Genomic DNA, 57,671 nt, shown 5'->3' with positions numbered 1-57,671 from the left:
GGCGGAGGTCGTCAGGAAGCCCTCGTTGAACGGCGAGGTCTTCGAGAACGCCTCGAGGTCGTCGCCCGCCTTCTTCCAGCACGGGTCGTCGAACGTCATGTCCGCGGCAGCCTTGTCCAGGGTGTCCTTGGTGCAGGCGCGCAGGGCGAAGAAGTAGTACCAGTGCGCGGCCGGCCAGGCGTCCTTGGCGCCGAGGGCGATCGGCTGGATGCCGGCAGCCTTGAGCTTGTCGACCGCAGCCTCGAGGTCCTCGATGGACTTCGGCGTGTCGGTGATGCCCGCCTGAGCGAACAGGTCCTTCGAGTAGTAGATGCCGCCCGGGAGGATCGACATCGGCATGCCGTAGACCTTGTCGTCGATGGTGAAGGCCTTGAACGCCGCGTCGCCGACCGCAGTCTTCGTCGCGTCGTCGACCTTGACCTCCTGCGCCTGCCCGGCCTCCACGACGTCGGCCAGCTTGCCGCCACCGCGCGCCATGAAGATGTCGGGGGCGTCGCCCGAGTTGAGGGCGGTCTGGAGCTTGCCGTCCATGTCCTCGTTCTGGATGGCCTGGATCTTGATGGTGACGCCGGGGTTCGCGGCCTCGAAGTCCTTGACCGTCGACTCCCAGTACGCCTTGCCCTCACCGGTGGTGGAGTTGTGCCAGAAGGTCATCTGGGTGTCGCCGCCGCTGGACGACCCGCCGTCGCCGCCGTCGTCGCCACCGCTACAGGCGGTGAGCCCAGCGGCACCCATCACCATGGCGGCTGAGACCGCCAGGAGCTTGCGAGCAATCATGAGATCTGTCCTCTTCGTCGAGTTGCACAGAGTGGAAAGCTGGCCCCTTGCTGGGCGGACCGCCGCTGCGCCCGGGCGTGACCCGGGTCAGCCGTGCTGCCCGCACTGCTCGTCACCGCCACAGGCCGGCATCGCCGCCGGTTCTGCGCCCGCCTGGCAAGGGCGGCACCACCGTTGCGAGTGGTGCAGTCTCTTCATTCACACACGCCCGGTCTCCGCTGACGGTGGGCGCAGTCGCCACTCTGGCACCGACCCGGCCGCATCGTCAAACGTTATCGATAACGTTTTACTAACGCTCGCGTCGCGGTCGGGGCACGCCCGTCGGACCACCGCCCCCGCCGACCCCTCATCCGGCGGCCGCGCGCGCCTCACGATTCGATAACGTTATCAATAACGATGTCGGCTGCCCTCGCGCCTCTGTCCGCTTCGTGCGTAACGTCCGGCCCGGAGTGGAGACGATCGCGCAAAGGAGCGCTGATGAGACGTGCACGAATCCTCACCGTCGTGGCCGGGGTGCTGGCGCTGGGTCTGACGACTCCGCCGGCCCTGGCCGCCGATCCGGTCGAGGCGCCGACGACTGTCCTGCAGAGCAACTTCGAGACCGCCGACCCCGCGCCCTGGGGACCGCGCGGGCCCGTCACCCTCACGGTGACCACGGCGGACGCGCACTCCGGCGCGGGCAGCCTCCTGACCACCGGGCGCACCGGCGACTGGAACGGACCCGCGACCGACGTCGCCGCGCTCTTCGACGCCGGGACCACCTACACGGTGTCGGCGTGGGTGAAGCTGGCCGCGGGGACCGTCGGGTCGTCGGCCGTGCACTTCACCGTCAACCAGACACCCGCGAGCAACGAGTACGCCTGGGTCGGCTCCCCCGTGGCCGCCACGGCGGACGCCTGGGTGCAGGTGACCGGCACGTACACCAAGGACGCGGCCGTCACCGCGGCCAGTCTCTACCTCGAGGCGGCGCCGATCGACGGCGCCAACCCGAGCCTCCTGCTGGACGACGTGCTGATCACGGCGCCGGCCGGCACGGGCGGCGGCACCGACCCGGACGTCGTCCCCGGAGGCGCCGTGAACCCGACCACCACGCCCGTGACCGCGGCCCGCGGCACTGGCGACGTCGCCGCGCTGACCTTCGACGACGGCCCGAACGGCGCGACCACCGGGGCGCTGCTCGACTTCCTCAAGTCGCAGGGCCTGCACGCGACGTTCTGCGTGATCGGCCAGAACATCCAGGCCGCCGGCGGTGCCGCGGTGCTGCAGCGGATCGTCGCCGAGGGCCACACCCTGTGCAACCACTCGACGACCTACGCCGACATGGGCAGCTGGACCCCCGAGCAGGTGCGCGCCGACCTCGTCGCCAACCTGGGGATCATCCGCGACGCCCTGGGGGACCCGAACGCGAAGGTCCCGTACTTCCGGGCGCCGAACGGCAGCTGGGGGCAGACCGCGGGGGTCGCTGTCTCCCTCGGCATGCAGCCTCTCGCGGTGGTCAACACGATCAGCGACTGGGAGACGCAGGACGTCCCCACCCTCACCACCAACCTGCGCGCGGCCATGAAGCCCGGCCAGGTGGTGCTCACGCACGACGGCGGCGGTGACCGCTCGGGCACGCTCGCGGCGGTGCGGACCGTGGTCACCGAGCGCCTGGCCGCCGGGTGGTCGTTCACGCTCCCCGCCGGCGGCGCCGACGACACCGGCGTCCCGACGTCGTCCCTGTCCACCGGGTTCGAGGACGGGCTCGGCGTCTGGGCCGCGCGCGGCAACGGCACCGCGCCGACCGTGGCGACGACGACCGCGGAGGCCCACGCCGGCCTGCAGTCCGCGTCCGTGTCCGGGCGCACGGACACCTGGCACGGCCTGGGCGCGCCCGTCACGGGCGTCTTCCAGACGGGCCGGACCTACCAGGTCTCCGCCTGGGTCAAGCTCGCCGCGGGCGAGGCCGGGTCCGCCGACGTGCGGATCAGCGTCCAGCGCGACAACGCCGGCTCGTCCTCGTACGACACGGTCGCCACCGCGACCGGCGTGACGGCGGGTGCGTGGGTGCAGGTGCAGGCCTCCTACACGATGGCCGCCGCCGAGAGCGCGCTGCTGTACGTCGAGACCGCGTCGGGCACGCCGTCGTTCCTCGTCGACGACATCGTCGTCACGGGGTCCACCGCTCCCCCGATCCAGCAGGACATCGCGTCCCTGCAGGACGTGCTGCCGTGGCCCGTCGGCGTCGCCATCGACGAGCGCGAGACCGTGGGCACGGGCGCGCAGCTGGTCACCAAGCACTACGACCAGCTCACGCCCGAGAACTCCATGAAGCCCGAGGCCATCCAGCCGACCGAGGGCACGTTCACGTTCGACGCCGCCGACCACCTGGTCGACTTCGCGAAGGCGAACGGGATGCGCGTGCACGGGCACACGCTCGTCTGGCACAGCCAGACCCCCGCGTGGTTCTTCCAGCACGCCGACGGCACGCCGCTGACCGACAGCGCCGCCGACCAGGCGCGGCTGCTGGCGCGCATGCGGACGCACATCGAGACCGTGGCCGACCACTACCGCACCAAGTACGGGGAGTTCGGCACCGCCGGCAACCCCATCGTCAGCTTCGACGTGGTCAACGAGGCGATCGCCGAGAGCGAGAGCGACGGGCTGCGCCGCAGCCCCTGGTACACCACGCTCGGCCCGGGCTACATCGCCGACGCCTTCGAGATCGCCTCCCAGGCGTTCAACGGCGGCGACCCCGACGGCCCGGTCCAGCTGTTCATCAACGACTACAACACCGAGCTGCCCGCCAAGCGGCAGGCGCTGCTCACGGTCCTGCAGGGGCTGCTGGCCGACGGCGTGCCGATCGACGGGGTGGGGCACCAGTTCCACATCAGCCTGTCGCAGTCCGTGGACCAGCTGCGCACGACGCTCCACACGTTCGCGACCCTGGGCGTGCTCCAGGACGTGAGCGAGCTGGACGTGCAGATCGACGGCACCGTCACCCAGGAGAAGCTGGTCGAGCAGGGCTACTACTACGCCTCGCTCTTCGCGGTGCTCCGGGAGTTCCCGGACCTGTTCGCCGTGACCCTGTGGGGTCCGTACGACAGCCGCAGCTGGCGGACCGGGGCACCCCTCCCCTTCGACGACGACCTGCAGGCCAAGCCCGCGTACTGGGGCATCGTCGACCCGAGCCGGTTGCCGACCCTCACCCGGCAGGCGAACGCCGCGCAGGCGGACGCCCCGGACGCGCTCCAGTGGCGGCTGCCGCCGCTGGTCCCCGTCTCGGGCGGCACCGGGTTCCAGCTGCGCTGGTCCGGTGACCACCTCACGGCCTACGTGCACGTCGCCGACACCACCGACGACGGTGACCAGGACACCGCGACGTTCTTCGGCTCGGGCGCTCCGGTGACGGTCACCCGGACGGCGGGCACGTCGACGGCCGACGGCTGGACGGCCGTGGTCGAGCTGCCGCTCGCCGCTCCGGGCGTCGTCGGCGCCACCGTGCCGTTCGACGTGCGGGTGGCCGACGGCAGCGGCGGGCTGGTGTCCTGGAACGACCTGGGGCACCACCAGGAGACCGGCGGACCGCTCGGCGTGATCACGCTGGTGGAGCCCGTCGGCTACGTCGCCATACCGCAGGCCCCCACGGCCCCGACCATCGACGGCACCGTCGACCCCGCGTGGGCCGACGCTCCGGTGGTCCGCACCGACGTGCAGGTGGAGGGCACCCCGGGCGCGACCGCCGAGATCCGGCTCCTGTGGCACGACGACCGCATCGACGTGCTCGCCCAGGTCACCGACCCGTCGCTCGACGCGACGAGCACGAACGCCTGGGAGCAGGACTCGGTCGAGGTCTTCCTCGACCCGGTCAACGCGAAGTCCGGTCCCTACAACCCGGCCGACGGGCAGTACCGGATCAACTACCTCAACGCGGTGTCGATCAGCGGCGACCTCGCCGTGATCGGTGACCGGCTGACCAGCGCGACCGCGGTCGTCGACGGCGGGTACGTCGTCGAGGCGTCGCTCTCGCTCGGGCACGCCGTCACGCCCGGCGACCTCGCGGGCCTGGACTTCCAGGTCAACGACGGCACGGCGGGCGTGCGCGGGTCGGTGCGGACGTGGTCCGACCCGACCGGCCGGTCGTACCAGAACACCTCCCGCTGGGGCGTGGGCCAGCTGGTCGCGCCGGCGCCGTCCGCGCCGGTGATCACCCAGCAGCCGGTGTCCGTCTCGGGCGCCCTCGGGTCGACCGTGACCCTCACCGCGGCGGCGTCGGGCTACCCCGCGCCGACCGTGCAGTGGCAGGTGCGCGGGCGGTTCCCCTGGCAGTGGACCGACGTGGCAGGGGCGACGTCCACCACGCTGTCGCTCCCCCTCACGGCGCGGCTGGACGGCGCCCGCTACCGGGCGGTCTTCACCAGCTCCGAGGGGTCGGCCACGACCGACGTCGCGACGGTGTCGGTCGACCGCGCTGCGCCGGTGGTGACGACGCAGCCCGCGTCGGTCACCGGCACGGTCGGCTCGACGGTCCGCCTGACGGCCGCCGCCACCGGGTACCCCGAGCCGACGGTCCGCTGGCAGCAGCGGTCGGCCGGCGGGTCGTGGCGCTGGGTGGCCCGGTCCGACAGCACCACGCTGAAGGTGACGGTGGGCAAGGCGCCCACCGACTACCGGGCGGTGTTCTCGAACCGGCTCGGCCAGGCGACCTCCGGGACGGCGACCGTGTCGCCGGCTCCGGTGGCGCCCAGGATCGTCGACCAGCCCCGGAACGCGAGCGCGCGGGCCGGCAAGGTCGCGCGGTTCACGGTCGACGTCTCCGGGCTCCCGGAGCCGAGCATCCAGTGGTTCGAGCAGCTGAAGGGGTCGCAGACCTGGACCCCGATCAGCGGCGCGACCGAGGACCGCCTGTCGGTCACCGCGACGGCGGCCCGGGACGGTGCCCGGTACCGGGCGGTGGCGACGAACGCCGCCGGGTCGGCGACGTCGCGCACCGTCGAGCTGGACGTGACCGGCCGCTGACGGACGGCACCGCAGAACCCCGAGGGCCCCGGATCAACCTCCACTCCGATCCGKGGCCCTCGGCCTGTCCACGCTCAGGCCTGCGACCGGCCCTGCCAGGTGCAGACGCACACCTCATTGCCCTCGGCGTCGGCGAGCACCGTGAAGGCCGGCGCCTGGGTGTCGCTGACCAGGTGACCTCCCGCGGCGATCGCGGCGGCGATGCGCTCCTGCGCCTGGTCGTGCGGGACGGTGATGTCGAAGTGGATCCGGTTGCGCTGCGGGCGCGGGGCGTCCATCTGCTGGAACCAGATCGCCGGCCCGATCCCGGCGGGGTCGGTCACCTCGTCGTCGGACGTCACCTCGTACCCCATGACGGCCGCCCAGAACGGCTGCACGGCGGGGATGTCGAGGGCGTCGATGGCCAGCTCGAGGATCTCGCTGCGGGACACGTCGCCCGTCAGCCCGAGCTCGTCGGCAGCCTTGCTCACCGTCGCGGCGAGGTCGACGTCGCGCTGCGTCAGCCCCCCGGCGTCGTGGCTCGACGTGGTGACGGTGACCTGGCCCCAGCGAAGGACGACGTCGGGGTGGTGGTTCGCCTCGTCGGCGGCCGCCGCGATCCGCGCGACGAACGCCGCCGCCGTGGTGAAGTCCGGCGCGGTGAACGTCGCCCGGAGGGTGCGCAGGAGGACGCGCCAATGCCGCGCGTCGACGGCCTCGGTGACGGCGGAGTGGCGCAGGAGCGTGGTGTCAGCCATGGCGACCACCCTGCCACCGGTCGCTCAGCGCTGCAGCGACGCCTCGGACTCCGAGTCGGCGCCGGCCCGGATGTGCCGGGTCACCCACGGCGCGAGGGCGAACATCCCGCCGGCGAACGCCAGGGCGATGAGCCCGATGGTGCCGAAGTACGCGGCGGGGGTGGCCTCCGGCGTGCCCTGGATCACCTGGGCGGCGATCGCGTTGCCGGCCGACGGCGCGAGGAACCACAGCGCCATCGCCTGCCCGCGGAACGCCCGCGGCGCCAGCAGCGTCGTCGCCGCGAGACCGACGGGCGACAGGCACAGCTCGCCGATGGTCTGGATCACGTAGACGATGACCAGCACCCACGCCGAGGTCTTCCCGCCGTCGGCGAGCCAGGAGGCCGCCGCCAGGAAGACGAAGCTCAGCGCGGCGAACGTCAGACCGAGCGCGAACTTCACGGCCGTCGGCGGGCGGTCGTCGAGCTTGATCCACAGCCACGCGAACACGGGTGCGAGCACGATGATCGCCGCCGGGTTGACCGACTGGAAGAACGCGGGCGAGATGGTGACCCCGAACATCACCAGGTCGGTGTTGTCCTTCGCGTACGACGCGAGCGTGCTGGCCGCCTGCTCGAAGATCATCCAGAAGATCATCGCGGCGATGAACAGCGGGATGTACGCCCGCAGCCGCGTGCGCTCGTGGGCGTTCACCTTGGGCGAGCGGAACATGACGATGAACGTCGCGACGGGCGCCGCGAAGGCCAGGTAGGAGACGGCGTCGATGAACGCCGGCAGCCCGAAGCCGCCCTCGACGATCCAGCCGGCCGCGACCGCGAGCGCGACACCCAGCAGCACGATCAGGAACAGGCGCACGACCGCCGGCCGGTCCTGGGGCGTCAGCGGGTTCGGGGGGACGTCGCCGGCGCCACCCAGGTACTTGCGGCCCGCGACGAAGAACACCAGCGCGATCGCCATGCCGACCGCGGCGACCGCGAAGCCCGCGTGGTACCCGCCCGCCGTCTGCGCCGCCCCGACCAGGAACGGCGCGGCCAGCGAGCCGATGTTGATGCCCATGTAGAAGATCGAGAAGCCGGAGTCGCGGCGCGGGTCGTCGCGGTCGTACAGCTCCCCGACCATGCTGGACACGTTCGGCTTGAGCAGGCCGGTGCCCAGCGCCACCAGCACGATGCCGATGTAGGAGAACAGCGCCTGCGGGACGGTGAGGAACACGTGGCCGGCCGCGATGATGATGCCGCCGTAGAGCACCGAGCGTCGGGCACCGATCACCCGGTCAGCCAGCCAGCCGCCGAGCACCGACAGCAGGTACACCGAGGAGCCGTAGATGGCGACGAGCGCCTCGCCGGACGTCTGCTCGATCCCCAGGCCGCCGTTGGCCACCGTGTCGGTCAGGTAGTACAGCAGGATGGCGCGCATCCCGTAGTAGCTGAACCGCTCCCACAGCTCGGTGCCGAACAGCGTGAGCAGGCCGAGTGGCTGGCCGAAGAACGCCCTGTCGCTCGGCAGCGTGTCGGCCTTGCGGCCGGACGGCGCTCCCCCCGCTTGCGCGTCGCTCATGCAAGCCATCGTGGCCTCACCTGTGCGCGGCGCACCACCCCGCGCGGGGCGGCCTCCCCGCGGTTACCGTCGCCGGGTGCCCACGATCCACTGGTTCCGCCGCGACCTGCGGCTCGCGGACAATCCCGCGCTCGGCGCGGCGGTGACGGAGGCGCGGGCCGACGACGACGAGGTCGTGCCCTTGTTCGTCGTCGACCCGTCGCTCTGGACGACGTCCGGCGCGCCCCGGCTCGCGTACCTCGCGCGGAGCCTCCGGGCGCTCGACGAGGCGCTGGGTGGCCGCCTGGTAGTCCGGCACGGATCCCCGGCCGCCGTGGTGCCGGCGCTGGCGGAGGAGGTCGGCGCGCCGGCCGTGCACGTCACCGCCGCGACCGAGCCATACGGTCGCCGGCGGGACGACGCCGTCGAGCGGGCGCTCCGGGTGCCCCTGGTCCGGACCGGCAGTCCGTACGCCGTGGCGCCGGGCCGCCTGACCACGCAGGGCGGGACCCCGTTCCAGGTGTTCACGCCGTTCCGGGGAGCCTGGCTCGACCACGGCTGGGCTGCGCCCGCGCCACGGCCGCGGTCCGTGCCGTGGGCGGACGTCCGTTCCGACGACCTCCCCGACGCCCCCGCAACCGACGTGCGGCTGCCGGCGGCCGGCGAGCGCGCCGCGCACGAGCGGTGGACCTCGTACCTGCACGGTGACCTGGCGCAGTACGGGACGCTGCGCGACCGGCCCGACCTCGACGCGACGTCGATGCTCTCGATCCCGCTGAAGTACGGCGAGCTCCACCCGCGGACCCTGCTCGCGGACCTCGCGGCAGCGCCGTTCGACGTCACGACGTTCCGCTCCGAGCTGGCGTGGCGGGAGTTCCACGCCGACGTGCTCTGGCACCACCCTGGGGCGGCGAGCCGGTCGCTGCGGACCGTCGTCCCCGACGACTCGTGGGACGACGGCGACGCCTCGTTCGCCGCGTGGGCCGCGGGCCGGACCGGGTACCCGTTCGTCGACGCCGGCATGCGGCAGCTGCGGGCGCTCGGCTGGATGCACAACCGTGTGCGCATGGTCGTCGCGTCGTTCCTGGTCAAGGACCTGCACGTGCGCTGGCAGCGCGGCGCCGCGCACTTCATGGAGTGGCTGGTGGACGGGGACGTGCCGCAGAACCAGCTCAACTGGCAGTGGGTCGCCGGCACCGGCCGCGACGCCGCGCCGTACTTCCGCGTGTTCAACCCGGTGACGCAGGGCGAGAAGTTCGACCCCGACGGTGCGTACGTCCGCGAGTGGGTGCCGGAGCTGCGCGGCATCCCCGGCCGTGCCGTGCACCAGCCCTGGAAGCTCGGGCTCGAGGCGCCCGAGGACTACCCGGACCGCATCGTGGACCACGCGGCGGAGCGCAAGGTCGCCCTCGACGACTTCCACCGCGGCCGCGGCTGACGCTCGCCGAGCCGAGCGCACGGCGCGTCCGCCGCGCGGGGTCGTGCGCTCCTCTGGCGCCTCGCGCCAGCGCGCCGCGCCGCCGGCTGCGGCCGAACCTGCGGCACTTGGTACCGGAGGGGCCGATGGGGCGCGCCGGGCGTTCCATCCGCATCGTGCGTCACAAGTGCGGCAGGGTCCGACGGCGCTCCGGCCCCGACGAGCCCTCACCCGAGAGCGAGGTGCGCGGCTACGGGATCTGGCTCGCCCGGAACTCGTCCTCGAGCAGCGACATGATGATGCCGTCGCAGTAGCCCGGGCCGTCGCGGTAGGCGTCGCGCTTGCGGCCCTCCACCCGGAAGCCGAGGTTCTCGTACAGCGACTTCGCGCGCGCGTTGATGCTGAGCACGTCGAGCTCCACGCGGTGCAGGGCGAGCCCGTCGAAGGCCAGCCCGAGGATCAGCTGGATCGCCTCGGTGCCGTAGCCGCGGCCGCGGTAACCCGGGCGCATCGCGAGCCGCAGGTTGGCGGACCGCACGACCTCGTCGATCTCGTTCAGCACGATCTCACCGAGGTACTCATCGGACGCCGTCGTGGTGACCGCGAGGTCGATGCGGCCCTCGACCGAGGCGATCGTGGCGCACCAGTCGTCGATCTGCTTGCGCGTGAACACCTGCGTGGTGCCCGTGAGCCGGTTGCCGTCGGCGTCGTTGACGGACTCCCACATCCCGTCCGCGTCGCCAGCCCGGATGGGTCGGAGCACGATCATCTCGCCCTGGAGCGTGGGCTTCTCCATCGCTGCCTCCTGTCGCCGATCGCGAACGCTACGGCGTGGGTGTGCCAGGGACGTTACCGGCGGATCACGGCGCGCGTCTGCCGGATCGCCGGAGAGCCGCAACGTCCGCACTCGAGGGGGCTCTGACCTTCTCGAGTGCGGACGTTGCGGGCTGTCAGGAGCCGATTCGCTCCAGCAGCAGCTCGCGGACCCGGCCGGCGTCGGCCTGCCCGCGGGTCGCCTTCATGACCGCACCGATGATCGCGCCGACCGGGCCGAGGTTGCCCGACCGGATCTTCTCGGCGATGTCCGGCTGCGCGGCCAGTGCGGCGTCGATCGCCTCGAGCAGCGGGCCGTCGTCGGACACGACCTCGAGCCCGCGCGCGACCAGCACCGCCTCGGGGTCGCCCTCGCCCGCGAGCACGCCCTCGAGCACCTGGCGGGCCAGCTTGTCGTTGATCCGGCCGTCGTCGACCAGCTTCTGCAGCTGCCCCACCTGGGTCGGCGTCACCGGCAGGTCCGCCAGCTCGATCTCCTGCTGCTTGGCCGTCCGGGCCAGCTCGCCCATCCACCACTTGCGCGCGGCAGCCGGGCTGGCGCCCGCAGCGATCGTGGTCTCGATGAGCTCGACGGCGCCGGCGTTGACGACGTCGCGCATCTCGGCGTCGGCGTACTGCCACTCCCCCTGCAGCCTGCGGCGGCGGGCAGCAGGCAGCTCGGGCAGCCCGGCGCGGATCTCCTCGACCCACGCGCGGTCCGGGGCGATGGGGACGAGGTCGGGCTCCGGGAAGTACCGGTAGTCCTCGGCGTCGGACTTCACTCGGCCCGACGCCGTGGTGCCGGTGTCCTCGTGCCAGTGCCGCGTCTCCTGGATGATCGGCACGCCGGCGTCGAGCACGCCCGCCTGCCGGCTCACCTCGTAACGCACGGCCCGCTCGACCGACCGGAACGAGTTGACGTTCTTGGTCTCGGTGCGGGTGCCCAAGGGGCTGTCCACGGAAGGCCGCAGCGACACGTTGACGTCGGCGCGCACGTTGCCGCGCTCCATCCGCGCCTCGGAGACCTCGAGCGCACGGAAGATGTCGCGCAGCGTCTGCACGTAGGCGCGCGCGACCTCGGGCGCCCGCTCCCCCGCGCCGGTGATCGGCTTGGTGACGATCTCCACCAGCGGGATGCCCGCGCGGTTGTAGTCGACGAGCGAGTACTCGGCGCCGTGGATGCGCCCGTCGGAGCCGCCGATGTGCGTGTTCTTGCCGGCGTCCTCCTCCATGTGCGCGCGCTCGATGTCGACGCGGAAGATGCTGCCGTCGTCCAGCTCGACGTCGACCCAGCCCTCGTACGCGATGGGCTCGTCGTACTGGGACGTCTGGAAGTTCTTGGGGACGTCCGGGTAGAAGTAGTTCTTCCGCGCGAACCGGCACGTCTCGGCGATCGAGCAGTTCAGCGCGAGGCCGATGCGGATCGCGTACTCGACCGCGACCGCGTTGACGGCCGGCAGCGCGCCCGGCAGCCCGAGCGAGACCGGCGTGACCTGCGTGTTCGGCTCGGCGCCGAACGTGACCTCGGCGCCGTCGAACATCTTGGTGCGCGTGCCCAGCTCGACGTGCACCTCGATGCCGATGACCGTGTCGTAGCGCGCGACGGCGTCGTCGTAGTCCACCAAGGTGCTCATCGTCCGACCTCCAGCTCGGGCGCGCGCGACAGCAGCGGACCCTCCCACGACTGCTCCAGCATCATCTCGAGCGCGGCCCCGACCCGGTACAGGCGGTCGTCGGCCTTCGCAGGCGCGAGCACCTGGAACCCGACCGGCAGGCCGTCGTCCGACAGGCCGCTCGGCAGCGACAGGCCCGGCACGCCCGCCAGGTTGGCCGGGATGGTCGCGACGTCGTTGAGGTACATGGCCAKCGGGTCGTCCAGCTTCTCGCCCAGCTTGAACGCCGTGGTCGGCGCCGTCGGGGAGACGAGCACGTCCGCGGCCTCGAACGCGGCCGTGAAGTCGCGCTGGATGAGCGTGCGGACCTTCTGCGCCGAGCCGTAGTAGGCGTCGTAGTAGCCCGCCGACAGGGCGTAGGTGCCCAGGATGATGCGGCGCTTGACCTCGTCGCCGAACCCCTGCCCGCGCGTGGCGGACATGACGCGCTCCGCGGTCGGGTTGTCTTCGGGGATGACCCGCAGCCCGAACCGCATGCCGTCGAACTTGGCCAGGTTGCTCGACGCCTCGGCCGGCAGGATCAGGTAGTACGCCGCGAGGGCGTACGTGAAGTGCGGGCACGAGACCTCGACGATCTCGGCGCCCGCGCCGCGCAGCAGCTCGAGCGACTCCTCGAACCGGGCGAGCACGCCCGCCTGGTAGCCCTCGCCCTGCAGCTCCCGGATGACGCCGACGCGCACGCCGGACAGGTCGCCGGTCGCGCCCTCGCGGGCCGCGGCGACGAGCGCCGGCAGCGGCTCGTCGATCGAGGTGGAGTCGCGCGGGTCGTGCCCGCCGATGAGCTCGTGGAGCAGGGCCGAGTCGAGGACCGTGCGGGTCACGGGACCGGCCTGGTCCAGCGACGAGGCCAGCGCGATGAGCCCGTACCGGGAGACGCCGCCGTACGTCGGCTTGACGCCGACCGTGCCGGTGACGGCGGCGGGCTGGCGGATCGAGCCGCCGGTGTCGGTGCCGATGGCCAGCGGCGCCTCGTACGCAGCGACCGCCGCGGCGGACCCGCCCCCGGACCCGCCGGGGATCCGGTCGAGGTCCCACGGGTTGTGCGTGTTGCCGTAGGCCGAGTGCTCGGTCGACGACCCCATGGCGAACTCGTCCATGTTGGTCTTGCCCAGGATGGGCAGCCCCGCGGCCTTGATCTTCTCCACCAGGGTCGCGTCGTACGGCGGGATCCAGCCCTCGAGGATCTTCGATCCTGCGGTCGTCGCCAGACCCTTGGTCACGACGACGTCCTTGACCGCGATCGGCACGCCCGCGAGCGCGTGCAGCGACTCCCCGGCGGCGCGGCGCGCGTCGACGTCGGCGGCCGTGGCCAGCGCGGCATCGCTGCTGACCTGGAGGAACGCGTGGATCGCTCCGTCGACATCGGCGATCCGGTCGAGGTGCGCCTGCGTCGCCTCGACGCTGGACACCTCCTTCGCGGCCAGCTTGTCCGCGAGCACGGCGGCGGAGAGGCGCGTGAGGTCGGTGCTCATCTGTCGCCCTCCCCCTGCGTTCCGTTCCCGGCGGGTGCCGCCTCCGGCGTCCCCCACCGTCCACTGCACTTCGGGTGCGGTCTCCGGTTCACGAGTCCTCCCCCAGGATCTGCGGCACCGCGAACTTGCCGTCGATCTGCGCGGGCGCGGACGCCAGCACCAGGTCCCGGTCCACCGGCGTCACGGGGACGTCGGGACGGAACACGTTGGTCAGCGGCAGGGGGTGGCTGGTGGCCGGCACGTCGGGCGTGGCGATCTCGCTCACGCGGGCGACCGACTCGACGATGACGTCGAGCTCGCCCGCGAGGCGGTCGAGCTCCGCCGGTGTGAGGTCGATCCGTGCCAGGCCCGCCACGCGCGCGACCTCGTCGCGAGAGAGGGTGGACATGGCGGGAAGTCTAGTCGGCGCGGGGAAGCAGTCCCGGCCGCGTCAGACCCGGTCGGCCGCCGCGAGGACGAGGGCCAGCAGCGCCTGGGCGTAGGCGTCGGCCGCGTCGTCGGCGCTGAACACCTGCTCCGGCCGGCCCGAGACCTCGATCAGCACCTGGTAGCCACCGAACGTCGACCGGGCGAGGCTGCGGAACGTCCCGCCGAGCAGGTCGCGCAGCTGGTCCTCCCGCGGCAGCCACAGCGCGTCCTCCTGGGCCACCGAGTCGAGCGCCCACTCCGTCGTGCCGTTGAAGCCCAGCACGGTGCCCGTCGGGTAGTCGTGCGGCTCGACCACCATGTCGGAGATGGTGAACACCTGACCCTCGAGCGCGCGGACGGTGAACCGGTCGCCCGGCGCGGGGTGCCAGCGCAGGCCCGCCTCGTGGAGCTCCTGGGCGCGCGACAGCGAGATCATCAGCCCAGTATGTGTCGGCCCGTCGTCAGCGCGCGCTGAACGCCGCGTCGAACGCTGCCTCCGGCGGGTCGAACGCGTTGCGCCGCACGAACTCGAGCGCCTCGGGCGCACCGAGCAGGCGGTCCATCCCGGCGTCCTCCCACTCGACGGAGATCGGGCCGTCGTAGCCGATGGAGTTGAGCGCCCGGAACGACGCCTCCCACGGCACGTCGCCGCGGCCGGTGGACACGAAGTCCCACCCGCGACGCAGGTCGGCCCAGGCCAGGTGCGACCCGAGCCGGCCGTTGCGCCCGTTGCCCAGCCGGAGCTTCACGTCCTTGCAGTCGACGTGGTAGATCCGGTCGGCGAACTCGAGGATGAAGTCCACCGGGTCGAGCTGCTGCCAGATGAAGTGGCTCGGGTCCCAGTTGAGCCCGAACGCCTCGCGGTGGCCGATGGCCTCGAGCGTGCGCACGCAGGTCCAGTAGTCGTAGGCGATCTCGCTGGGGTGCACCTCGTGCGCGAACCGCACGCCGACCTCGTCGAACACGTCGAGGATCGGGTTCCACCGGTCGGCGAAGTCCTGGTACCCGGCGTCGACCGCCTCCTGCGAGACGGGCGGGAACATCGCGACGTACTTCCAGATGCTCGACCCGGTGAAGCCGACGACCGTCTTGACCCCGAGCTTCGCGGCCAGCCGCGCCGTGTGCTTCATCTCCTCCGCCGCACGCTGGCGGACGCCCTCCGGGTCGCCGTCGCCCCAGACCTGGTCGGACAGGATGTCGCGGTGCCGCTGGTCGATCGGGTCGTCGCAGACGGCCTGACCCTTGAGGTGGTTCGAGATCGCGAACACCTTCAGGTTGTACTTCTCCAGCAGCGCGAGCTTGCCCGCCACGTACTCCTCGTCGTCCCAGCGCCACGGGTCCAGGTGGTCCCCCCAGCAGGCGATCTCGAGGCCGTCGTAGCCCCACCCGGACGCGAGGCGCGCGACCTCCTCGAAGGGCAGGTCGGCCCACTGGCCGGTGAACAGCGTGATCGGTCGGGTCATCGTCAGCTCTCCTTCTGCACGGGGGTCCAGATGCTCTCGTGGGCGGCCGACCGCTCCACCGCGTCCAGCACGCGCTGCACCGCGAGGCCGTCGGCGAAGCTGGGCACCGGCTGGCGGTGCTCGGCGATGGCGGTGACCAGGTCCACTGCCTGGTGGGTGAAGGCGTGCTCGTACCCGAGGCCGTGACCCGGGGGCCACCAGGCGGCCACGTAGGCGTGCTCGGGCTCGGTGACGACGATCCGCCGGAAGCCCGCCTCGACGGCCGGCTGCGACGCGTCGAAGAAGTGCAGGACGTTCATGTCCTCGAAGTCGAACGCCAGCGAGCCGGCCGACCCGTTGATCTCGAGGCGGATCGCGTTCTTGCGGCCCCACGCGAACCGCGTGGCCTCGAACGTGGCCAGGCCGCCGCCCGACATCCGGCCGAGGAAGATCGCCGCGTCGTCGACCGTCACGGGACCCGTCTCGGTGCTCGATGCGGTCCCGTGCAGGCCACCGAACGACTCGGCGACGGGCCGCTCCTTGACGAACGTCTCGAGCACGGCGGACACGCCCGTGACCGACTCGCCCGTGACGAACTGCGCCAGGTCGATGACGTGCGCCCCGATGTCGCCGAGCGCGCCCGAGCCGGCCTTCTGCTTGTCCAGCCGCCACGACAGCGGTGCCTGCGGGTCGGCGATCCAGTCCTGCAGGTACTGCGCGCGCACGTGCCGGACGGTGCCGATGCGACCGTCCGCGACGAGCGTGCGGGCCAGCTGGATCGCGGGCACCCGGCGGTAGGTGAAGCCGACCATCGCGAGGCCGTCGCTGGCCTCGGCCGCGCGGACCATCGCCTCGGCCTCCTCGACGGAGTTGGCCAGCGGCTTCTCGCAGAGCACGTGCTTGCCGGCGGCGAGCGCGGCGATCGCGATCTCTGCGTGCGTGTCGCCCGGCGTGCAGATGTCGACCAGGTCGACGTCGTCACGGGCGACGAGGGCCTTCCAGTCCGTCTCGGTGCTCGACCACCCGAGCTTCGCGGCGGCCGCCTCGACGGCCTCCGGGGAACGACCGGCCACCACGGCCATGTCGGGGCGCATCGGCAGGTCGAAGAACCGCGGTGCGTTGCGCCAGGCCTGCGAGTGCGCGATCCCCATGAACGCGTACCCGATCATGCCCACGCCCAGGCGCGGGGGTGCTGCTGTCACGGCTCCTCCTTCTGGCCCCGGGCGGGTCCCCTGCGGAGGGGGACCCGCCCGGCTCGGTCAGGCTGGCTCAGGACTCGAAGGCGCTGGGCAGGTACTGGTCGACGTTGTCCTTGGTGACCACGGGTGCGTACAGCTGGACCTTGCGGGGCACCTCGACCTCGACCAGGTCGCTCATCGACTTGCCCTGGACCAGCAGGCGGGCCAGCTTGATGCCGTCGGCGGCCTGCGTCGACGGGTAGATGACCGTGGCCTTGAGCACCGTGTTGTCGGCCTTGATGGCCTCCATGACGTTCTTCGAGCCGGCGCCGCCGACCATGAAGAACTCGTCGCGGCCCGCGTTCTCGATGGCCGCCAGCACGCCGACGCCCTGGTCGTCGTCGTGGTTCCAGATGGCGTCGAGCTGCGGGGCGGCCTGCAGCAGGTTGGCCGCTGCGGCCTCGCCGCCCTGGACGGTGAAGTCAGCCGCGACGCGGTTGCTCACCTTGAGGCCGCACTGCGCGAGCGCGTCCTTGAAGCCCTGGCTGCGGTCCTGCGTCAGGGGCAGGGAGTCGATGCCGGCGATCTCGGCCACCTTGGCGTCGGGCTTGCCGCCCAGCTCGCCGCAGATGTAGGCGCCGGCGCTGACACCCATGCCGTAGTTGTCGCCGAGCACGGTGGTGCGCGCGGCGTTCGGGTCGTCGAACTCGCGGTCGACGTTGATGACGACGATCCCGGCGTCCATGGCCTTGGTCGCGACCTCGGTGAGCGCCGCGCCGTCGAACGGCAGGAGCACGATGGCGTCGACCTTGTCGTTGATGAACTGCTCGATCTGGCTGATCTGCACGTTGACGTCGTTGGTGCCCTCGGCCTTGACCAGCTCGACGTCCGAGTACTTGGCGGCCTCGTCGACGGCCGACTTCGTGATCGAGCCCATCCAGCCGTGGTCGGCGGCCGGCGCGGAGAAGCCGATCGTGACCTTGTCGCCCGGCTCGTCGTTGCCGGTCGCGGCGGCCGCGGGGGCGGCCGGCTGGTCGGTGCTGGTGTCCTCGGGAGTGTTGGACGTGCAACCCGCGACGACGAGAGCGAGGGCTGCGGTGGTGCCGGCGAGTGCGAGCCAGCGCCGGCGCAGGGGTGCTGCGGACATGACGATCCTCCTTGATCGGACGAGCATGAGAAGACGGGCACAGCTGAGCGGGTAGTGAGGTCAGGTTCCGGCGCGGCTGCGCTCGGCGATGCGCTGCTGCAGGAGCACGGCGATGACGATGATCACGCCCTTGGCGACGTTCTGCGCCGAGCTCGACAGGTTGTTCTGCGTGAACACGTTGGTGAGCGTGGTGAAGATGAGCACGCCCAGGACGGTGCCGACGATGGTGCCGCGGCCGCCGATGAGCAGGGTGCCGCCGACGACCACGGCGGCGATGGCGTCGAGTTCGTAGAGCTGGCCGTTGGTGGAGCTGCCGGCCGTCGTGCGGCCGAGCATCATCACGCCGCCGATGCCCGCGGCCAGGCCGGACAGCGCGTACAGGTACATCGTGTGCCGCTTGACCTTGATGCCGGCGAGCCGGGCGGCCTCCGGGTTGCCACCGACCGCGATCGTGCGGCGGCCGAACGTCGTCCGGTTCAGCAGGATCCAGCCGGCCACCGCGACGACGACGAAGATCCAGACGAGCGTCGGGATACCGATGAAGTCGTCGCGGAAGAAGTCGAGGAACGCCTGCACCTTGACCACCTGCGTCTGGCGGTTGGCGATGATCTCCGCCAGGCCACGGGCCGACACCAGCATCGCCAGGGTCGCGATGAACGCGACCACCTTCCCGTAGGCGATGAGCACGCCATTGATCAGCCCCGCCCCGACGCCGACCGCGAGCGCGCACCCGACCATGACGATCCAGTGCGTGTTCTCGGCCATGGTCTGGGTGGCCACGGTGGACGCCCAGACGGAGGCGAGCCCGAGGACCGAGCCGACGGAGAGGTCGATGCCGCCACCGGTGATGACGAAGGTCATCCCGATGCTCAGCACCCCGATCACCGACGCGAGCCGCAGGATGGTCAGCAGGTTGTCGAGGCTGGCGAACCGCTCGCCCGCCGTGATGACGCCGATGACGCACAGCGCCACGAGCGCGATCACCAGGCCGAGGTTGCGGCCGGTGGCCCCCTTGAGGATCCCCCCGCGGCTGCTGGTGGTGGAGGCTTTCTCGATCCGGGCGGACTCGTCTGCGTCCGGGACCGTGACGTCCTGCTCGCTCACGCGGCACTTCCTTCCATGACGAGGTCGAGCACGCGGTGCTCGTCGATGCCGGACGCGGGTCCCTCGTGGACCACGCGTCCTTCGGAGACGACCAGCACGCGGTCGGCGAGGCCCAGCACCTCCGGGATCTCGCTGGAGACGACGACCACGGCAGCGCCCTGCGCCGCCAGGTCGGCGATGAGGGCGTAGATCTCGGCGCGCGCRCCGACGTCGACGCCGCGGGTGGGCTCGTCCAGCAGCAGGACCCGGCACCCGTGCACCAGCCACCGGGCGAGCAGCACCTTCTGCTGGTTGCCGCCCGACAGGGTGCGGGCGCTGCGCTCGGGATCGGACGGCCGCACGTCGAGCGCGTGGATCTGCTCCTTGGCGGCGCGCCGCTCGGCGCTCTCGTCGAGGAACGACGCCGTCGCGTTGCGCGTGAACGTGGAGAGCGTGATGTTCCGGTACACCGGCTCGTCGAGGATGAGCCCCTGGCTCTTGCGCTCCTCGGGGCACAGCCCGATGCCGGCCTTGACCGCGTCGCTCACCGACCCGGCCCGCAGCCGGCGGTCGCCCACCCGGACGGTGCCGGCCGTCGCGCGGCGGGCGCCGAACACGGTCTCGAGGATCTCGGTGCGGCCCGAGCCGACGAGCCCCGCGAGGCCGACGACCTCACCGGCGCGCACCTCGAACGACACGTCGCTGAACGCCCCGCGCAGCCCGAGCCCGTCGACGTGGAGCACGGTGGCGGCGTCGTCGGCCACGGCCGGGCGCGGCGGGATGGCGTACTCGACCGTTCGACCGGTCATGAGCCGGATGAGCTCGGCGGTGGGCGTCTGCGCCGCCGGGAGGCCGGTGGCCACCGTCCGGCCGTCCTTGAGCACGGTGATCCGGTCGCCGATCTGCCGGATCTCCTCGAGCCGGTGCGAGATGTAGACCACCGCGACCCCGGAGGCGGTGAGCTCGCGGACCACGCGGAAGAGGTTGGTGACCTCCTCGGCGTCGAGCACCGCGGACGGCTCGTCCATGACGATCACACGGGCGTCGTGGGAGAGCGCGCGGGCCATGCTTACGATCTGCTTGCCGGCGGCGGACAGCCGCCCGACCTCGCGGCGCGGGGAGATGTCCGGGTGCCCGAGGCGCTTGAGCAGGGCACGCGTGTTCTGGATGGCCGCCCGGCGCTGCGAGAAGCCGGCCGTGGCCAGCTCGTGGCCCAGGTAGATGTTCTCCGCGACCGACAGCCCGTCGACGACGTCCAGCTCCTGGTACATCGTCGCGACCCCGAGCCGCAGGCCCGCGACGGGGTGGGCGATCGTGACCTGCTTGCCGTCGATGAGGATCTCGCCCTCGTCCGGCTGGTGGGCGCCCGCCAGCACCTTGATGAGGGTGGACTTGCCCGCGCCGTTCTGGCCCAGCAGGCAGTGGACCTCGCCGGCCCGGATCTCCAGGTCGACGCCGTCCAGCGCCCGGGCTCCCGGGAACTGCTTCACGATGCCGCGCATCTGCAGGAGAGGCGCTGCGTCTGCCGTCGGGTCCACATTGACCATGGGGCAGAACGTAGAACCCACTTCTGTCGTTGGTCAAGCAAAAGTCGGCACGGATGTGTCATGGTTACGTGAACGTGACCTACACAAGGCGGAATGGTTCACTGTGCGCATGGACGAGCTCCTCAAGTTCGCCCCCAAGCCGACGGGCGCCGGGGAGATGTTCCAGCTCCTCCGGGACCGGCAGCCCCGGACCCGGAGCGACCTGGCCACGCTCACCGGCCAGGCGCGGTCCACCATCGCTGCGCGGGTCGATCTGCTGCTGTCGTCCGGGCTGGTCGCGCCCGCCGGCGAGGCCAGCTCGACCGGCGGCCGGCCGCCCGCCACCTTCGCGTTCAACCCCGCCGCGCGTGTCGTCCTCGCGGTCGACCTGGGCGCCACCCACTCGCGGCTCGCGCTCACCGACCTCGTCGGCACCGTGCTCGCCGAGCACCACGAGCCCATCGCCATCTCCGAGGGTCCGGTCCCCGTGCTCGACCGCGTGGTCGAGGTCGCCCTCGACCTGCTCGGCACCGCGGGCCGGCCCATCAGCGACCTGGTGAGCGTGGGCGTGGGCCTGCCCGGACCCGTCGAGCACTCCACCGGTCGGCCCATCAACCCGCCGATCATGCCCGGCTGGGACGACGCAGACGTGCCCGCGCTCCTGTCCCGCAAGCTGCGCGTCCCCGTGCTGGTGGACAACGACGTGAACGTCATGGCCCTCGGCGAGCACACGTCGCAGTGGCCCGAGGTGGACCACTTGCTCTTCGTCAAGGTCGCCACCGGCATCGGCGCCGGCATCATCTCCGACGGCCACATCCGGCGGGGCGCCCAGGGGGCCGCGGGCGACCTCGGCCACATCGCCGTCCCGGGCGGCCTGGACCTGCCGTGCCGCTGCGGCAACACCGGCTGCCTCGAGGCGGTGGCCAGCGGTCCGGCCATCGCGAGCGCGCTGAGCAACGCCGCGACCAGCGCGGACGTCGTCGCGCTGGTCCGCGCCGGAGACCTCGACGCCAGCCGCGAGGTCCGCGAGGCGGGCCGGCACATCGGCGAGGTGCTCGCCGCGTGCGTGAGCATGCTCAACCCGTCCGTCATCGTGATCGGCGGCGAGGTGGCCGAGGCCGGTGAGCACCTGCTGGCGGGCATCCGCGAGGTGGTCTACCGCCGCTCCCTGCCGCTGGCCACCCAGCACCTGCGCATCGTCGCGTCCCGCACCAAGGGCCGCGCCGGCGTGCTCGGCGCCTCCGCCATGGCCTCCGAGCACGTGCTCTCCGCCGCCGCCATCGACGCCCTGATCAGCTAGAGGAGACCAGCCGTGACCGAGCAACGTCGTGCCCTCGTCGTGCGGGGCGGGTGGGACGGGCACGCGCCCGAAGAAGCGGCCGACCTCTTCGTGCCCTTCCTGCGCGAGCACGACTTCGACGTCGTCGTCGAGGGATCTCTCGAGGCCTACGCGGACGAGGAGCTCATGTCCGCCACGGACCTCGTCGTGCAGTGCTGGACCATGGGCGACATCCTCGCCGACGAGCTCCGCGGCCTGCGGACCGCGGTCGCGGCCGGCACGGGCTTCGCGGGATGGCACGGAGGGATCATCGACTCGTTCCGCATCGCCACCGACTACCTGCAGCTCGTGGGCGCCCAGTTCACGGCCCACCCGGGCGGACCCCTGGTCGAGCACACGATCAACGTCACGGGAGACCACCCGATCGTCGAGGGCATCCACGACTTCACGCTGCGCTCCGAGCAGTACTGGCTGCTCACCGACCCCCTCAACGACGTGCTGGCGACGACCACGATCACGCCGGGTCCCGACGACCCCTGGCACGCGCCCGTCACGTCACCGGCCGTCTGGACCCGCCGCTGGGGCGCCGGGCGCGTGTTCGTCTGCGCGCCGGGGCACCTGCTGGCCGACCTCGAGGTGCCCGCCGTCCGCACGATCATCGAGCGCGGCCTGCTCTGGGCCAGCCGCTAGGCACTCCCCGCCTAGAGCTCCCGGTACACGTACCGCTCGGCGGGCTGGAAGCCGAGGCCGGTGTACAGCGCCGCGGCGGCGGTGTTCTGCGCCTCCACCTGCAGGAATGCCCGCCGGGCGCCACGCTGGGCGGCCTCGTCCAGCGCGCGCAGCGTGAGTGCCCTCCCGAGGCCGCGCCGCCGGGCGGCGGTGGCGACCACGAGGCAGGACAGCGCGACCCAGTCCTCCGCGAAGGCGGCGCGGATGACACCCACAGGGCCCGACGCGTCCGTCGCCGTCAGGTACAGGGCGGGCGCGCCCCCGAGCACCTGCCGGGCCAGGCGCAGGCTCGTGCCGTCGTCCTCCTGGGCGGCGCCGGTCGCGTGCAGCCGGGCCTTGGAGCCCGACCACGCCGCCAGCCACACGTCGTCGGGGCGGTCCGCCACGGTCACGCGCACGGGAGCCGCGGGCGGCCGCGCCGCGTCGGGGCGCTCGTCGAGGTCGCGCACCAGGACGTCCGTCGAGGACACCGCCCGGTAGCCGCGCCCCGCAAGCAGGGCGTCGAGCCCCGACGGCGCCGCGCGGCACACCCGCACGATCGACGGCTGACCCGCCTCGGCGTACAGCTGCTCGACCCGTTCGAGCGCGGCCGACGGGTCCGCCGGCGACCCGAGCGGCAGCACGCTGTTGGCCCGCCGGGTCAGGCCGCCGGACAGCCCGACCCGCCAGCCGTCCACGTCGACCACCCGGGCGGGCGGCCACGTCGCGGACTCGACGAGCGCTCCCGGCGCGTCCGGCGGCGTCCACGTGTGCACGCGCAGGTGCACCTCGACGTGCCCCCAGTCGCGCTCAGGCACCGCGACGAATCCGAGCCGCTTGTACAGGCGCTGCGCCGCCTCCATCGAGTCGAGCGTCGACAGGACCACGCGCCGCGCCCCGCTCGCCACCGCCTCACGCAGCGCCGCGGACACGAGCAGCTCGGCGATCCCGCGCCTGCGCGCCTCGGGCGCCACCGCGAGCATCCGGATCTCCAGCTCTCCCGGCTCGGCGATCTCGGCGTAGGAGGTGCCGTACGGCGCGAGCGTCACGGTGCCGACCACCACGAGGTCGTCGCGCTCGGCCTCCCCGCCGTCCCCCTCGCCCGGCGGCAGCAGCGCGACCAGCAGGGTTGCCTCGCGCGCCCGCCGCTCGGCGTCGCGCAGCTCGTCCGCGTAGGAGTCCGTCGCGTCGACCAGCCGGTCGGACAGGTACGCCTCGGCGGTCAGCGCGCCGGCGTCGGCCACCTGGCTCCCGGTCGCCACCCGCACCACCGCGCTCGCCACGTCAGGCCTCCTCGTCGCCCGACGGGCTGTCCCCGACGCCTGCCGGGCTGTCCCCGACGCCTGCCGGGCTGTCCCCGACGCCTGCCGGGCTGTCCCCGACGCCTGACGGCCCCTGCGCCAGCAGCGCCTCGAACCCCGCCTCGTCCAGGATGCGCAGCCCGAGCTCGCGCGCCTTGGCCTCCTTGGAACCGGCGTTCTCGCCGACCACCACGTAGTCCGTCTTCTTCGACACGCTGCCCGCCGACTTGCCGCCGCGCGCCAGGATCGCCTCCTTGGCGCCGTCGCGGCTGAACCGCTCGAGACCGCCGGTGACCACGACCGTCAGCCCCTCGAGCGTGCGCGGCGCGGACTCGTCGCGCTCCTCGGTCATCCGCACCCCGGCGGCCGCCCACTTCTCGACGATCGCGGCGTGCCACTTGTCGTCCTCGCCGGGCTGCTCGAACCAGGCCACCACCGCGGCGGCGATGGTCGGTCCGACGCCCTCGGCGGCGGCGATCTCCTCCTCCGACGCCTGGGCGATCGCCGGGATCGACGCGAAGTGCTGCGCGAGCGCGCGCGCCGCGGTCGGCCCGACATGGCGGATCGACAACGCCACGATCACCCGCCAGAGGGCCGCCTGCTTGGCCTTCTCCAGGTTGCCCAGCAGCGCCGTCCCGGTCGCGTTGAGGTCACCGGCCTCCCGCAGGACGCCGCCGACCTTCGACCGCGTGGAGAGCGTGAACAACGGCACGCGGCGCAGCGCGTCGGCGTCCAGCGCGAACAGGTCGCCCTCGTCCGTGACCACGCCCGCGGTCAGCAAGGCGTTGGCCGCCTCCCACCCGAGCGCCTCGATGTCGAACGCCCCGCGGGACGCGACGTGGAACAGCCGCTCGCGCAGCTGCGACGGGCAGGACCGCTGGTTGGGGCAGCGGATGTCGACGTCGCCCTCCTTGGCCGGCGCCAGCGGCGTGCCGCACGACGGACAGTGCGTCGGCATGACGAACGCGCGCTCGGTCCCGTCGCGCAGCTCGACCACCGGTCCGACGATCTCCGGGATCACGTCGCCGGCCTTGCGCAGCACCACGGTGTCCCCGATGAGCACGCCCTTGCGCGCCACCTCGCTCGCGTTGTGCAGCGTGGCCATCTCGACGGTCGACCCCGACACGAACACCGGCTCCATCACGCCGAACGGAGTCACGCGGCCGGTGCGCCCGACGTTCACGCGGATGTCGAGGAGCTTGGTGTTCACCTCCTCGGGCGGGTACTTGTACGCGATCGCCCACCGCGGAGCCCGGCTGGTCGAGCCGAGCCGGCGCTGCAGCGCGATCTCGTCGACCTTGACGACGATGCCGTCGATCTCGTGCTCGACGTCGTGCCGGTGCTCGCCGTAGTAGGCGATCATCTCCCGGACCCCGTCGAGCCCCTCGACGATCCGGGTGTGCCCGGACACCGGCACGCCCCAGGCGGCGAGCAGGTCGTACACCTGCGACTGCCGCTCGATCCCGGTCCCGCGCCCGGCGCCCCACACGAGCGCGCCGATCCCGTGCGCGTACATCCGCAGGTCCCGGGACGCGGTGACCCGGGGGTCCTTCTGCCGCAGCGAGCCCGCCGCCGCGTTGCGCGGGTTGGCGAACGGGCTCTTGCCGGCCTCCACCTGGGACGCGTTCAGCTCCGTGAACGCGGCGACCGGCAGGAACACCTCGCCGCGGATCTCGATCCGCTCCGGGTGCGTGGCCGGGTCGCCGCCCAGCACGTCGGGGATGGTCGAGATGGTCCGGACGTTGAGGGTGACGTCCTCGCCGGTGCGGCCGTCGCCGCGCGTGGCCGCACGCACGAGCCGGCCCTTCTCGTAGAGCAGGGCGATGGCCAGGCCGTCGATCTTCAGCTCGCACAGGTAGTGGATCGCAGCGTCCGACTCGAGGTCGCGGTGCACCCGGCCGGCCCACGTGGCGATGTCCTCGTCGGAGAACGCGTTGTCCAGGGAGAGCATCCGCTCGACGTGCTGCACCGACGCGAACTCCGTCGAGAACGTGCCGCCCACCCGCTGCGTCGGCGAGTCCGGCGTGCGCAGGCCGGGGTGCTCGTCCTCGAGGGCCTGAAGCTCGCGCATGCGCTCGTCGTACTGCTTGTCCGACGACACCGGGGCGTCGCGGATGTAGTACGCGAACTGGTCGGCCTCGATCAGGGCAGCCAGCTCCGTCCAGCGGTGACGGGCGTCGGCGGGGATCTCCTGCGCGGCGGCAGGGTCGTCGATCTCGTTGCTCACGCACCCATCATGGCGCGGGCCACCCACACCTACCTGCGACGGCGCCCCGTGATCAGCAGCACAGCGCTCACCAGCACTCCGCCGACGGCCAGGACCGCGCCGACGGTGAACAGAGCGGGCGACGCGGACGCCACGACGACCTCCGTCGGCTGCCCCGCGACGTCCCACGTGCAGATGGCCTTCGGCGGGACGACGGTGTACCGGACGCTGGCGTCGTCGGTCCCGGCGGCGTACGCCTGCACGCACGGGTGCGGGTCGTCCTTCGACGTGCTCAGCGTGCTCACGCCGATGCCGGTGTAGCAGATGACGAGCAGCACCATCCCGACGATCGCGGCGCCCGACGCCACCAGCAGCGCCAGGGCGCGCCCCACGCTCGGCTGTGCAGCCACGCTCAGTCCTCCGCTCGTTCGGCCACGATCCGCGCGGCGCGCACCAGTCCGGCCAGCACCGCGCGGGCGTCGTCGGGACTGCCCGTGCCGGTGACGTCCCCCGCCAGCAGGACGACGTCCCGCAGACCCGCCATGGGCAGCCCGACCGACCGCCACGGCCGGGTGAGCGTATCGGCCTGGCCCGTCACGTCGGGACCCGCGCACTGCGACGACGCCTGCGGCGGCAGCTCGGGCCAGAACGCCAGGCCGCCCTCGACCACCTCGGCGACCTTCTCCCAGCTCCGCTCGTCCAGCGCGTCCACCGCCAGGGCGAAGCCGTCGACGCCCGCCGCCCGGATCGCACCGAGGGACGTCCAGGCGGTGCCGCCGTGCACGACGACCGGGGCGCCCGCGCCCGTGGCCACGTCCCTGATCCGCTCGGCCGCGACCGGCCCGGGCACCGAGCGCAGCGCGGAGTACCCCGAGAACGACGGCAGCACCCCGGCCATGACCTGCGCGAGCAGCGGCTCGTGCAGCAGCACGGTCGGCTCGGCACCGGGCACGGACCGCCGGATCGCGGCGAGGTGCTCGGCGAGGCCCGCGGCCAACGACGCGGCGAGCTCGCGGACGGCGCCGGCGTCGGACACCACCCGGTCGCCGCGCGACAGGTAGAGCACGGCGGCGAGCGTCATCGGACCGATCACCGGCACCACCAGCGGCCCGACGTACCCGTGCCCGGCGACCGCGAGCGCGTCGACGTCCTCGCGGCCGTACGCCTGCGCGCGGGCGAGGTCCCGGCCCGGCCGGTCAGCCAGCTTCCAGCCGTGCGGCCCCAGCTCGGTGGGCAGCTCCGCCAGCAGCGCGGCCGCGCGCCCGGTCCGGTCGCCCCACGGGCCGCGCTCGGCCAGCTGCACGGTGAACGGCAGCCCGGCCACCTCGGACGGGGTGTCGACGAGGTCGCCGACGACGACGGTCTGCGCCTCGAGCACGTCGAGCCCGGGCCACGGACCTGTCCCCGTGACGGACGGTCGCCCGCCGCTCACCCGGCGACGCCCGCGGCGGCCCGGCGGGCCGCGGTCACGGTCGCCTGACCGAGCACCCGCGTCCCGTCGTAGAGCACGGCCGACTGCCCGGGCGCGACGCCGCGCAGGGCGGGGTCGTCGAGCACGATCTCGACGACGCCGTCGCGCACGGTGGCCCGCCCGGGGACAGCCGCTCCGTGGGCCCGGACCTGCAGCGCGCAGTCGAACGACGATCCGGTGCGGTCCGCGAACCACACGGCCCGGTCCGCCTCGACCGCCCCGACGACCAGGTCGTCCGCCGACCCGACGACCACGCGGTTCTGCACGGGCTCGATCGACAGCACGTACCGCGGCTTCCCGTCGGCGGCGGGCGTCCCGATGGACAGCCCCCGCCGCTGTCCGACGGTGTACGCGTACGCGCCGTCGTGGCGGCCCAGCACGGCGCCCGTGGCGTCGACGATCTCGCCCGGCTGAGACCCGAGCCGCGAGCGCAGGAAGCCCTGGGTGTCGCCGTCGGCCACGAAGCAGATGTCGTACGAGTCGGGCTTCGCCGAGACCGACAGCCCGCGCGCCGCGGCCTCGGCGCGCGTCTCCTCCTTCGAGGCGACGTCGCCGAGCGGGAACATCGAGCGGGCCAGCCGCTCCGGGCCCATCACGGCGAGCACGTAGGACTGGTCCTTGGCCAGGTCGCGGGCGCGGTGCAGCTCGCGCGTGCCGTCGCTGAGGGTCTCGATGCGCGCGTAGTGGCCGGTGCAGACCGCGTCGAACCCGAGGGCCACGGCCTTGTCCAGCAGCGTGGCGAACTTGATGTGCTCGTTGCAGCGCACGCACGGGTTGGGGGTGCGGCCGGCCTCGTACTCGGCGACGAAGTCCGCGACGACCGTCTCCTCGAACCGCTCGGAGAGGTCCCACACGTAGTACGGGATGCCGAGCACGTCCGCGGCCCGACGGGCGTCGCCGGCGTCCTCGATCGAGCAGCAGCCGCGCGAGCCCGTGCGGAACTGGTCGCGGGTGCGCGACAGGGCCATGTGCACGCCGACGACGTCGTGGCCGGCATCGACCGCGCGCGCCGCGGCGACCGCCGAGTCGACCCCTCCGGACAGGGCGGCGAGCACGCGCATCAGGTCACCGCCCCGACGGTCGCGAGCCCGGCGGCTCGGGCGCGGTCGACGACCCCCGGCAGCGCGGCCAGCAGCGCCTCGACGTCAGCCGCGGTCGACGTGTGGCCGAGGCTGAACCGCAGCGCGCCGCGGGCGGCGACCTCGTCGACACCCATCGCCAGCAGCACGTGGCTGGGCCGCGGGACGCCCGCCTGGCAGGCGGACCCCGTGGAGGCCTCGATCCCGGCCGAGTCGAGCAGGTAGAGCAGCGAGTCGCCCTCGCACCCGGGGAACGTGAAGTGCGCGTTCGCGGGCAGCCGCCGAGCCGTGTCCCGCGGCCCCCGGAGCACCGCTTCCGGCACGAGCGCCTCGACTCCCGCGACCAGGGCGTCGCGCAGCGCTCCGACGCGGTCGGCGAACGCCTCGCGCCCCGCGACGGCGACGTCGACGGCCAGCCCGAACGAGGCCAGCAGCGCCGCGTCGAGCGTGCCGGACCGCACCCCGCGCTCCTGCCCGCCGCCGTGCAGCACGGGCGTGAGGTCGAGGCCGCGACGCGCCAGCAGCGCCCCCGCGCCGCCCGGTCCGCCCACCTTGTGCCCGGTCACGGTCATCGCGTCGAGGCCGGACGCGCCGAAGTCGACGGGCACCTGCCCCACGGCCTGGACCGCGTCGGCGTGCACGGGCACCCCGAACCGCCGGCCCAGGGCGACCACCTCGTCGAGCGGCTGCAGGGCTCCCACCTCGTTGTTCGCCCACATCACGGAGATCAACGCGGCCTGCTCGCCGTGCTGCTCGAGCTCGTCGCGCAGGGCGTCGACCTCGAGCACGCCGTCGGCGTCGACGGGCAGGAGCACCAGCTCGGCGCCCGCGTGCTCGGCCATCCAGAACGCGGGGTCGAGCACGGCGTGGTGCTCCACGGCGGACACCAGCAGCCGTCGGCGGTCCGGGTGCTGCGTGCGCCGGGCCCAGAACAGGCCCTTCACCGCGAGGTTGTCGGCTTCGGTGCCGCCGGAGGTCCACACGACCTCGCTCGGTCGCGCGCCCAACGCCGCCGCCAGCCGCTCGCGGGACTCCTCGACCACGCGACGGGCGGCCCGACCGGACGCGTGCAGGGACGAGGGGTTGCCGGGGCGCGCGAGCTGCTCGGCGAGCACCCGCGCGGCCTCCGGGATCATGGGCGTGGTCGCCGCATGATCGAGATACACGCTCATCGGCACCATCCTACGAAGCGCACGGGAACCGCCCGACCGCACAGCCCGTGGGATCACCCTCCGACGGGCGCGAAAGTCCTGGCAGGATGTCCGGCGTGAGTGCCGACGACGTCATCGCCCTCCCGCTCGCCTTCAGCGGCCAGCGGCTGGACTGGCGCGACCTCCCGCGGCCGGTCCGGGCGCGGATCGCCGAGCTCGCCGGTTCCCAGGTCACGGCCGAGATCAGCGCGACCAGCGGCTTCAGCCCCGGCTTCGCGGCCGTCCTCGAGCTCGCCGACGGGCGCGGCGTCTTCGTCAAGGCCGTCTCCGCCGAGCAGAACCCCGTCTCCCCCGACCTGGCGCGCGCCGAGATCCGCGTCGCCCGCGCCCTCCCGCCGCAGGTGCCCGCACCGCAGCTCCTGTGGTTCTCCGACGACGACGACTGGGTCATCCTCGGCTTCGAGGTCGTGCACGGCCGCTCCCCCGAGCTCCCCTGGAAGCCCGCGGACCTGCGGGCCGTCGCGGACGCGCTGGGAGCGCTTGCAGACGCCGAGCCGCTGCCCGGTCACCAGCTCCCCCGCACCGACGACCAGCTGGCCGACGACTTCACCGGCTGGCGCAAGCTGCACGCGCTCGACCGGGAGTCGCAGGAGGCCTACGCCGACCTGGCCGGAGAGGCCGGCCGGTGGGCGCTGGACAACATCGAGCGGATCGTCCGCTGGGAGCAGGACGCGCTGCGGGTGTGCGCCGGCGACGCGCTCGTGCACGGCGACCTGCGCGCCGACAACGTGATGATCGACCCCGACCACCAGCACCGCGTCTGGCTCATCGACTGGCCGCACGCGAGCGTGGGCGCCCCCTGGCTCGACCTGGCGTTCATGCTGCCCAGCGTCGCGCTGCAGGGCGGCGGCGACCCGGCCACCAACTTCCGCACGCACGCGGTGTCGGACGGCGTGCACGACGACGACCTGCGCGCGGGCCTGGCCGGGCTCTCCGGCTACTTCGCGTGGAGCTCGCGCCAGCCGGCGCCGCTGGGCATCCCCAACCTCCGGCGGTTCCAGGCGGCGCAGGGCCTCGCCACGGTGCGGTGGCTGCGCGAGCTGTCGTAGTCAGGACGCGCTGTCGTCGCGCTCGAGCCTCTGCTCGCGCTCGCGCAGCTGCGCCTCCCAGTCCTTGAGCATCTGCTCGTGGGTCTGGTCGGACGTGCGCATGCCGGCCAGGAACTCGGCGTCGTCGTCCGGCGCCGACCGGCGGGGCCGCTCGTACTCCGGGAAGCCCGCGGTCTGGGTCGACGGCCAGGCGACGTTCCGCGCCGGTCGGTGCTCGGGCCGGCCGGCGACCAGCCACGCGATGCCGCCCACCACCGGCAGGATGATGATGACGAACACCCACGTGGTCTTGGAGAGGTTGCGCGGCACGTCCGTCTGGATGCAGTCGATGAGGCAGTAGACCAGCAGCGCCAGCTCGATCAGGAACGGCAGGTAACGGATCACGGTCTCTCCTCGGGCGCCCCTTCCCGGCGCACGGGCGGCCGGGACCGACGCGCACGCTAGCGAACCGGGGAGCCCGCTGTCCGGCCGTTCGTTGCCCGACCGAGCCGATCACCCGGACGGAGCACTCAGCCGAGCACCGCGGTCGCCGAGCCCCAGCCCACCAGGCTGCGCCCGACCGTGCCGACGCCGAGCACCCCGGCGGGCAGGTCCACCCGCCAGTCCTCGCCCCCGTCCTCGAACCGGTACGCGACGAGAACCCCGACACCGGGCCAGTCGTCCGGCGACCGCACGTCTCCGGCCTCCTCGGGCCGCTGCTGGGAGCTGAGCAGGTGGCGCCCGTCCGTCACCAGGCCGTCGAGCGTCCGACCGGGCGCCGCCGGCGCACGCCACAGCTCCTCGCCCGTGCGCCCGTCGATCGCGACCACCCCGCCGCCGGTGCTCAGGTACACGCGCCCGCGCAGTACGAGCGCGTTCCCCGCGATCACGTGCCGGACCGTCCAGCGCACGTCGCCGGTGGCGCGGTCGTACGCCCGGACGGTGGTGTCCGCCATGAGGACGACGCCCGGCACGCTGCCGTCGTCGGCCCCGACGTCCACCTGCCGGCCGGGGAGCACGAGGTCCGGGCCACCGCCGACGATCGTGGTGCTCGGGGAGCCCTGGTCGTCGAGCGCGTAGGCCGCCACCGTCCCGCTGCGGGGATCCGCGAGATAGCCGACGTTCGCGTCGAGGTCGGAGCGCACCACGGCGCCGCGCGGGTCGAGCAGGGTGATCCGGCGTCCGGCGAGGACCACTCCGAGACCGTCGGCCGTCGCGAACAGCGAGGTCGACCCGTCGGAGAAGCCGCGGTCGACCGACGTGTCCGCCGCCGGCGGAGCGGGGACCGCCGTCCGCCAGCGCTCCTCGCCGGTGACCAGGTCGGCGGCGGTGAGCACAGCCCCGCGGTCCGTGCCCGGCACGGCGGTCACGACCATCCCCGGCAGCACGGTGAACGCCGMGACGGACGGCGCGGGGCGGTCGGCGACGACGGACCCGTCGCCGAGGTCGACGACGACGAGCCGGCTCGTCGTCGAGGGGACGTACACGCTTGCCGTGTCGCGGTAGGTCAGGAACGCGTCCGTGACCAGGCAGGCGGCCCGACCGGTCTGCCCGGGCTCCGCGACGCACCCGCCGAGCGTGCCGAACCCGTCGTCCCCGTGGTCGACCTCGTGGGCGTCGGCGAGCGGCGTCGTCCAGCGGCGCGCGCCCGTCCGCTCGTCGACGGCCACCACGGCCTGCGCGTTGTCCGGCAGGTGCTGCAGGCCGATGAACGTCCCGTCGGCGACGATGCCCGACCCGAGCACGGCCTCGACGCCGGCCTTCGGCGTCCAGAGGAGCCCGAGGTCGGCGTCGACCGGCCGGACCACGCCGCTGACCTGCGCGAGTGCCGCGACCGCGGCGCGCTCACGCGCGGCGACGACCAGCTGCGTGCCCACGAGCGCCACCACCACGAGCCCGGCGACCGCCAGCCAGCGGCGGGACGGGCGCCGCCGGGCAGCCCGCTCGTCGTCGGTCGGCCGGTCCTGCGCGACGTCGCGCTCGACCAGCTCGACCGGCTGCATGCCGTCGCGCCGGGCCATCCCCGGAGAATAACCGTGCGCCGGGCAGGGGAACCTCAGCCCTTCAGGCGGCGGATCTCCGCGACGGTCTGCGGCAGGACGGTGAACAGGTCGCCGACGACGCCGAAGTCCGCGATCTCGAAGATCGGCGCGTCCGGGTCGGAGTTCACGGCGACGATGGTGCCGGACGCCTGCATGCCGCCGCGGTGGTGGACCGCGCCGGAGACACCGACTCCGACGTAGAGGCGCGGCGCGATGGTGACGCCGGTCTGGCCGATCTGCGCGTCGTGCCCGATCCAGCCCTCGTCGGTGGCCACGCGCGTGGCGCCCACGGCACCGCCGAGCACGTCGGCCAGCTCCTCGACCACCGAGAAGTCGCCCTCGGTGCCGCGACCGCCGGCGACGACGATGCTGGCGCTGCCGAGGTCCGGGCGGCCGCTCGCGGGCCGCTCCGTGCGCTCGACCAGCGTGACCCGGCGCGCCTTGTCGCTGACCGTGGCCACGTGCTCGCCCACCTGCGGGACGACGCCGTCCACGGTCGAGGGCTGCACCGAGTTCGGCTTCACCGTCACGATGGCCAGCGGGGCGGTGACGGCGCAGGCCGTGGTCCAGGTGCCGGCGAAGACCGTCTTGGTGGCGACGTACTGGCCGTCGACGAGCGCGAGCCCGTCGGCGTCCGTGACGACGCCCGCGCCGGTGCTCACCGCGAGCCGCGCGGCGACCTCCTTGTTCTCGAACGACGAGACCGTGAGCAGCAGGCCGGCGCCCGTCGCGTCCAGCAGCGAACCGAGCGCCTCCGCCAGGACGGCGGACAGGTGCAGGTCCGCGTCGGCGACGACGCGGTGCACGTGGGTGGCGCCGAGGGCGGCCAGCTCGGCGACCACCTCGGCCGACGGCTCCACGCCGTCGACGGCCCACGCGGCGTGCACGCCGGACGATCCGGCCAGCCCGCGCGCGAGGGTGAGCAGCTCACGCACCGGCGCACGGACGGCACCGGCCTCGGTGTGGTCGACGAGCACGAGCACGGGAGCAGTCACGGCAGCGAATCCTTCGGTCAGGAGGTCAGACGAGCTGGTTGTCGACGAGGTACGCGGCGAGCCGGATGCCGGCGTCCCCCGTGTCCTGGACCAGCACGCGGTTGTCGCGGGGCGGACGGGCGGCGGCCTCGAGCACCTCGGTGCGGGCGCCCGCGGAGCCGACCCGCGCGGCGTCCACCTCGAGGTCGGCGAGCGTCAGGGTGGTGATCGGCTTCTTGCGGGCCGCCATGATGCCCTTGAAGTTGGGGTAGCGCGGCTCGTTGGCCTGGTCCGTGACGGACACCAGCGCCGGCAGCGGCGCCTCGAGCACCTCGGCCGCGTGGTCGAGGTTGCGGCGCACCCGCACCGAGCCGTCCGACACGGTGAGCTCGGCGGCGAGCGGCAGCGCGGGCAGGTCGAGGAGCTCCGCGAGCGCGGTCGGCAGCAGCGACGTCAGGCCGTCGAGGCCGGCCATCCCGGTGACGACGAGGTCGACGTGCTCCTGGGCGTCCAGGTGCCGGATCGCGGCGGCGAGCACCCGCGCGGTGCCGATGACGTCCGAGCCGGCGATGGCGTCGTCCACCACGTGGACCGCTTCCTCCGCGCCGAGCTGCAGGCCGCGGCGGACCGCGTCGGCGGCGTCGTCGGGACCGACGGTCAGCGCGACCACGGAGCCCTCGTGCGCCTCGACCAGGGCGAGCGCCGCCTCGAGGGCGTTCTCGTCCAGCTCGTTGATGGTGCCGTCCCCGCCGTCGCGCACGACGCGACCGTCGGGGCCGAGGGCCCGCTCGGACTGGATGTCAGGGACATGCTTCACGCAGACGACGATCCTCACCCGCGGAACGTTACCGCCCGCCCGGACCGGGACGGACAGCCGTCCCACCACGGAGGGGTTCGCCGTCCTCGCCGGGCGGTCCCACCCGACACGTGTGGGCGTGCGTCCCGCACAATGTGCGGGTGACCCCGCCCTCTCCCCGCCGGCGCGCGCCCCGCCTCGGCGTGCACGTCACCGACGAGGGCGTCGACGTCGCGGTCTTCGCGGCGCACGCCACCGGTGTCGACCTGTGCCTGTTCGACGGCCCCGGCTACCGGGACGAGCGTCGGATCCCGCTGCAGGGGCCMGTGCACGGCGTGTTCAGCGCGTGCGTGCCCGGCGTCGCCCCCGGTCAGCGCTACGGCTTCCGCGCGCACGGCTCGTGGGACCCGTCCGCGGGCCACCGCTACAACCCCGCCAAGCTGCTCGTCGACCCCTACGCCCGCGGGCTCGACGGCGAGGTCGCGCACACCCCGCACACCTACGGCCACCGCGTCGGCCCGGACCTGGTCGGCGACCCCTACGGCCCGGCCGACCCGCGCGACTCGGCCGGCCACGTCCCGTACTCGGTCGTCGTCGACACCCGCGACCTGCCGGGTCCCGACCCCACGACGAACCGGCCGTGGACGCCGTGGTCGCAGACCGTGATCTACGAGGCGCACGTGCGCGGCCTGACCCTGCTGGCGGACAAGCTGCCCCCGGAGCTGCGCGGCACGTACGCGGGCCTCGCGCACCCGTCCGTCGTCGACCACCTGCTCGGGCTGGGGATCACCGCGGTCGAGCTGCTCCCGGTGCACGCCTACGCCGACGAGCCGCACCTCGTCGAAAAGGGCCTGAGCAACTACTGGGGCTACAGCACGCTCGGGTTCTTCGCCCCGCACGCGGCGTACGCGACGGCGGCGGCCCGGGCGCAGGGTCCGGGCGCGGTCCTGGCGGAGCTGCGCACCGCGGTGCACGCGCTGCACGAGGCGGGCCTCGAGGTCCTGCTCGACGTCGTCTACAACCACACGTGCGAGGGCGGCCTGCCCGGGCAGCACCTGTCGTGGCGCGGGCTGGACAGCTCCGTCTACTACGCGCACGACGGCGGCGCACCGGCCGCGCTGGCCGACGTGACCGGCACCGGCAACACGCTCGACTTCCGTCGGACCGAGGTGGTCCGCATGACGCTGGACTCGCTGCGCTACTGGGCGGACGTGGTCGGCGTCGACGGCTTCCGGTTCGACCTCGCGGTGACGCTCGGGCGCGACCCGGGTGGCTTCTCGCCCGACCACCCCGCGCTCGTCGCGATCGCGACCGAGCCCGCGCTGCACGGCCTCAAGCTCGTCGCCGAGCCGTGGGACGTCGGCCCCGGCGGCTGGCGCACCGGGCAGTTCCCCGTCCCGTTCGCGGAGTGGAACGACCGGTTCCGCAACGCCGCCCGGTCGTTCTGGCTCGCCGACCCGGGCCGCGCCGCGCACGGCCTGCCCGGTCACCGCGTGCGCGACCTGGCGACACGGCTCTCCGGGTCGGTCGACCTGTTCGGGCACAGCGACCCGCCGCTGGTGCGCGGGCCGGGCTCGTCCGTCAACTACATCACCGCGCACGACGGCTTCACGCTGGCGGACCTGGTGGCCTACGACCACAAGCACAACGCGGCCAACGGCGAGCACAACCGCGACGGCAGCGACGACAACCGCTCGTGGAACCACGGCGTCGAGGGATCGGTCGACCAGGACTCCCCCGCCGTCGACATCGTGCCGCTGCGCCGCCGATCGATCCGCAACCTGTTCGCCACGCTGGTGCTCGCGGCGGGCACGCCGATGATCACCGCGGGCGACGAGATGGGCCGGACCCAGCAGGGCAACAACAACGCGTACTGCCAGGACAACGAGCTCTCGTGGCTGCGCTGGGACCTGTCGCCCTGGCGCAAGGACCTGCTGGCGACCGCACGCTGGCTGCTGCTGCTGCGCCGCGAGCACCCGGCGCTGCGCACCGAGCGGTTCTACTCGGGCAGGCCGTACGTGCCCGGGCGGCGCCCGGACCTCGCCTGGTTCGACGCGCTCGGGCTGCCGTTCGACCACGACCGCTGGCACGACCCGTCGATCCGCACGCTCCAGATGGTCCGCACGGCGCCGCCGCCCGAGCAGGACACCGTGCTGCTGGTCATCAACGGCTCGCTCGACGCGGTGCACCTGGTCCTGGCCGACGACCACGGCGGCCGGTGGCGTCTCGCGTGGGACTCGGTCTGGGAGAGCCCCGCGGAGGAGCGGGCCGCGGCGATCGAGGGCGGCCTGCACGCGGAGCCGGGCGAGGCGACCGTGGTCGAGGCGCTCAGCATGCGGGTCTACGTGCTCGCCTGAGCGTTCCTGCTCGGCCGGACCATCGCCGTCGGCCCCGGCTCGTCGAACCCGTAGTCGCGGTACAGGCCGTGGGCGTCGCGCGTGAAGAGGGTCCAGCGGAACGCCGCGCCCGGTCCGTCGTCGATCATCGCGGCCAGGAGCCGCCGGCCGAGCCCGTCCCCGCGGTGGGCGGGGTCGATGATCACGTCGGCCAGGTAGGCGAAGTCCACGCCATCGGAGACCGCGCGCGCGAAACCGACCTGCTCGCCCGTGCCCTCGACGTAGATACCGACCACGCGCCACGCGCTGTCGATCTGCCGCTCGACGTCGTCGCGGCTGCGCCACAGGCCCCAGTACGCCTCGGTCGAGAGCAGGCGCCAGATCGCGTCGCGGTCGAGACGGTCGGTGGAGTCGCTCAGCTCATAGCTCACGACACGGATCGTAGAGTTCTGGACAGGCGTCCAGACGCGTACGGTACGAGCCATGACGCACTCCGATGTCGTGGTCGTCGGCGCCGGCCTCGCGGGCCTGGTCGCCACCGCCGAGCTGGTCGCCGCAGGTCGCCGGGTCACGCTGCTCGACGCCGAGCCGGCCGCGAGCCTGGGCGGCCAGGCCTTCTGGTCGTTCGGCGGCCTGTTCCTCGTCGACTCGCCCGAGCAGCGACGCCTCGGCGTCAAGGACTCCGCGGAGCTCGCGCTCGCCGACTGGATGGGGTCCGCCGACTTCTCCACCGACGGCTCCGACCGCTGGGGCCGCGCGTGGGCGGAGGGGTTCGTCGACTTCGCCGCCGGCGACCTGCGGCCATGGCTGTACGCGAAGGGCGTGCGCTGGTTCCCGCTCGTCCAGTGGGCCGAGCGCGGCGGGTACCTCGCTGAGGGCCACGGGAACTCGGTGCCCCGGTTCCACGTCACCTGGGGCACCGGCCCGGGCATCCTCGAGCCGTTCGTCCGCAGCCTCCTCGACGCGCGCCGCGACGGCCTCGTCGACGTGCGGTTCCGCCACCGGGTGACCGAGCTGGTGTCGACGGACGGCCGCGTGACGGGGGTCCGGGGCGACGTCCTCGTCCCAGACACGGCGGAGCGAGCCGTGCCGAGCTCGCGCGCCGTCCAGGAGTCGTTCGAGATCAGCGCCCGCGCCGTCGTCGTCGCGACCGGCGGCATCGGCGCCAACCACGACCTCGTCCGCAGCACGTGGCCCGCGAGCGCCGGCCGACTCCCCCAGCGCATGCTCTCCGGTGTGCCGGACCACGTCGACGGCTCCGGCATCGCCGCAGCGAAGGCCTCGGGGGCGGCCGTCGTGCACGAGGACCGCATGTGGCACTACCCCGAGGGCATCACCAACCACTCGCCGGTGTGGTCGCAGCACGGCATCCGGATCCTGCCCGGGCCCAGCAGCCTGTGGCTCGACGCCGACGGCAACCGCCTCCCGGTCCCGCTGTTCCCGGGCTTCGACTCGCTCGGCGCCCTCCAGCACATCACGTCCCGCGGCGACGACCACTCCTGGTTCGTGCTGGACAAGACGATCCTCGGCTCCGAGTTCGCGCTGTCCGGCTCGGAGCAGAACCCGGACCTCACGGGCAAGGACATGAAGCTCCTGCTCGAGCGCGTGAAGCCGGGGGCGGTCGGGCCCGTCGAGTCGTTCGCGGAGAAGTCCGACGAGTTCCTCTGGGCGGACACGCCCGCCGAGCTGGCCGCCAAGATGAACGCCCTGTCCGGCTCCGACCGCATCGACGCCGACGCCCTCGAGCGCACCATCGTCGCCCGCGACCGGCAGGTCGAGACCGGCCTGGGCAAGGACCTGCAGGTCGTCGCGACCGCGATGGCCCGCCGGTACATCGTCGACAAGCTCATCCGCGTGGCCAAGCCGCACCGCCTGCTCGACCCCGAGCACGGGCCGCTGCTCGCGGTCCGCCTCTCGGTGCTCACGCGCAAGACGCTCGGCGGCCTGCACACCGACCTCGAGGGCCGCGTGCTGCGACCCGACGGCCAGGTGCTGCCCGGCCTGTGGGCTGTCGGCGAGGCCTCCGGGTTCGGTGGGGGCGGCGTGCACGGCCACCGCGCGCTGGAGGGCACGTTCCTCGGCGGCTGCCTCTTCACGGGTCGGACCGTCGGCCGCGCCCTCGGCTCGGAGGACTGAGGGCGCACAGCGTCCCGACGACCGCCGCACGGCCGTGACCGTGGTCACCTCGATCCAGCGGCGCGCACTGTGCCGACGACCGCCGCGCGGCGTGACCGTGCTCACCTCGTTCTCGCGGCGCGCTCCGGATGCCCCCGACCTGGACCTACGGATAGGTTCGGGAGCGTGACGACTCCCCCCGCGCCGCTCGGCATCCCCGTCGGCCGCATCCCGATCGTGGACGTCTCCCCCGTCGCCGAGGCCGGGCGGTTCCCCGCCAAGGCCGTCGTCGGCGAGGCCGTGCCGATCCGGGCCACCGTGTTCCGCGAGGGGCACGACGCCGTGGGCGCCACGGCGGTGCTCACGGACCCGTCGGGCGTGGACGTGGCCAGCGCGCGCATGGTCGACATCGCTCCCGGACTGGACCGCTTCGAGGCCCGCCTGGTGCCGACGAGCACGGGCGACTGGACGTTCCGGGTCGAGGGCTGGTCGGACCCGTACGGCACGTGGGCGCACGACGCGGAGATCAAGGTCGAGGCGGGCGTCGACGTCGAGCTCATGCTCACCGAGGGCGCGCTGCTGCTCGAGCGGGCCGCCCGACGCACGGGCACGGATGCGATGCCGCAGGAGGCCGCCCGGGTGCTCCTGGACGCGGTGGAGGCGCTGCGCGACGTCCGCGACACCCCGCACCAGCGGCTCTCGGCGGGGCTGTCCGCCGCGGTGCACGCGGCGCTGGCGCAGGCGCCGCTGCGCGACGCGCTCACCCGGTCGACCGCCTATCCGCTGATCGTCGACCGGCCCCTCGCGCTGGCGGGCGCCTGGTACGAGCTGTTCCCGCGCTCCCAGGGCGCGAAGTACGACCCCGAGATCGGGCAGTGGGTGTCCGGCACGCTGCGCACGGCGGCCGAGGACCTGCCGCGCATCGCCGGGATGGGCTTCGACGTGGTGTACCTGACCCCGGTGCACCCGATCGGCTCGACGTACCGCAAGGGCCGCAACAACTCCCTCTACGCCGACCAGGGCGACCCGGGCTCCCCGTACGCGATCGGCTCGCCCGCGGGCGGCCACGACGCGATCGAGCCGACACTCGGCACGTTCGCCGACTTCGACCGCTTCGTCGCCGCGTCGCGCGCGCTCGGCATGGAGGTCGCGATCGACATCGCGCTGCAGTGCTCGCCGGACCACCCGTGGGTGACGGCGCACCCGGAGTGGTTCACCACGCGCGCGGACGGCACCATCGCGTACGCCGAGAACCCGCCGAAGAAGTACCAGGACATCTACCCGCTGAACTTCGACAACGACCCCGAGGGGATCTACGCCGAGATCCGCCGGGTCCTGCAGGTGTGGATCGACCACGGCGTGACGCTCTTCCGTGTCGACAACCCGCACACCAAGCCGCTCGACTTCTGGGCCCGGATCCTGCAGTCGGTGCGCGCCGACCACCCCGAGGTCATCTTCCTGTCCGAGGCGTTCACGCGGCCGGCCATGATGCAGACCCTCGCCAAGATCGGCTTCCACCAGTCGTACACGTACTTCACCTGGCGCAACACCAAGGCCGAGATCACCGAGTACCTGGCGGAGGTCTCCGGCGAGCAGGGCGCGTGGATGCGGCCCGCGTTCTGGCCGACGACCCACGACATCCTGCCGCCGTACCTGCAGGCCACGGGCGTCCGCGGCTTCGCGGTCCGGGCGGTGCTGGCCGCGCTCGGCGCCCCGACCTGGGGCATCTACTCGGGCTACGAGCTGGTCGAGGACGTGCCGCGGCCGGGCGTCGACGAGCAGATCGACAACGAGAAGTACGAGTTCAAGCCGCGCGACTGGTCCAAGGCCGACGCGATCGGGATCAACCTGCTGCTCGGCCGGCTCAACGAGCTCCGGCACACGCACCCCGCGCTGCAGCAGCTGCGGAACCTGCGCGTGCTGCCGACCTCGGACGACGCCCTCGTCGCCTTCTCCAAGCACCTGGACGCCGAGCACTCCCCGACGGGCCGGGCCGACACGATCGTGGTCATCGTCAACCTGGACCCCTGGAACGCGCGCGAGGGCTCGGTGCAGCTCGACCTGCACGCCTACGGGCTCGACCCGAGCAGGCCGGTCGTGGCGCACGACATCCTGTCCGACGAGACCTACGAGTGGGGCTCGTCCGTCTACGTCAAGCTCGAGCCCGCGCTGCGGGCGGCGCACGTCGTGCACCTGGTGGCGCCGTGACCGAGAGCCCCACCACCGGCCGCCACGCGCGCGAACCTGCGCCGACGACGGCGCAGATCGTGCTGCCCGAGCGACGCCAGCCGACGCTGCCGCACCCCACGCCGACGGCTCCGGGGCTGGTCGACGACCCGGAGTGGTACCGCACGGCGGTGTTCTACGAGGTCATGCTCCGCACCTTCTCCGACAGCTCCGGACAGGGCAGCGGCGACCTGCGCGGCCTGATCGACCGGCTCGACTACCTGCAGTGGCTGGGCATCGACTGCCTGTGGCTGCCGCCGTTCTACCCCAGCCCGCTGCGCGACGGCGGCTACGACGTCGCCGACTACACCGCCATCGCGGGCCAGTACGGCACCATGGCCGACTTCACCGAGCTCATCGAGCAGGTGCACGCGCGCGGGATGCGGATCGTCGTCGACCTGGTGATGAACCACACCAGCGACCAGCACCCGTGGTTCCAGGCGTCGCGGTCCGACCCCGAGGGCCCGTACGGCGACTTCTACGTGTGGAGCGACGACAACACGCGCTACCAGGACGCGCGCATCATCTTCGTCGACACCGAGACGTCCAACTGGACCTTCGATCCCGTGCGGCGGCAGTTCTTCTGGCACCGCTTCTTCGGCCACCAGCCCGACCTCAACTTCGAGAACCCCCGCGTGGTCGAGGCCATGCTCGACGTGGGTCGCTACTGGCTGGGCATCGGCGTGGACGGCTTCCGGCTCGACGCCGTGCCGTACCTGTTCGAGGCCGAGGGGACCAACTGCGAGAACCTCCCCGAGACGCACGCGTTCCTGCGCAAGGTCCGCAAGATGATCGACGACGAGTTCCCGGGCCGCATCATGCTGGCGGAGGCCAACCAGTGGCCCGAGGACGTCGTGCACTACTTCGGCACCGAGGAGGAGCCGGAGTGCCACATGTGCTTCCACTTCCCGGTGATGCCGCGCATCTACTACTCGATCCGCGACCAGCGGGCCACGCAGATCATCGACATCCTGGCCGACACGCCGCCGATCCCGAACAACGGCGCCCAGTGGAGCACGTTCCTGCGCAACCACGACGAGCTCACGCTCGAGATGGTCTCGACCGAGGAGCGCGCGTCCATGTACGGGTGGTACGCGCCCGACTCGCGCATGCGCGCGAACGTCGGCATCCGTCGCCGCCTCGCCCCGCTGCTGGACAACTCGCGCAAGGAGATCGAGCTCGCGCACGCGCTCCTGCTGTCGCTGCCCGGCAGCCCGTGCCTGTACTACGGCGACGAGATCGGCATGGGCGACAACATCTGGCTGCCCGACCGCGACGCCGTGCGCACGCCGATGCAGTGGACCCCCGACCGCAACGCGGGCTTCTCCACGGCGGACCCGGGCAAGCTGTACCTCCCGCTGGTCCAGTCCCTGGTGCACCACTACAGCCACACCAACGTGGAGACCCAGCTCGCGCAGCCGACGTCGCTGCTGCACTGGGTGCACGGAATGCTCGCCGTCAGGCGGCAGCATCCCGCGCTCGGGGCCGGCGAGTTCGAGGTCCTGGCGTGCGACAACGAGTCGGTCCTCGCGTTCTGCCGGCACACGGCCGACGAGGTGGTCCTGGTCGTCGCCAACATGGCCTCGACCGCGCGCGCCGCGACGGTGCACCTGCCGGACCGGGCCGGCTGGACCACGCGCGACGTGTTCGGCGGCGCACCGTTCGCGCCCATCGGCGCCGACGGGTCCGCCTCGTTCACGCTCGGGTCGCGCGACTTCTACTGGCTGGAGCTGACCGCCCCGTGAGCCTGGTCGCCCGCACCACCCCCGACGACGCGCGCCTGCTCGAGGTCGTCCGCGAGTGGCTGCCGACGAAGCGCTGGTTCCCCGCCAAGGGCCAGGCCGCGGAGCTGTCGGCGGTCGCGTCCTTCGCGCTGGCCCCGGACGTGACGGTCCTCCTGGTCCGGGCGCGGGCGGGTTCCATCGACGCCCTCCTGCAGGTGCCGCTCGTGCTGACCGACGGCCCGGCGCCGGACACGCTCGGCGACCTGGACGGCCGGAGCGTGCTGGACGGCGCCGCCCACCCCGCGTTCCTGAGCGCATGGCTGGCCGCCGCCGACGGTCCGGGGGCCGACGTCGAGGTCGCGCTGGCCCGGGCGATCTCCGGCGAGCAGTCCAACACGTCCGTGATCCTGCCCGGCGCCCGGCCGGGCATCCTCAAGGTCCTGCGTGCGGTCGCGCCGGGCGAGAACCCCGACGTCGACGTCCCGCGCCACTTGGTCGACGTGGGCTGGGCGAACGTCCCCGCGCCGCTGGCGTGGTTGCAGGGCGAGTGGCCGGGCCCGGACGGGGAACCGGTGACGGGCTACCTCGGGGTCCTCGCCGCCTTCGTCGACGCCGCCGAGGACGGGTTCGAGCTCGCGTGCGCATACGCGGGCCGGCGGGAGCCCTTCGCGGCCCTCGCCGACGCGCTGGGCGCGATCACCGCCACGATGCACGACGCGCTGGTTCGGGCGTACGGCGTCGAGGCGGACGACCAGGGGCCCGACGAGGTGGCCCGCGCGGTCGCGTCCCGGTTCTCGTGGGCGCTCTCGGCGGTCCCCGGGCTCGCGCGGTTCGCCGACGGCGTCGCGGCGGTCGTCGCGGAGGTGCGGACGCTGCCGTCGGCGCCCCCGCGGCAACGCGTGCACGGCGACCTGCACCTCGGCCAGGTCCTCCGCTCGCACGACAGCTGGTTCATCATGGACTTCGAGGGCGAGCCGCTGGCACCCCTCGCGCAGCGCACCCGTCCCGACCTCGCACTGCGCGACGTCGCCGGCCTCCTGCGCTCGATCGACTACGCCGCCGCCGTCGGCGGGCTCACGGGTGCCGATGCGGAGGCGTGGATCGCCGACGCCCGCGCGGGACTGCTGCGGGGGTACGGCGGGGGCGACCAGACCCTGCTGCGCGCGCTCGAGCTCGACAAGACGCTCTACGAGGCCGTGTACGAGTCGCGGAACCGCCCGTCGTGGCTGCCCATCCCGATCGCGGGGCTGGAGCGGCTGGCCGGCTGAGCCTCAGGCGCCGGCGGTGACCTCGAGCGGCAGCTCCAGGGGCATCCGGACGCCGACCTGCCGCGGCGCGAGCTCGCTCTGCAGCACCAGGGCGGCGGCCCCGACGGCGGCCGCCTCGGGGGCGTTGGACGAGATGGTGACGCGCACGGGGTGGCTCCCGCGCGCGAAGAACGACTGTCCCAGGCGCCGCTCGATCTCGGGCAGGTACAGGGAGCCCGCGAGCGCGAACGCGGGGCCGGTGAGGATGACGAGCTCCAGGTCGAGCACGTTCGCCAGCGTCTGCGCGGCGACGCCGAGGTACCGCGACGACCGCTGCAGCAGCTGCATGGGCACGGCCTCGCCCCGGCTCGCGGCGCGGGCGAGCGAGCCGAAGTTCTCGGCCACGTTCCGTCCCGCGAGCTCGAGCCCCGCGTCACGGGCGGCGGCGACGACGGCCGCGGGGCCGGCGAGCACCTCGACGCAGCCGACGCTCCCGCACCAGCACTGCGGCCCGTCGAGGTCGACGCAGATGTGGCCGATCTCGCCGGCGTTCGAGCTGGAGCCCCGGTACACCGTGCCGTCGACGATGATCCCGGCCCCGATCCCGGTGCCCATGTAGAGCGCGGCGAACGCCGAGCCCGTCGCGATGCCGCCGGACCAGTACTCGCCGATCGCCGCCGCGGTCGCGTCGTTGTCCAGCAGGACGGGCAGCCCGACGGCGTCCTCCAGGGCGTCGGCGAGCGGGAACTCCGCCCACGCCTGCATCACGGGCGGGGTCAGGGTCATGCCGGTGGAGGTCGAGATCGGGCCGGGCGAGACCACGCCGAGGCCGAGGATCCGGGTGGGGTCGACGCCCACGCGCGTGATGGTGGCGCGGATCTCCGCGGCGATGCGGGCGACCACCTCGCGCGGGTCGTCGGACCCGGCGCCCGGCCGGCGCCACCGGGCGACGATCGCGCCGCCCAGGTTCGCGATGACGTAGGTGATCCCCGCGTGGTCCAGGTGCACGCCGATGGCGTAGCGCGCGGAGGGGTCCAGCTGCAGGAGCATCCGGGGCTTGCCGCCCGTCGACTCCGCGCGGCCGACCTCGATCACGAGCCCGTCGTCGATGAGCCGGCGCACGACCGTCGAGATCGTGGCTGCGGTCAGGCCGGTCGCACGGGTGAGCTCGACGCGGCTGATCGTGCCTGCCGCCCGGATGAGGTCGAGGATCGCCGACCTGCTGCTGGCGTGCGCGGCGCCGAGACCCGGCTGCGAGCCGCTCACTGGTCCTCCTCCGTGGGTGTCCCCCTCGTCGCACACCATAACGATCCGGGAACGGGAGCCGACTCCCTCGACACGCCCGTTGACTTACTTTGTTCACTTGCCTAAGAATGCCACACGGGAGCAAGGCCACTCGGTCTCCGGGTCGCCCTGCCTCATCAGACCCCGGCCGGCACGCGGAGGTGCYGGCACGACGAGAGGATCAACGATGTTCCCTCAGAAGCGACGCACGCGCCTGATGGCGGCCGCGGCCGTCGGCTCGCTCCTCGCCCTCACGGCCGCGTGCTCCAGCGGAGACGGCGGCGGCGAGGCGAACGACGACGGGACCCCCTCGGGGACGCTGAACGTCCTGACCTGGCGCACCGACCTGGTCGAGGACGGCACCTTCGACACCTACGTCGAGGAGTTCAAGAAGAAGTACCCCGAGGTCACCGACGTCAAGGTCGAGGGCGTCAAGGACTACGAGGGCACCGTCAAGACGCGGATGAACACCGACGACTACGGCGACGTGCTGGCCATCCCGGGTTCCGTCACCCCCGACCAGTTCGGCGACTTCTTCGAGCCCCTCGGCGACCTGGCCGAGATGTCGAAGGAGTACAACTGGCTCAACGACAAGTCCTTCGAGGGCAAGTCGTACGGCATCCCGGTCGTCGGCAACGTGCAGGGCATCCTCTACAACAAGCGCGTGTGGGAGGACGCCGGGATCACCGAGTTCCCGACCACCCCGCAGGAGTTCCTCGACGACCTCAAGGCGATCAAGGACAACGGAGTCGCGGTCGCCCCGCTGTACACCAACTACAAGGACGGCTGGCCGCTCTCGCAGTGGGACGGCTGGCGCGGCGCTGTCACGGCCGACCCGGACGCGCTGAACAAGATGGCGCAGACGGACACGCCGTGGACCGACGACTCCGACTACGGCGTCATCGACGGCACCATCTACGACGCCGTCGCCCAGGGCCTCACCGAGGCGGACCCGACCACCACGGACTGGGAGGGCTCCAAGCGCCAGATCGGCGTCGGGGACATCGCCACGATGGTCCTCGGCTCGTGGGCCATCCCGCAGATGGCCACCGCCGCGAAGGACGCGGGCGCCGACCCGGCCGACATCGCGTACATGCCCACGCCCGTGCAGGTGGACGGCAAGTTCCACACGGTGGCCGGCGGCGACTACAACCTCGGCATCAACGTGCACTCGAAGAACAAGGCGACCGCGCGTGCGTGGATCGACTGGTTCAACCACGACTCGGGCTACTCGGAGTCGCAGGTGGGGCTCTCCCCGCTGGTCGACGGCCCCGTGCCCGACGCCCTCAAGGGCTTCATGGACAGCGTCGAGCTCATCACGATGAACCCCGCGCCGGAGGGCAAGGAGTCGCTGTTCGCGGACATCGACACGGCGTCGGGCATCGTGACCACCGACCCGAAGTACCGCTCGCAGATCGTCGACGACGCCCGCTCGGGTGCCCGCACCAAGGAGCAGATCTTCGACGACCTGAACGCCAAGTGGGCCGAGGGCCGCGCCGACGCCGGCGCCTGAGGTCACCATGACGACCGCGTCCTCCAGCTTCACCGGCCAGACGGCCGCCGCCGCGGCGGAGCCCGACCTGGCCCGCCCCACCCGGAAGGTTCCGGGTGGGGCGGGCCGCCGCTCCGCGTGGTACCGCCGGCTCACGCCCTACCTGTTCCTGCTCGTCCCCGTCGGGCTGCTGCTGCTCCTGACGTACACGCCCGTCGTCAACATGTTCTGGTACTCGGTGACGGACTGGGACGGGCTCGACAAGACGAAGAACTTCATCGGTCTCGACAACTACGTCGAGGTCTTCACCGACCCCGACAACCTGCGGGTCTTCTACGTCTCGCTCTTCTACGTCGTCGGGTCGTTCGTGCAGATGGCGCTGGCGCTCTACTTCGCGACGATCCTGTCGTTCAAGGTGCGCTTCAAGAACATGTGGAAGGGCATCCTGTTCTTCCCGTACCTCATCAACGGCGTCGCCATCGGCCTGATCTTCCTCAACTTCCTCAAGCCGGGCGGCGGGCTCGACACGGTCCTGATGAAGACCGGTCTCGAGAGCCTCGTCCACCAGTGGACGGGCGACCCGGACATCGCCAACTTCTCGCTCGCGGCCGTCTCCGTCTGGCGGTACACCGGCCTGACGTTCGTGATGTTCCTGGGCGCGATCCAGTCCATCAACTCGGAGATCTACGAGGCGGCGGCGCTCGACGGCGCGAACCGGTGGCACGAGTTCTGGTCGATCATCCTGCCGTCGATCCGGCCCATCGTCGGGCTGGCCTTCATCCTGGGCATCTCCGGGTCGCTGTCCGTCTTCGAGATCCCGTTCGTCATGACGGGCGGGTCGAACGGCACGGAGACGTTCGTCATCCGCACCGTCTGGATGGCCTTCCAGCGGAACATGGTCGGCCTCGCGTCCGCGATGGCGGTCGTGCTGCTCGTGCTCGTCCTGCTGATCACCTGGCTCCAGCGCAAGCTCGTCCCCGAGGAGGAGGTGGACCTCACGTGAAGACCGCCGCCACCAGCACGGCGAAGTACGTCACCCTCGTCGTCGCCTCCGTCGTCACGCTGCTGCCGCTAGGACTCATCCTGTTCGGGTCGTTCAAGACCAACCAGGAGTTCCTGTCGACCAACCCGTTCCAGCCGCCCGACAACTGGTTCAACGTCGACAACTACGTCCTCGCCTTCACCAAGGGCGGCATGGCGCTGGCGTTCTTCAACACGGCGATCATCTTCGTCGCCGCCATCGCCGGGACGATCCTCATCGGCGCAGGGACCGCCTACGCGCTCGACCGGTTCCGGTTCCGGGGGCGCGGCCTGGTGCTCCTGCTGTTCCTGCTGGCGACGCTCGTCCCGGGCGTCACCACGCAGGTCGCGACGTTCCAGATCATCAACGGGCTGGGCCTCTACGGCTCGCGCTGGGCGCTGATCCTGCTGTTCATGGGCACGGACATCGTGTCGATCTACATCTTCGTGCAGTTCATGCGGAGCATCCCGCGCTCGCTGGACGAGGCCGCGACCATCGAGGGCGCTGGCCACCTGCGGATCTTCTTCCAGATCATCCTGCCCAACCTCAAGCCCGCGATCGCGACCGTCGTCATCATCAAGGGCATCGGCATCTACAACGAGTTCTTCCTGCCGTACCTGTACCTCAACGACCCGGACAAGCTCCCGATCTCCACGGCGCTGTTCGCCTTCAAGGGGCCGTACGGCTCGCAGTGGGAAGCGATCTGCGCGTGCGTGGTGATCACGATCATCCCGATCCTCGTGCTCTTCCTGTTCCTGCAGCGGTACATCTACAACGGGTTCACCTCGGGCGCGACGAAGTAGGCCGGTGTCCGACGAGCGGAGGGCGGCCGGTCCGGCCGCCCTCCGTGGTCACACCCGCGTCGCCCGGACCAGCGCGATCCGCTCGGGAAGCTGCAGCGGAGCCTCGAGACCCACCTCGGACAGCAGCCGCCCGGGCAGCCGCACGCCCTCGCCTACCCACCACGCCGGAGCGTGGTCGACCGCGTCGCCCGGCGCCTGCGGCCGCACGTCGTACAGCGCGTCCGGGTCGAGCCCGGGCAGCGTGACGCGCGGCAGGGCGGTGGCGGTCGACCGGCCCGTCATCGCGATCGCGAACAGCGCGTCCCCGCGGTCCTGCGCGACCACACCGTGGACGGCGACGGCGGGGTCGACCACGTCGGCGTGCACGGAGACGCCCGAGTGGAGCAGCGGGCGCACCTCCTTGTAGAGCGCGATCCACGCGGCCAGCTCGGCGCGCTGCTGCTCGTCGGCCTCCTGGAGGTCCCACTCGATCCCCAGGTGGCCGAAGAGCGCGGTCGCGGCGCGGTAGGACAGCTCGTGCCGGCGTCCGGTGCTGTGCGCGGTCCCCGAGCCGACGTGCGCGCCGATCAGCTCCAGCGGGATCAGCAGGTTGGTCCACCGCTGGATCTGCTGGCGCTCGAGCGCGTCGATGCAGTCGCTGGCCCACACCCGGTCGGTCCGCTGCAGGATCTCCAGGTCCACGCGCGCCCCGCCCGACGAGCACGACTCGATCTCCACGCCCGGGTGCAGCGCCCGGAGCTCGTCCAGGAGCCGGTACACCGCGAGCGTCTGCCCGTGCACCCCGGGAGCTCCGCCGTGCCCGGCGTCGACCAGGTCCCGGTTGTGGTCCCACTTCAGGTACCCGATGGCGTACTCGGTGAGCAGCGCGTCGAGCCGCTCGAGAATGTACGCGTACGCCTCGGGCACCGCGAGGTCGAGCACCTGCTGGTGCCGCGCCTCGCGGGGCAGCCGCGCCGGGACGCGCAGGATCCAGTCGGGGTGCGCGCGGGCCAGGTCCGAGTCGGCGTTGACCATCTCCGGCTCCACCCAGAGCCCGAACTGCAGCCCGAGGCCCGTCACGTGCTCGACCAGCGGGTCCAGGCCGTCGGGCCACACGTCCGCCGAGACGTACCAGTCCCCCAGCGCGCGGGTGTCGTCCCGCCGGTCGCCGAACCAGCCGTCGTCGAGCACGAACCGCTCGGCGCCGACGGCCGCGGCGGCGTCGGCCAGCACCGTGAGCCGGCCGAGGTCGTGCTGGAAGTAGACGGCCTCCCACGTGTTGAGCGTGACGGGCCGCGGCGACGACGGGTGCTGGGGCCGCGCCCGCATCCAGGCGTGGAACCGGTCCGCGAGCGCGTCGAGCCCGGTCCCCCACGACCCGAAGACCCACGGGCTGGTGTACGACTCGCCGCGGGCCAGCCGCACCTCACCGGACCCGAGCAGCTCCCCGCCGCCCAGCAGGCCGTGGTGGTAGTGGCTGCGCTCGGCGAGCGAGCGGTGGTTGCCCGACCACGCCGTGTGCAGCCCCCACACCTCGCCGGTGCGGTTCGCGAAGCCCGCCGTGCCGGCCACCAGGACGAACGGCGAGTCGTACCCGGTCCGGCCACGCCGGTTCTCGCGCAGCCGGGTCCCGTGGGTGAACGCCGTCCGCTGCGGGCTGCGCTCCCGCGCCCACCGGCCGGAGAAGTCGAGCAGCTCGGTCGCCGACGACGGCACCGGCAGCGTGAGCAGCAGCCCGTCGACGCCGTAGACCTCGTCGGCGTCGTTCGTCAGCACGGCGCGCTGCCGGACGAGGCCCTGCGCGGTGAGCTCCAGCACGAGCTCGAGGCTCAGCCGTGCGTCATCGTCGGCCGCCCGGACCGTGAGGCGCTGCGTCCCGTCATCAGTGGTGGCGACGTCGTGGGCGCGGACGACGAAGCTCGTCGAGAAGTCCTGCCCGTCGCGGCTGCCGACGAGCCCGGGGGTGCCCAGGAAGCCCGCCGACTCCTGCGGCAGCACGGCGATCTCGACCTCGCCGTCGACGGGGAAGCCGTGGGCCACCGGACGCCAGCCGAGCCGCGCGGCGCGCAGCGCGGCCGCATCGAGGTCGCCCAGGTCGCTCCCCCAGTGCAGGACGCGCGGCAGCGTGCCGCCGGTGAGGTCGACGACGACACTGACGCCCGCGGCGCGCAGGTGGACGAGGGTGTCGGGGGTGGCGCTGTCGGTCACGGCGGGTGTCTCCTGATCGGGTGCGGGTCTTGCGGGGTCGGACGCGCTGGTCGAGCCCCTGCACGGTACGTGCAGAGAGCCGGCGCCGGCCTCATTGACTTACTTTATTCAGTTGTCTAACAATGAACCCAGGGTACTTGCAGGATGTTCGACCCCTCCCCGAGGCGTCGACGCTGCCCGTCGTAAGGATGCGGCGGGCACACGCCGGACCCCCGGACCCAGGAGCTCGTCGATGAACACCCAGGACCTGTACGACGGCTGGTCGCTGACCGCCGTCGCCGGCCCCGTCCCCGCCGACCTGCGCGGTCGCCGCGTCCGCGCTCGCGTGCCCGGCACCAGCCACACGGCGCTGCTCGAGGCGGGCCTCATCCCGGACCCCTACGTCGACCGCCACGAGGAGGACCTCGCGTGGATGCGCCGCACCGACTGGGCGTACGAGCGGGACCTCGACCTGAGCCCGGCGGGGGCCGACGAGCGCGTCGACCTGGTGTTCGACGGCATCGACACGGTCGCCACGATCACGTTCGACGACCACGAGATCGGCCGGACCGCCAACCAGCACCGCTCCTACCGCTTCGACGTCCGCGACCTGCTGCGTCCCACCACCCAGCGCCTGCGCGTCCTGCTGACCTCCGCGCTGGCCCACGCCGAGGCCGAGGCCGCGCGCCTCGGAGCCCGCCCGCTCGCCTACGACCAGCCGTTCAACATGGTCCGCAAGATGGCCTGCTCGTTCGGCTGGGACTGGGGACCGGACCTGCAGACCGCGGGCCTGTGGCGACCGGTCCGCGTGGAGCGCTGGTCGGTCGCCCGCCTCGCCGGGGTCCGACCGCTGATCACCGTCGACCCGACCGGCACCGGGCACGTCACGGTCCACGTGACCGTCGAGCGCTCCGGGMTGCCCGGCGGCGACGTCCCGCTCGTCGTMCGCGCGCGGGTCGCCGGCGCCGACGTCTCGGTCCCCGTGCCGGCAGGCGCGACCGCCGCGGAGCTCGCCCTCGAGGTCCCCCACGCGCCCCTGTGGTGGCCCGTCGGCCACGGTGCGCAGCCGCTGAGCGAGCTGGCCGTCGCTCTGCTCGGCCCCGACCCCGAGCAGCCCCTGGACACGTGGACCCGCCGCATCGGGTTCCGCACCGTCGAGCTCGACACCAGCGTCGACGACGACGGCACCGCGTTCACGTTCCGCATCAACGGCCGGCCGGTCTTCGTCAAGGGCGCCAACTGGATCCCCGACGACCACCTGCTCACCCGGATCACCCGCGAGCGCCTGGCGCACCGCCTGGACCAGGCCGTCGACGCCCACCTCAACCTCGTGCGCGTCTGGGGCGGCGGCATCTACGAGTCCGAGGACTTCTACGAGCTCTGCGACGAGCGCGGCCTGCTCGTCTGGCAGGACTTCCTGCTCGCGTGCGCGGCCTACCCGGAGGAGCAGCCGATCTGGGACGAGCTGGAGGCCGAGGCGCGCGAGCACGTCGCCCGGCTGACCTCCCACCCGTCGCTGGTGCTCTGGAACGGCGGCAACGAGAACCTCTGGGGCTACCTCGACTGGGGCTGGCAGACCGAGCTCGAGGGCCGGACCTGGGGCTACCGATACGCCACGGAGCTGCTCGCGGGGATCGTCGCCGAACTCGACCCCACCCGCCCCTACTCCGACGGCAGCCCGTACTCCCCCGGCGCGGCCCTCACCGAGATCCACCCGAACGACCCCGACCACGGCACCCACCACCAGTGGGAGGTCTGGAACCGCGTCGACTACACCGTCTACGGCGACGAGGTCCCCCGCTTCTGCTCCGAGTTCGGCTTCCAGGGGCCGCCGACGTGGGCGACGCTGACCCGGGCGGTGCACGCGGTCGACGGCGGCCCGCTGACCAAGGGCGACCCGGCGTTCCTCCTCCACCAAAAGGCCGACGACGGCAACGGCAAGCTCGACCGCGGCCTCGCTCCCCACCTGGGCGTCCCCGACGACTTCGCCGACTGGCACTGGGCCACCCAGCTCAACCAGGCGCGCGCGGTGCGTTTCGCCATCGAGCACTACCGGTCGTGGTGGCCGCGGACCGCCGGCGCGATCGTCTGGCAGCTCAACGACTGCTGGCCGGTCACCTCGTGGGCCGCCATCGACGGCGACGAGCGCCCGAAGCCGCTCTGGTACGCCCTGAAGGCCGCCTACGCGCCACGTCTGCTCACCGTGCAGCCGCGCGAGGGCCGCGAGGTGCTCGCGGTCGTCAACGACACCGCCGCCCTCTGGCAGGGCACCGTCCACCTGTCGCGCCAGCGGCTCGACGGCACCGTGCTCGCCGCGGACGACCTGGCCCTCGCCGTCGGCGCCTGGTCGGTCGGCCAGTTCCGCCTGCCGCCGTCCGTGGCGACACCCGACAACCCCGCACGCGAGGTCCTCGTCGTCCGCCTGGGCGACCTGCAGACGGTGCACGCGTGGGCCGAGGACATCGACCTGGACCTCGACCCGGAACCCCTGCGGGCCTCCGCGACCCCCGTCCAGGACGGCTACCGCGTGGACGTCACGGCCACGTCCCTCGCCCGCGATGTGACCCTCCTGGTCGACCGGCTGGACCCGGACGCCCTCGTCGACGTCGCGCTCGTCGACATCCCCGCGGGCTCCACGGCGTCCTTCCACGTGCGGACGCGCGGCACCTTCGACCCCGCCGACCTGACACGCGCGCCTGTCCTCCGCTCCGCCAACGACGTCGTCGTCCCGCGCCTGCGCGAGCCCGGCGCACGTGACCTCTCCGAGTCGCCCGCCTGAGCCGTGCACCGGCTCAACGCGGCGAGGCCCATAGCCGTGCCCTACCGCGACCGGCCACCTGCCGCCGGGCAACGTCCATGACCTCGCCCCGCCGCAACCTCATGCCCCACGCGTCACTGGCGGTCGCGCCGTGACCTCATTCACCGCCGCCCGGACCGCCCGCGCCACAGGCGGTCGCCCATGACCTCACCCCACCGCCACCCCGAACCCCCGCCCGCCACCGGCCGTCACGCATGACCTCACCCCACCGCCACCCTGAACGCCCACGCGCCACAGGTACGCTCGCGACCATGACGCAAGGTCTCGACGCGGTCGGCCTGGTTCTCGCTCGACCTGCACGGATGCTCGGCTTCGAGCCCTTCTTCATGGAGCTCGTCGGCGGCATCGAGGAGTCCCTGGCGGGCGAGAACCGCTCGCTGCTCCTGCACGTCGTCCCCGACCACGAGGCGGAGATCCGTACCTACCGCCGATGGGGCGAGGGCAAGCTCGTCGACGCCGTCGTCGTCGTCAACGTGGCGCTCGAGGACTCCCGCCTGGGCGTGCTGAGCGAGCTCGGCATCCCCACGGTGGTCGTGGGCGGCCCGCGGCCCGACCTGCCGTTCGCCAACGTGTGGATCGACAACGCCGAGGCGATGCGCACCGCCGTGCAGCACCTGGTCGGTCTGGGACACCGCCGGCTCGCGCGGGTCAGCGGCCCGCGCGGGCTCGCGCACACCCAGGCCCGCACCGAGGCGTTCACGGGCGAGTGCGCCCGGCTGGGTGCCCACGGCACGGTCGTCGAGGGCGACTACACCGAGGAGTCCGGCACGCGATCCACCCGCGCTCTGCTGGGCCGCGGCTCGCCGCCGTCGGCGATCATCTACGACAACGACGTCATGGCCGTGGCCGGCCTCGGCGTCGCGCACGAGATGGACGTCGCCGTGCCCGAGCGCCTCTCGCTGCTGGCCTGGGACGACTCGGCCCTCTGCCGCCTGTCCCACCCGGCCTTGTCCGCCATGAGCCTCGACGTGCACGCCATGGGCGTCCAGGTGGCCGACTGCGTGCTCAACCTCCTCGCCTCGGGCACCGTCCGCTCGTACACGGCACCCCTGCCCCGCCTGGTGACCCGCGGCACCACCACCACGGCGCCCACCGACGCCTGAGATGCAGGTCACCGGGGCGACCGTCCTGCGCGCACACCCGCCGGGTGGTTGGGTAGGGGCATGAGCCCGGCCGCACCGTCCCCGGTCCCCGTCGACGTCGACACCCTTCGCACCGTCGCCCACGGGGCCTCCTACGCACCGCACGACGTCCTCGGCCCGCACGTCGGGGGCGGCGGGCTCACCGTCCGCACGCTCCGGCCGCTGGCCGAGTCCGTCGTGGTCGTCACCTCCACCTCACGGGTCGCCGCGCGGCACGAGCAGGACGGCATCTGGGTCGCCGTCCTGCCCGGCACCGACGTGCCCGACTACCGCCTCGAGGTGACCTACGACGGCCACGCCTCCGTCGTCGACGACCCCTACCGCTTCCTGCCCACCGTGCAGGAGCTGGATCGCCACCTCGTCCGCGAGGGCCGCCACGAGCAGCTGTGGACCGTGCTCGGCGCCAACGTCCGCCACTACCCCGGCGAGCTCGGCGACGTCGTCGGCACGTCCTTCGCCGTCTGGGCGCCCAACGCCCGAGCCGTCCGCGTGGTCGGCGACTTCAACTACTGGCAGGGCGCGTCGCACGCGATGCGCTCGCTGGGCGACAGCGGCGTCTGGGAGGTCTTCGCACCCGACGTCCGGGCCGGCGCCCGGTACAAGTTCGAGATCCTCGGCAACGACGGGTCCTGGCGGCAGAAGGCCGACCCGCTCGCGCAGGGCACCGAGATCCCGCCTGCCACGGCGTCCGTCGTGGTCGAGTCGACCTTCCAGTGGTCCGACGACGCCTGGCTCACGGCCCGCGGCACCCACGACCCGCACACGGCACCCATGAGCGTCTACGAGGTCCATCTGGGCTCGTGGCGCGTCGGCCTGTCCTACCGGGACCTCGCGCACCAGCTGACCGAGCACGTCGCGTCGCTCGGCTTCACCCACGTCGAGATGCTCCCCGTGGCCGAGCACCCGTTCGGCGGCTCGTGGGGCTACCAGGTGTCCTCCTACTTCGCGCCCACCTCAAGGTTCGGCCACCCCGACGACTTCCGCTACCTTGTCGACACCCTGCACCGCGCCGGCATCGGCGTCATCGTCGACTGGGTGCCGGCCCACTTCCCCAAGGACGAGTGGTCGCTCGCGCAGTTCGACGGCACCCCTCTCTACGAGCACCCGGACCCTCTGCTGGGCGAGCACCCCGACTGGGGCACGTACGTCTTCAACTTCGGCCGCTCCGAGGTGCGCAACTTCCTCGTCGCCAACGCCACCTACTGGCTGGAGGAGTTCCACATCGACGGGCTGCGTGTCGACGCCGTCGCGTCGATGCTCTACCTCGACTACAGCCGCAAGGCCGGTCAGTGGCGGCCCAACCAGTACGGCGGCCGCGAGAACCTGGACGCCATCTCGTTCCTGCAGGAGGCCAACGCCACGGCGTACCGACGCACCCCCGGCATCATGATGATCGCCGAGGAGTCGACCGCGTGGCCCGGCGTCACCGCACCCACCGACGACAACGGCCTCGGGTTCGGGCTGAAGTGGAACATGGGCTGGATGAACGACACCCTGCGCTACATGGCGGAGGAGCCCGTCCACCGGCGCTACCACCACAACGAGATCACCTTCTCGATGGTCTACGCCTACTCCGAGCGCTTCGTCCTGCCCATCAGCCACGACGAGGTCGTGCACGGCAAGGGATCCCTGTACGAGCGCATGCCCGGCGACCACTGGCAGAAGCTCGCGGGCGTCCGGCTGCTGCTCGGCTACCAGTGGACGCACCCCGGCAAGCAGCTGCTCTTCATGGGCAGCGAGTTCGCGCAGCAGACCGAGTGGGCCGAGTCGCGCTCGCTCGACTGGCACGCGCTCGACGACCCCGCCCACCAGGGCGTCTTGCGCTCCGTCGCCGACCTCAACCGGGTCTACAAGGAGACGCCGGCCCTCTGGCAGCTCGACCACTCGCCGGACGGGTTCGAGTGGATCGACTCCGACGACGCCTTCCGCAACACCCTGGCGTTCCTGCGCAAGGGCTACAACGCCCCGCCCGTCGCCGTCGTCGTCAACTTCGCCGGCATCCCCCACGAGGGCTACCGCCTGGCGCTTCCCCGCGGCGGCCGGTGGCGCGAGATCTACAACTCGGACGCCGAGCCCTACGGTGGCTCCGGCGTGGGCAACCTCGGCGAGATCGAGGCCCTGCCCGAGCCCCACTACGGGCGTCCGTACTCCGCATCGATCCGCGTCCCCCCGCTGGGCGTGGTGGTCTTCGAGGCCGGTTGATCGGCGGCTGAACCGCGACGGGGAGCCCTCGGGCTCCCCGTCGTCGTCTTCGCCGTGGTCGTCTACCGTCGACCTCATGCCCAGGATCCTGGTCACGGGGATGTCCGGCGCCGGCAAGACCACTCTCCTGCAGGAGCTGGCCGCCCGCGGCCATCGGACCGTCGACACCGACGACGGCTGGGTCCTCCCGGACGGTACGTGGGACGAGCCACGGATCGCCGGCCTGCTCGCCCAGCACGACGACATCGTCATCGCGGGGACGGTCGAGAACCAGGTCGTGTTCTACGACCGGTTCGACCACGTCGTCCTGCTCAGCGCCCCACTCGAGGTCCTGCTGCACCGCGTGTCGACCCGCACCACGAACCCCTACGGGAGATCGCCGGCCCAACGCGCGGAGATCACGCACTACCTCCACACCGTCGAACCGCTCCTCCGACGCGGCGCCACCCTCGAGCTGGACGGCCGCCAACCCGTCGCCGCCCTCGCCACCACGCTGGAGGACCTCCTAGCGCAGCAGTAGGGACTTTTCCCCGTGTCCAGAAATGACAAGGGCCACCCGCACGAGGTGGCCTTTCGAATGCGCAAAGTGTTGTGGCGTAAAACAGAAGAAGCCACCCCCGTAGGGGTGGCTTCTCCTGAATGATGTCCGGCGGCGTCCTACTCTCCCACACCCTGGCGAGTGCAGTACCATCGGCGCTGAAGGGCTTAGCTTCCGGGTTCGGAATGGGACCGGGCGTTTCCCCTTCGCTATGACCGCCGTAACGTTGTCGAGTTGTCAAACGGGTTCCCGTTC

General features: G+C 72.7%; 43 protein-coding genes and 1 rRNA gene (1 of these 44 running past the window's edge). 17 read left to right on the top strand and 27 right to left on the bottom strand.

Annotation, left to right across the window (positions count from 1 at the left end; all coding sequences use genetic code 11):
- A protein-coding gene (locus AC1DQC_RS07975) for an extracellular solute-binding protein (protein ID WP_477050689.1) crosses the window boundary here: on the bottom strand, positions 1-777 show its 5' portion. Its footprint begins 519 nt before the window's first position; only the first 777 of its 1,296 coding nucleotides appear in the window; the start codon lies at positions 775-777; its stop codon lies off the left edge, out of view.
- 477 nt (positions 778-1,254) lie between these two features.
- Here AC1DQC_RS07975 and AC1DQC_RS07970 point away from each other — a divergent pair, with 477 nt between their 5' ends.
- Positions 1,255-5,775, top strand: coding sequence for an endo-1,4-beta-xylanase (locus tag AC1DQC_RS07970; RefSeq protein ID WP_477050688.1), 4,521 nt, complete (start codon positions 1,255-1,257; stop codon positions 5,773-5,775).
- A 74-nt stretch (positions 5,776-5,849) separates the two neighbouring features.
- On the opposite strand, the gene AC1DQC_RS07965 is transcribed toward AC1DQC_RS07970, so the two are convergent.
- Together AC1DQC_RS07965 and AC1DQC_RS07960 are read right to left on the bottom strand one after the other, a co-directional pair.
- Complete coding sequence (locus tag AC1DQC_RS07965) at positions 5,850-6,512, bottom strand: VOC family protein (protein WP_477050687.1); 663 nt, start codon at positions 6,510-6,512, stop codon at positions 5,850-5,852.
- 24 nt (positions 6,513-6,536) lie between these two features.
- The gene (locus AC1DQC_RS07960) at positions 6,537-8,069 is read right to left on the bottom strand and encodes a peptide MFS transporter (protein ID WP_477050686.1); all 1,533 of its coding nucleotides are present in this window, start codon (positions 8,067-8,069) and stop codon (positions 6,537-6,539) included.
- 76 nt (positions 8,070-8,145) lie between these two features.
- Here AC1DQC_RS07960 and AC1DQC_RS07955 point away from each other — a divergent pair, with 76 nt between their 5' ends.
- On the top strand, positions 8,146-9,486 hold the full coding sequence (locus AC1DQC_RS07955; protein ID WP_477050685.1) for a cryptochrome/photolyase family protein: 1,341 nt from the start codon (positions 8,146-8,148) through the stop codon (positions 9,484-9,486).
- A 229-nt stretch (positions 9,487-9,715) separates the two neighbouring features.
- On the opposite strand, the gene AC1DQC_RS07950 is transcribed toward AC1DQC_RS07955, so the two are convergent.
- From AC1DQC_RS07950 to AC1DQC_RS07905, 10 genes are all read right to left on the bottom strand, one after another.
- On the bottom strand, positions 9,716-10,261 hold the full coding sequence (locus AC1DQC_RS07950; RefSeq protein WP_477050684.1) for a GNAT family N-acetyltransferase: 546 nt from the start codon (positions 10,259-10,261) through the stop codon (positions 9,716-9,718).
- Between the two features lie 154 nt (positions 10,262-10,415).
- The gene (gene gatB / locus AC1DQC_RS07945; protein ID WP_477050683.1) at positions 10,416-11,912 is read right to left on the bottom strand and encodes an Asp-tRNA(Asn)/Glu-tRNA(Gln) amidotransferase subunit GatB; all 1,497 of its coding nucleotides are present in this window, start codon (positions 11,910-11,912) and stop codon (positions 10,416-10,418) included.
- Positions 11,909-13,423, bottom strand: coding sequence for an Asp-tRNA(Asn)/Glu-tRNA(Gln) amidotransferase subunit GatA (gatA, locus tag AC1DQC_RS07940; RefSeq protein WP_477050682.1), 1,515 nt, complete (start codon positions 13,421-13,423; stop codon positions 11,909-11,911). Before gatA ends, gatB begins: the two co-directional genes overlap by 4 nt.
- An 88-nt stretch (positions 13,424-13,511) precedes the next feature.
- Positions 13,512-13,811 (bottom strand): Asp-tRNA(Asn)/Glu-tRNA(Gln) amidotransferase subunit GatC, encoded by a 300-nt coding sequence (gatC, locus tag AC1DQC_RS07935; protein WP_456846127.1) that lies wholly within the window; start codon positions 13,809-13,811, stop codon positions 13,512-13,514.
- 42 nt (positions 13,812-13,853) lie between these two features.
- Complete coding sequence (locus tag AC1DQC_RS07930; protein WP_477050681.1) at positions 13,854-14,267, bottom strand: pilus assembly protein CpaE; 414 nt, start codon at positions 14,265-14,267, stop codon at positions 13,854-13,856.
- 25 nt (positions 14,268-14,292) lie between these two features.
- Positions 14,293-15,294 carry a sugar phosphate isomerase/epimerase family protein gene (locus tag AC1DQC_RS07925; RefSeq protein ID WP_477050680.1) on the bottom strand — a complete coding sequence of 334 codons (1,002 nt, stop codon included), beginning with the start codon at positions 15,292-15,294 and terminating at the stop codon, positions 14,293-14,295.
- Between the two features lie 2 nt (positions 15,295-15,296).
- Positions 15,297-16,442 carry a Gfo/Idh/MocA family protein gene (locus tag AC1DQC_RS07920; RefSeq protein WP_477050752.1) on the bottom strand — a complete coding sequence of 382 codons (1,146 nt, stop codon included), beginning with the start codon at positions 16,440-16,442 and terminating at the stop codon, positions 15,297-15,299.
- Positions 16,443-16,542: 100 nt separating this feature from the next.
- Positions 16,543-17,598 (bottom strand): substrate-binding domain-containing protein, encoded by a 1,056-nt coding sequence (locus AC1DQC_RS07915; RefSeq protein ID WP_477050679.1) that lies wholly within the window; start codon positions 17,596-17,598, stop codon positions 16,543-16,545.
- 60 nt (positions 17,599-17,658) lie between these two features.
- Positions 17,659-18,702, bottom strand: a complete 1,044-nt coding sequence (locus tag AC1DQC_RS07910) for an ABC transporter permease (protein WP_477050678.1) — start codon at positions 18,700-18,702, stop codon at positions 17,659-17,661.
- Complete coding sequence (locus AC1DQC_RS07905) at positions 18,699-20,228, bottom strand: sugar ABC transporter ATP-binding protein (protein ID WP_477050677.1); 1,530 nt, start codon at positions 20,226-20,228, stop codon at positions 18,699-18,701. The genes AC1DQC_RS07910 and AC1DQC_RS07905 overlap by 4 nt, the downstream gene beginning before the upstream one ends.
- A gap of 109 nt (positions 20,229-20,337) precedes the next feature.
- On the opposite strand from AC1DQC_RS07905, the gene AC1DQC_RS07900 reads away from it, so the two are divergent.
- Positions 20,338-21,507: an ROK family protein gene (locus tag AC1DQC_RS07900; protein WP_477050676.1), complete on the top strand. Its 1,170-nt coding sequence runs from the start codon at positions 20,338-20,340 to the stop codon at positions 21,505-21,507.
- Positions 21,508-21,519: 12 nt separating this feature from the next.
- Positions 21,520-22,176: a ThuA domain-containing protein gene (locus AC1DQC_RS07895; protein ID WP_477050675.1), complete on the top strand. Its 657-nt coding sequence runs from the start codon at positions 21,520-21,522 to the stop codon at positions 22,174-22,176.
- 11 nt (positions 22,177-22,187) lie between these two features.
- Here AC1DQC_RS07895 and AC1DQC_RS07890 read toward each other — a convergent pair whose 3' ends face one another.
- From AC1DQC_RS07890 to AC1DQC_RS07865, 6 genes are read right to left on the bottom strand one after another with little or no spacing between them, the layout of a single operon-like run.
- Complete coding sequence (locus AC1DQC_RS07890; RefSeq protein WP_477050674.1) at positions 22,188-23,477, bottom strand: GNAT family N-acetyltransferase; 1,290 nt, start codon at positions 23,475-23,477, stop codon at positions 22,188-22,190.
- A gap of 1 nt (position 23,478) precedes the next feature.
- Positions 23,479-25,722 carry an NAD-dependent DNA ligase LigA gene (gene ligA, locus AC1DQC_RS07885; RefSeq protein WP_477050673.1) on the bottom strand — a complete coding sequence of 748 codons (2,244 nt, stop codon included), beginning with the start codon at positions 25,720-25,722 and terminating at the stop codon, positions 23,479-23,481.
- A gap of 29 nt (positions 25,723-25,751) precedes the next feature.
- Positions 25,752-26,111 (bottom strand): hypothetical protein, encoded by a 360-nt coding sequence (locus tag AC1DQC_RS07880; protein ID WP_477050672.1) that lies wholly within the window; start codon positions 26,109-26,111, stop codon positions 25,752-25,754.
- A gap of 2 nt (positions 26,112-26,113) precedes the next feature.
- Positions 26,114-27,133, bottom strand: a complete 1,020-nt coding sequence (locus AC1DQC_RS07875) for a uroporphyrinogen decarboxylase/cobalamine-independent methonine synthase family protein (RefSeq protein WP_477050671.1) — start codon at positions 27,131-27,133, stop codon at positions 26,114-26,116.
- Positions 27,130-28,233 carry a tRNA 2-thiouridine(34) synthase MnmA gene (gene mnmA / locus AC1DQC_RS07870; RefSeq protein ID WP_477050670.1) on the bottom strand — a complete coding sequence of 368 codons (1,104 nt, stop codon included), beginning with the start codon at positions 28,231-28,233 and terminating at the stop codon, positions 27,130-27,132. Before mnmA ends, AC1DQC_RS07875 begins: the two co-directional genes overlap by 4 nt.
- Positions 28,233-29,423, bottom strand: coding sequence for a cysteine desulfurase family protein (locus AC1DQC_RS07865; RefSeq protein ID WP_477050669.1), 1,191 nt, complete (start codon positions 29,421-29,423; stop codon positions 28,233-28,235). The genes mnmA and AC1DQC_RS07865 overlap by 1 nt, the downstream gene beginning before the upstream one ends.
- Positions 29,424-29,518: 95 nt before the next feature.
- On the opposite strand from AC1DQC_RS07865, the gene AC1DQC_RS07860 reads away from it, so the two are divergent.
- On the top strand, positions 29,519-30,511 hold the full coding sequence (locus AC1DQC_RS07860) for a phosphotransferase family protein (protein ID WP_477050668.1): 993 nt from the start codon (positions 29,519-29,521) through the stop codon (positions 30,509-30,511).
- On the opposite strand, the gene AC1DQC_RS07855 is transcribed toward AC1DQC_RS07860, so the two are convergent.
- From AC1DQC_RS07855 to AC1DQC_RS07840, 4 genes are all read right to left on the bottom strand, one after another.
- Positions 30,512-30,895, bottom strand: coding sequence for a PLD nuclease N-terminal domain-containing protein (locus tag AC1DQC_RS07855; RefSeq protein WP_477050667.1), 384 nt, complete (start codon positions 30,893-30,895; stop codon positions 30,512-30,514).
- A 125-nt stretch (positions 30,896-31,020) separates the two neighbouring features.
- The gene (locus tag AC1DQC_RS07850) at positions 31,021-32,511 is read right to left on the bottom strand and encodes an outer membrane protein assembly factor BamB family protein (RefSeq protein ID WP_477050666.1); all 1,491 of its coding nucleotides are present in this window, start codon (positions 32,509-32,511) and stop codon (positions 31,021-31,023) included.
- 35 nt (positions 32,512-32,546) lie between these two features.
- Complete coding sequence (locus tag AC1DQC_RS07845; RefSeq protein WP_477050665.1) at positions 32,547-33,527, bottom strand: electron transfer flavoprotein subunit alpha/FixB family protein; 981 nt, start codon at positions 33,525-33,527, stop codon at positions 32,547-32,549.
- A 25-nt stretch (positions 33,528-33,552) separates the two neighbouring features.
- Complete coding sequence (locus AC1DQC_RS07840; RefSeq protein WP_477050664.1) at positions 33,553-34,341, bottom strand: electron transfer flavoprotein subunit beta/FixA family protein; 789 nt, start codon at positions 34,339-34,341, stop codon at positions 33,553-33,555.
- A 122-nt stretch (positions 34,342-34,463) separates the two neighbouring features.
- Here AC1DQC_RS07840 and glgX point away from each other — a divergent pair, with 122 nt between their 5' ends.
- Positions 34,464-36,659, top strand: coding sequence for a glycogen debranching protein GlgX (gene glgX / locus AC1DQC_RS07835; RefSeq protein ID WP_477050663.1), 2,196 nt, complete (start codon positions 34,464-34,466; stop codon positions 36,657-36,659).
- Here glgX and AC1DQC_RS07830 read toward each other — a convergent pair.
- Positions 36,644-37,069, bottom strand: a complete 426-nt coding sequence (locus tag AC1DQC_RS07830) for a GNAT family N-acetyltransferase (protein ID WP_477050662.1) — start codon at positions 37,067-37,069, stop codon at positions 36,644-36,646. The genes glgX and AC1DQC_RS07830 overlap by 16 nt on opposite strands.
- Before the next feature lie 52 nt (positions 37,070-37,121).
- Here AC1DQC_RS07830 and AC1DQC_RS07825 point away from each other — a divergent pair, with 52 nt between their 5' ends.
- The 4 genes from AC1DQC_RS07825 to AC1DQC_RS07810 all read left to right on the top strand — a co-directional run bounded on the left by AC1DQC_RS07825 (position 37,122) and on the right by AC1DQC_RS07810 (position 43,971).
- Complete coding sequence (locus AC1DQC_RS07825) at positions 37,122-38,774, top strand: FAD-binding dehydrogenase (protein WP_477050661.1); 1,653 nt, start codon at positions 37,122-37,124, stop codon at positions 38,772-38,774.
- A 165-nt stretch (positions 38,775-38,939) separates the two neighbouring features.
- Positions 38,940-40,961: an alpha-1,4-glucan--maltose-1-phosphate maltosyltransferase gene (locus AC1DQC_RS07820; protein ID WP_477050660.1), complete on the top strand. Its 2,022-nt coding sequence runs from the start codon at positions 38,940-38,942 to the stop codon at positions 40,959-40,961.
- Positions 40,958-42,724 carry a maltose alpha-D-glucosyltransferase gene (treS, locus tag AC1DQC_RS07815; protein ID WP_477050659.1) on the top strand — a complete coding sequence of 589 codons (1,767 nt, stop codon included), beginning with the start codon at positions 40,958-40,960 and terminating at the stop codon, positions 42,722-42,724. Before AC1DQC_RS07820 ends, treS begins: the two co-directional genes overlap by 4 nt.
- The gene (locus AC1DQC_RS07810; protein ID WP_477050658.1) at positions 42,721-43,971 is read left to right on the top strand and encodes a maltokinase N-terminal cap-like domain-containing protein; all 1,251 of its coding nucleotides are present in this window, start codon (positions 42,721-42,723) and stop codon (positions 43,969-43,971) included. The genes treS and AC1DQC_RS07810 overlap by 4 nt, the downstream gene beginning before the upstream one ends.
- Before the next feature lie 3 nt (positions 43,972-43,974).
- On the opposite strand, the gene AC1DQC_RS07805 is transcribed toward AC1DQC_RS07810, so the two are convergent.
- On the bottom strand, positions 43,975-45,216 hold the full coding sequence (locus AC1DQC_RS07805) for an ROK family transcriptional regulator (protein ID WP_477050657.1): 1,242 nt from the start codon (positions 45,214-45,216) through the stop codon (positions 43,975-43,977).
- A 205-nt stretch (positions 45,217-45,421) separates the two neighbouring features.
- On the opposite strand from AC1DQC_RS07805, the gene AC1DQC_RS07800 reads away from it, so the two are divergent.
- The 3 genes from AC1DQC_RS07800 to AC1DQC_RS07790 are packed head-to-tail and all read left to right on the top strand — an operon-like array spanning position 45,422 to position 48,550.
- A complete protein-coding gene (locus AC1DQC_RS07800; protein WP_477050656.1) occupies positions 45,422-46,747 on the top strand; it encodes an ABC transporter substrate-binding protein in 1,326 nt (441 codons plus the stop codon).
- A gap of 7 nt (positions 46,748-46,754) precedes the next feature.
- A complete protein-coding gene (locus tag AC1DQC_RS07795; RefSeq protein WP_477050655.1) occupies positions 46,755-47,729 on the top strand; it encodes a carbohydrate ABC transporter permease in 975 nt (324 codons plus the stop codon).
- Entirely contained in the window at positions 47,726-48,550 is an 825-nt protein-coding gene (locus tag AC1DQC_RS07790; RefSeq protein WP_477050654.1) for a carbohydrate ABC transporter permease, read from the top strand. Before AC1DQC_RS07795 ends, AC1DQC_RS07790 begins: the two co-directional genes overlap by 4 nt.
- A 48-nt stretch (positions 48,551-48,598) precedes the next feature.
- Here AC1DQC_RS07790 and AC1DQC_RS07785 read toward each other — a convergent pair whose 3' ends face one another.
- A complete protein-coding gene (locus AC1DQC_RS07785) occupies positions 48,599-50,737 on the bottom strand; it encodes an alpha-galactosidase (protein ID WP_477050653.1) in 2,139 nt (712 codons plus the stop codon).
- Positions 50,738-50,969: 232 nt separating this feature from the next.
- On the opposite strand from AC1DQC_RS07785, the gene AC1DQC_RS07780 reads away from it, so the two are divergent.
- From AC1DQC_RS07780 to AC1DQC_RS07765, 4 genes are all read left to right on the top strand, one after another.
- The gene (locus tag AC1DQC_RS07780) at positions 50,970-53,495 is read left to right on the top strand and encodes a glycoside hydrolase family 2 protein (RefSeq protein WP_477050652.1); all 2,526 of its coding nucleotides are present in this window, start codon (positions 50,970-50,972) and stop codon (positions 53,493-53,495) included.
- A 290-nt stretch (positions 53,496-53,785) separates the two neighbouring features.
- On the top strand, positions 53,786-54,637 hold the full coding sequence (locus AC1DQC_RS07775) for a LacI family DNA-binding transcriptional regulator (protein ID WP_477050651.1): 852 nt from the start codon (positions 53,786-53,788) through the stop codon (positions 54,635-54,637).
- Positions 54,638-54,697: 60 nt separating this feature from the next.
- Complete coding sequence (gene glgB / locus AC1DQC_RS07770; protein ID WP_477050650.1) at positions 54,698-56,878, top strand: 1,4-alpha-glucan branching protein GlgB; 2,181 nt, start codon at positions 54,698-54,700, stop codon at positions 56,876-56,878.
- 76 nt (positions 56,879-56,954) lie between these two features.
- Positions 56,955-57,398 (top strand): AAA family ATPase, encoded by a 444-nt coding sequence (locus AC1DQC_RS07765; RefSeq protein WP_477050649.1) that lies wholly within the window; start codon positions 56,955-56,957, stop codon positions 57,396-57,398.
- Positions 57,399-57,522: 124 nt separating this feature from the next.
- Here AC1DQC_RS07765 and rrf read toward each other — a convergent pair.
- Positions 57,523-57,639: ribosomal RNA gene (gene rrf, locus AC1DQC_RS07760) — 5S ribosomal RNA — on the bottom strand.
- Between the last annotated feature and the right edge of the window lie 32 nt (positions 57,640-57,671).

The organism is Cellulomonas sp. P4_H12 (assembly GCF_056400905.1).
Note: the sequence above shows the minus strand (reverse complement) of the source record. Positions and strands in the feature narration are given on the sequence as shown.

Excerpts from the sequence above, each read along its gene's own strand:
- mnmA (WP_477050670.1), bottom strand. The coding sequence starts at position 28,233 with ATGCGCGTGCTCGCCGCCCTGTCCGGAGGGGTCGACTCGGCGGTCGCC.
- glgB (WP_477050650.1), top strand. The coding sequence starts at position 54,698 with ATGAGCCCGGCCGCACCGTCCCCGGTCCCCGTCGACGTCGACACCCTT.
- AC1DQC_RS07800 (WP_477050656.1), top strand. The coding sequence starts at position 45,422 with ATGTTCCCTCAGAAGCGACGCACGCGCCTGATGGCGGCCGCGGCCGTC.
- AC1DQC_RS07950 (WP_477050684.1), bottom strand. The coding sequence starts at position 10,261 with ATGGAGAAGCCCACGCTCCAGGGCGAGATGATCGTGCTCCGACCCATC.
- AC1DQC_RS07960 (WP_477050686.1), bottom strand. The coding sequence starts at position 8,069 with ATGAGCGACGCGCAAGCGGGGGGAGCGCCGTCCGGCCGCAAGGCCGAC.
- AC1DQC_RS07900 (WP_477050676.1), top strand. The coding sequence starts at position 20,338 with ATGGACGAGCTCCTCAAGTTCGCCCCCAAGCCGACGGGCGCCGGGGAG.
- AC1DQC_RS07865 (WP_477050669.1), bottom strand. The coding sequence starts at position 29,423 with ATGAGCGTGTATCTCGATCATGCGGCGACCACGCCCATGATCCCGGAG.
- AC1DQC_RS07915 (WP_477050679.1), bottom strand. The coding sequence starts at position 17,598 with ATGTCCGCAGCACCCCTGCGCCGGCGCTGGCTCGCACTCGCCGGCACC.
- AC1DQC_RS07765 (WP_477050649.1), top strand. The coding sequence starts at position 56,955 with ATGCCCAGGATCCTGGTCACGGGGATGTCCGGCGCCGGCAAGACCACT.
- AC1DQC_RS07965 (WP_477050687.1), bottom strand. The coding sequence starts at position 6,512 with ATGGCTGACACCACGCTCCTGCGCCACTCCGCCGTCACCGAGGCCGTC.
- AC1DQC_RS07825 (WP_477050661.1), top strand. The coding sequence starts at position 37,122 with ATGACGCACTCCGATGTCGTGGTCGTCGGCGCCGGCCTCGCGGGCCTG.
- gatC (WP_456846127.1), bottom strand. The coding sequence starts at position 13,811 with ATGTCCACCCTCTCTCGCGACGAGGTCGCGCGCGTGGCGGGCCTGGCA.
- AC1DQC_RS07930 (WP_477050681.1), bottom strand. The coding sequence starts at position 14,267 with ATGATCTCGCTGTCGCGCGCCCAGGAGCTCCACGAGGCGGGCCTGCGC.
- gatB (WP_477050683.1), bottom strand. The coding sequence starts at position 11,912 with ATGAGCACCTTGGTGGACTACGACGACGCCGTCGCGCGCTACGACACG.
- AC1DQC_RS07970 (WP_477050688.1), top strand. The coding sequence starts at position 1,255 with ATGAGACGTGCACGAATCCTCACCGTCGTGGCCGGGGTGCTGGCGCTG.
- AC1DQC_RS07775 (WP_477050651.1), top strand. The coding sequence starts at position 53,786 with ATGACGCAAGGTCTCGACGCGGTCGGCCTGGTTCTCGCTCGACCTGCA.
- AC1DQC_RS07795 (WP_477050655.1), top strand. The coding sequence starts at position 46,755 with ATGACGACCGCGTCCTCCAGCTTCACCGGCCAGACGGCCGCCGCCGCG.
- AC1DQC_RS07925 (WP_477050680.1), bottom strand. The coding sequence starts at position 15,294 with ATGACCCGACCGATCACGCTGTTCACCGGCCAGTGGGCCGACCTGCCC.
- AC1DQC_RS07920 (WP_477050752.1), bottom strand. The coding sequence starts at position 16,442 with ATGATCGGGTACGCGTTCATGGGGATCGCGCACTCGCAGGCCTGGCGC.